61 protein-coding genes and 1 other annotated feature (2 of these 62 only partly in view) are annotated in these 56,809 nt (G+C 55.2%); of the genes, 6 read left to right on the forward strand and 55 right to left on the reverse strand.

Going from position 1 to position 56,809, the window contains the following annotated elements; all coding sequences use genetic code 11:
• The 3 genes from DFG60_RS07505 to DFG60_RS07515 form a co-directional block, all read right to left on the reverse strand.
• Positions 1–176, reverse strand: the start of a protein-coding gene (locus DFG60_RS07505) for a hypothetical protein (RefSeq protein ID WP_114571236.1). 709 nt of this gene lie to the left of the window's left edge; 176 of the gene's 885 nt are visible here — the first part of the coding sequence; the start codon lies at positions 174–176; its stop codon lies beyond the left edge, outside the window.
• A 148-nt stretch (positions 177–324) separates the two neighbouring features.
• Entirely contained in the window at positions 325–1,008 is a 684-nt protein-coding gene (locus tag DFG60_RS07510; RefSeq protein ID WP_114571135.1) for a metal-dependent hydrolase, read from the reverse strand.
• A 31-nt stretch (positions 1,009–1,039) separates the two neighbouring features.
• Complete coding sequence (locus DFG60_RS07515; protein ID WP_114571136.1) at positions 1,040–1,342, reverse strand: winged helix-turn-helix transcriptional regulator; 303 nt, start codon at positions 1,340–1,342, stop codon at positions 1,040–1,042.
• Positions 1,343–1,441: 99 nt separating this feature from the next.
• On the opposite strand from DFG60_RS07515, the gene DFG60_RS07520 reads away from it, so the two are divergent.
• Positions 1,442–1,933 carry a lactoylglutathione lyase family protein gene (locus tag DFG60_RS07520; protein WP_114571137.1) on the forward strand — a complete coding sequence of 164 codons (492 nt, stop codon included), beginning with the start codon at positions 1,442–1,444 and terminating at the stop codon, positions 1,931–1,933.
• A 3-nt stretch (positions 1,934–1,936) separates the two neighbouring features.
• Positions 1,937–2,911, forward strand: a complete 975-nt coding sequence (locus DFG60_RS07525; RefSeq protein ID WP_114571138.1) for a zinc-binding dehydrogenase — start codon at positions 1,937–1,939, stop codon at positions 2,909–2,911.
• 55 nt (positions 2,912–2,966) lie between these two features.
• Here the strand turns inward: DFG60_RS07525 and DFG60_RS07530 are convergent, their stop codons facing one another.
• The 36 genes from DFG60_RS07530 to DFG60_RS07705 all read right to left on the reverse strand — a co-directional run bounded on the left by DFG60_RS07530 (position 2,967) and on the right by DFG60_RS07705 (position 40,054).
• On the reverse strand, positions 2,967–3,782 hold the full coding sequence (locus DFG60_RS07530) for a GNAT family N-acetyltransferase (RefSeq protein WP_232818662.1): 816 nt from the start codon (positions 3,780–3,782) through the stop codon (positions 2,967–2,969).
• Positions 3,760–4,497, reverse strand: coding sequence for a nucleotidyltransferase domain-containing protein (locus DFG60_RS07535; protein WP_114571139.1), 738 nt, complete (start codon positions 4,495–4,497; stop codon positions 3,760–3,762). Before DFG60_RS07535 ends, DFG60_RS07530 begins: the two co-directional genes overlap by 23 nt.
• Before the next feature lie 80 nt (positions 4,498–4,577).
• Positions 4,578–5,210 carry an orotate phosphoribosyltransferase gene (gene pyrE / locus DFG60_RS07540; RefSeq protein ID WP_114571140.1) on the reverse strand — a complete coding sequence of 211 codons (633 nt, stop codon included), beginning with the start codon at positions 5,208–5,210 and terminating at the stop codon, positions 4,578–4,580.
• A complete protein-coding gene (gene pyrF / locus DFG60_RS07545; RefSeq protein WP_114571141.1) occupies positions 5,210–5,902 on the reverse strand; it encodes an orotidine-5'-phosphate decarboxylase in 693 nt (230 codons plus the stop codon). The genes pyrE and pyrF overlap by 1 nt, the downstream gene beginning before the upstream one ends.
• Positions 5,880–6,806: a dihydroorotate dehydrogenase gene (locus DFG60_RS07550; protein WP_114571142.1), complete on the reverse strand. Its 927-nt coding sequence runs from the start codon at positions 6,804–6,806 to the stop codon at positions 5,880–5,882. Before DFG60_RS07550 ends, pyrF begins: the two co-directional genes overlap by 23 nt.
• Positions 6,803–7,531, reverse strand: coding sequence for a dihydroorotate dehydrogenase electron transfer subunit (locus DFG60_RS07555; protein WP_114571143.1), 729 nt, complete (start codon positions 7,529–7,531; stop codon positions 6,803–6,805). Before DFG60_RS07555 ends, DFG60_RS07550 begins: the two co-directional genes overlap by 4 nt.
• Positions 7,528–10,728, reverse strand: a complete 3,201-nt coding sequence (gene carB / locus DFG60_RS07560) for a carbamoyl-phosphate synthase large subunit (RefSeq protein WP_114571144.1) — start codon at positions 10,726–10,728, stop codon at positions 7,528–7,530. The genes DFG60_RS07555 and carB overlap by 4 nt, the downstream gene beginning before the upstream one ends.
• Positions 10,725–11,804 (reverse strand): carbamoyl phosphate synthase small subunit, encoded by a 1,080-nt coding sequence (locus tag DFG60_RS07565; RefSeq protein WP_114571145.1) that lies wholly within the window; start codon positions 11,802–11,804, stop codon positions 10,725–10,727. The genes carB and DFG60_RS07565 overlap by 4 nt, the downstream gene beginning before the upstream one ends.
• Positions 11,797–13,065, reverse strand: a complete 1,269-nt coding sequence (locus DFG60_RS07570) for a dihydroorotase (protein ID WP_114571146.1) — start codon at positions 13,063–13,065, stop codon at positions 11,797–11,799. The genes DFG60_RS07565 and DFG60_RS07570 overlap by 8 nt, the downstream gene beginning before the upstream one ends.
• Positions 13,062–13,982, reverse strand: a complete 921-nt coding sequence (locus tag DFG60_RS07575; protein WP_114571238.1) for an aspartate carbamoyltransferase catalytic subunit — start codon at positions 13,980–13,982, stop codon at positions 13,062–13,064. Before DFG60_RS07575 ends, DFG60_RS07570 begins: the two co-directional genes overlap by 4 nt.
• 123 nt (positions 13,983–14,105) lie before the next feature.
• A complete protein-coding gene (locus DFG60_RS07580) occupies positions 14,106–15,428 on the reverse strand; it encodes a uracil-xanthine permease family protein (protein ID WP_114571147.1) in 1,323 nt (440 codons plus the stop codon).
• Between the two features lie 60 nt (positions 15,429–15,488).
• Positions 15,489–16,016, reverse strand: a complete 528-nt coding sequence (gene pyrR / locus DFG60_RS07585; protein WP_114571148.1) for a bifunctional pyr operon transcriptional regulator/uracil phosphoribosyltransferase PyrR — start codon at positions 16,014–16,016, stop codon at positions 15,489–15,491.
• 240 nt (positions 16,017–16,256) lie between these two features.
• On the reverse strand, positions 16,257–17,171 hold the full coding sequence (locus DFG60_RS07590; protein WP_114571149.1) for an RluA family pseudouridine synthase: 915 nt from the start codon (positions 17,169–17,171) through the stop codon (positions 16,257–16,259).
• Positions 17,168–17,644 carry a signal peptidase II gene (gene lspA, locus DFG60_RS07595; RefSeq protein WP_114571150.1) on the reverse strand — a complete coding sequence of 159 codons (477 nt, stop codon included), beginning with the start codon at positions 17,642–17,644 and terminating at the stop codon, positions 17,168–17,170. Before lspA ends, DFG60_RS07590 begins: the two co-directional genes overlap by 4 nt.
• A 77-nt stretch (positions 17,645–17,721) precedes the next feature.
• On the reverse strand, positions 17,722–20,457 hold the full coding sequence (ileS, locus tag DFG60_RS07600; protein WP_114571151.1) for an isoleucine--tRNA ligase: 2,736 nt from the start codon (positions 20,455–20,457) through the stop codon (positions 17,722–17,724).
• 49 nt (positions 20,458–20,506) lie between these two features.
• Positions 20,507–20,730: a binding site (T-box leader), on the reverse strand.
• Positions 20,730–21,251 carry a DivIVA domain-containing protein gene (locus tag DFG60_RS07605; protein WP_114571152.1) on the reverse strand — a complete coding sequence of 174 codons (522 nt, stop codon included), beginning with the start codon at positions 21,249–21,251 and terminating at the stop codon, positions 20,730–20,732. Its footprint overlaps the feature before it by 1 nt.
• Before the next feature lie 27 nt (positions 21,252–21,278).
• A complete protein-coding gene (locus DFG60_RS07610; RefSeq protein ID WP_114571153.1) occupies positions 21,279–22,052 on the reverse strand; it encodes a YlmH family RNA-binding protein in 774 nt (257 codons plus the stop codon).
• A complete protein-coding gene (locus tag DFG60_RS07615; protein ID WP_198661563.1) occupies positions 22,052–22,324 on the reverse strand; it encodes a YggT family protein in 273 nt (90 codons plus the stop codon). Before DFG60_RS07615 ends, DFG60_RS07610 begins: the two co-directional genes overlap by 1 nt.
• 2 nt (positions 22,325–22,326) lie before the next feature.
• Positions 22,327–22,821 carry a cell division protein SepF gene (locus DFG60_RS07620; protein ID WP_114571154.1) on the reverse strand — a complete coding sequence of 165 codons (495 nt, stop codon included), beginning with the start codon at positions 22,819–22,821 and terminating at the stop codon, positions 22,327–22,329.
• Positions 22,822–22,880: 59 nt separating this feature from the next.
• Positions 22,881–23,552, reverse strand: a complete 672-nt coding sequence (locus DFG60_RS07625; protein WP_114571155.1) for a YggS family pyridoxal phosphate-dependent enzyme — start codon at positions 23,550–23,552, stop codon at positions 22,881–22,883.
• Positions 23,536–24,315, reverse strand: coding sequence for a peptidoglycan editing factor PgeF (gene pgeF / locus DFG60_RS07630; protein ID WP_114571156.1), 780 nt, complete (start codon positions 24,313–24,315; stop codon positions 23,536–23,538). Before pgeF ends, DFG60_RS07625 begins: the two co-directional genes overlap by 17 nt.
• An 82-nt stretch (positions 24,316–24,397) precedes the next feature.
• Positions 24,398–25,534, reverse strand: a complete 1,137-nt coding sequence (ftsZ, locus tag DFG60_RS07635) for a cell division protein FtsZ (RefSeq protein ID WP_114571157.1) — start codon at positions 25,532–25,534, stop codon at positions 24,398–24,400.
• 40 nt (positions 25,535–25,574) lie between these two features.
• On the reverse strand, positions 25,575–26,882 hold the full coding sequence (gene ftsA, locus DFG60_RS07640) for a cell division protein FtsA (RefSeq protein ID WP_114571158.1): 1,308 nt from the start codon (positions 26,880–26,882) through the stop codon (positions 25,575–25,577).
• Positions 26,883–27,104: 222 nt separating this feature from the next.
• Positions 27,105–27,878 (reverse strand): cell division protein FtsQ/DivIB, encoded by a 774-nt coding sequence (locus DFG60_RS07645; protein WP_114571159.1) that lies wholly within the window; start codon positions 27,876–27,878, stop codon positions 27,105–27,107.
• A 54-nt stretch (positions 27,879–27,932) separates the two neighbouring features.
• Positions 27,933–29,033, reverse strand: a complete 1,101-nt coding sequence (gene murG / locus DFG60_RS07650; protein WP_114571160.1) for an undecaprenyldiphospho-muramoylpentapeptide beta-N-acetylglucosaminyltransferase — start codon at positions 29,031–29,033, stop codon at positions 27,933–27,935.
• Positions 29,030–30,373, reverse strand: coding sequence for a UDP-N-acetylmuramoyl-L-alanine--D-glutamate ligase (gene murD, locus DFG60_RS07655; protein ID WP_114571161.1), 1,344 nt, complete (start codon positions 30,371–30,373; stop codon positions 29,030–29,032). Before murD ends, murG begins: the two co-directional genes overlap by 4 nt.
• 31 nt (positions 30,374–30,404) lie before the next feature.
• Entirely contained in the window at positions 30,405–31,367 is a 963-nt protein-coding gene (gene mraY, locus DFG60_RS07660) for a phospho-N-acetylmuramoyl-pentapeptide-transferase (protein WP_114571162.1), read from the reverse strand.
• 16 nt (positions 31,368–31,383) lie between these two features.
• On the reverse strand, positions 31,384–32,700 hold the full coding sequence (locus DFG60_RS07665; protein ID WP_114571163.1) for a UDP-N-acetylmuramoyl-tripeptide--D-alanyl-D-alanine ligase: 1,317 nt from the start codon (positions 32,698–32,700) through the stop codon (positions 31,384–31,386).
• Between the two features lie 116 nt (positions 32,701–32,816).
• Positions 32,817–34,829: a penicillin-binding protein gene (locus DFG60_RS07670; RefSeq protein WP_232818663.1), complete on the reverse strand. Its 2,013-nt coding sequence runs from the start codon at positions 34,827–34,829 to the stop codon at positions 32,817–32,819.
• Between the two features lie 122 nt (positions 34,830–34,951).
• A complete protein-coding gene (gene ftsL, locus DFG60_RS07675) occupies positions 34,952–35,326 on the reverse strand; it encodes a cell division protein FtsL (protein ID WP_114571165.1) in 375 nt (124 codons plus the stop codon).
• Between the two features lie 13 nt (positions 35,327–35,339).
• Entirely contained in the window at positions 35,340–36,278 is a 939-nt protein-coding gene (gene rsmH, locus DFG60_RS07680) for a 16S rRNA (cytosine(1402)-N(4))-methyltransferase RsmH (protein WP_114571166.1), read from the reverse strand.
• A gap of 162 nt (positions 36,279–36,440) precedes the next feature.
• Complete coding sequence (gene bshC, locus DFG60_RS07685; RefSeq protein WP_114571240.1) at positions 36,441–37,961, reverse strand: bacillithiol biosynthesis cysteine-adding enzyme BshC; 1,521 nt, start codon at positions 37,959–37,961, stop codon at positions 36,441–36,443.
• A gap of 61 nt (positions 37,962–38,022) precedes the next feature.
• Positions 38,023–38,388: a DUF3397 domain-containing protein gene (locus DFG60_RS07690; RefSeq protein ID WP_232818664.1), complete on the reverse strand. Its 366-nt coding sequence runs from the start codon at positions 38,386–38,388 to the stop codon at positions 38,023–38,025.
• A gap of 5 nt (positions 38,389–38,393) precedes the next feature.
• Positions 38,394–39,209 (reverse strand): ketopantoate reductase family protein, encoded by an 816-nt coding sequence (locus tag DFG60_RS07695; RefSeq protein WP_114571167.1) that lies wholly within the window; start codon positions 39,207–39,209, stop codon positions 38,394–38,396.
• Between the two features lie 100 nt (positions 39,210–39,309).
• On the reverse strand, positions 39,310–39,483 hold the full coding sequence (gene rpmF, locus DFG60_RS07700; protein ID WP_114571168.1) for a 50S ribosomal protein L32: 174 nt from the start codon (positions 39,481–39,483) through the stop codon (positions 39,310–39,312).
• A 43-nt stretch (positions 39,484–39,526) separates the two neighbouring features.
• On the reverse strand, positions 39,527–40,054 hold the full coding sequence (locus DFG60_RS07705) for a YceD family protein (protein WP_114571169.1): 528 nt from the start codon (positions 40,052–40,054) through the stop codon (positions 39,527–39,529).
• A 156-nt stretch (positions 40,055–40,210) separates the two neighbouring features.
• On the opposite strand from DFG60_RS07705, the gene DFG60_RS07710 reads away from it, so the two are divergent.
• The gene (locus tag DFG60_RS07710) at positions 40,211–41,362 is read left to right on the forward strand and encodes a tRNA(Met) cytidine acetate ligase (protein ID WP_114571170.1); all 1,152 of its coding nucleotides are present in this window, start codon (positions 40,211–40,213) and stop codon (positions 41,360–41,362) included.
• On the opposite strand, the gene DFG60_RS07715 is transcribed toward DFG60_RS07710, so the two are convergent.
• From DFG60_RS07715 to DFG60_RS07735, 5 genes are read right to left on the reverse strand one after another with little or no spacing between them, the layout of a single operon-like run.
• Positions 41,335–42,333: a SepM family pheromone-processing serine protease gene (locus tag DFG60_RS07715; protein WP_114571171.1), complete on the reverse strand. Its 999-nt coding sequence runs from the start codon at positions 42,331–42,333 to the stop codon at positions 41,335–41,337. The two genes, DFG60_RS07710 and DFG60_RS07715, sit on opposite strands and share 28 nt — an antisense overlap.
• A complete protein-coding gene (coaD, locus tag DFG60_RS07720) occupies positions 42,330–42,824 on the reverse strand; it encodes a pantetheine-phosphate adenylyltransferase (protein ID WP_114571172.1) in 495 nt (164 codons plus the stop codon). The genes DFG60_RS07715 and coaD overlap by 4 nt, the downstream gene beginning before the upstream one ends.
• Positions 42,821–43,390: a 16S rRNA (guanine(966)-N(2))-methyltransferase RsmD gene (gene rsmD, locus DFG60_RS07725; protein ID WP_114571173.1), complete on the reverse strand. Its 570-nt coding sequence runs from the start codon at positions 43,388–43,390 to the stop codon at positions 42,821–42,823. The genes coaD and rsmD overlap by 4 nt, the downstream gene beginning before the upstream one ends.
• A gap of 54 nt (positions 43,391–43,444) precedes the next feature.
• Positions 43,445–43,702, reverse strand: coding sequence for a YlbG family protein (locus DFG60_RS07730; RefSeq protein ID WP_114571174.1), 258 nt, complete (start codon positions 43,700–43,702; stop codon positions 43,445–43,447).
• 16 nt (positions 43,703–43,718) lie between these two features.
• Positions 43,719–44,159: a YlbF family regulator gene (locus tag DFG60_RS07735; protein ID WP_114571175.1), complete on the reverse strand. Its 441-nt coding sequence runs from the start codon at positions 44,157–44,159 to the stop codon at positions 43,719–43,721.
• 89 nt (positions 44,160–44,248) lie between these two features.
• On the opposite strand from DFG60_RS07735, the gene DFG60_RS07740 reads away from it, so the two are divergent.
• Both DFG60_RS07740 and DFG60_RS07745 read left to right on the forward strand, forming a co-directional pair.
• Positions 44,249–45,025 carry an ATP-grasp domain-containing protein gene (locus DFG60_RS07740; protein ID WP_114571176.1) on the forward strand — a complete coding sequence of 259 codons (777 nt, stop codon included), beginning with the start codon at positions 44,249–44,251 and terminating at the stop codon, positions 45,023–45,025.
• 112 nt (positions 45,026–45,137) lie between these two features.
• The gene (locus DFG60_RS07745) at positions 45,138–45,488 is read left to right on the forward strand and encodes a YugN family protein (protein ID WP_114571177.1); all 351 of its coding nucleotides are present in this window, start codon (positions 45,138–45,140) and stop codon (positions 45,486–45,488) included.
• Between the two features lie 127 nt (positions 45,489–45,615).
• Here DFG60_RS07745 and DFG60_RS07750 read toward each other — a convergent pair whose 3' ends face one another.
• The 9 genes from DFG60_RS07750 to cyoE form a co-directional block, all read right to left on the reverse strand.
• Positions 45,616–45,867: a hypothetical protein gene (locus DFG60_RS07750; protein WP_114571178.1), complete on the reverse strand. Its 252-nt coding sequence runs from the start codon at positions 45,865–45,867 to the stop codon at positions 45,616–45,618.
• A gap of 4 nt (positions 45,868–45,871) precedes the next feature.
• On the reverse strand, positions 45,872–46,477 hold the full coding sequence (locus DFG60_RS07755; protein ID WP_114571179.1) for an SCO family protein: 606 nt from the start codon (positions 46,475–46,477) through the stop codon (positions 45,872–45,874).
• 13 nt (positions 46,478–46,490) lie between these two features.
• Positions 46,491–46,952, reverse strand: a complete 462-nt coding sequence (locus DFG60_RS07760; protein WP_114571180.1) for a DUF420 domain-containing protein — start codon at positions 46,950–46,952, stop codon at positions 46,491–46,493.
• Positions 46,953–46,966: 14 nt separating this feature from the next.
• On the reverse strand, positions 46,967–47,869 hold the full coding sequence (locus tag DFG60_RS07765) for a cytochrome c oxidase assembly protein (protein WP_114571181.1): 903 nt from the start codon (positions 47,867–47,869) through the stop codon (positions 46,967–46,969).
• Between the two features lie 132 nt (positions 47,870–48,001).
• A complete protein-coding gene (locus tag DFG60_RS07770; protein ID WP_114571182.1) occupies positions 48,002–48,331 on the reverse strand; it encodes a cytochrome C oxidase subunit IV family protein in 330 nt (109 codons plus the stop codon).
• 1 nt (position 48,332) lies between these two features.
• Entirely contained in the window at positions 48,333–48,959 is a 627-nt protein-coding gene (locus DFG60_RS07775) for a cytochrome (ubi)quinol oxidase subunit III (RefSeq protein WP_114571183.1), read from the reverse strand.
• Positions 48,960–50,828, reverse strand: a complete 1,869-nt coding sequence (gene ctaD / locus DFG60_RS07780) for a cytochrome c oxidase subunit I (protein WP_198661566.1) — start codon at positions 50,826–50,828, stop codon at positions 48,960–48,962.
• A 33-nt stretch (positions 50,829–50,861) separates the two neighbouring features.
• A complete protein-coding gene (gene coxB, locus DFG60_RS07785) occupies positions 50,862–51,893 on the reverse strand; it encodes a cytochrome c oxidase subunit II (RefSeq protein WP_114571185.1) in 1,032 nt (343 codons plus the stop codon).
• A 59-nt stretch (positions 51,894–51,952) separates the two neighbouring features.
• Positions 51,953–52,885 (reverse strand): heme o synthase, encoded by a 933-nt coding sequence (gene cyoE, locus DFG60_RS07790; RefSeq protein WP_114571186.1) that lies wholly within the window; start codon positions 52,883–52,885, stop codon positions 51,953–51,955.
• Positions 52,886–53,211: 326 nt separating this feature from the next.
• Between cyoE and DFG60_RS07795 the strand changes: the two genes are divergently transcribed.
• Complete coding sequence (locus tag DFG60_RS07795) at positions 53,212–54,090, forward strand: COX15/CtaA family protein (RefSeq protein ID WP_114571187.1); 879 nt, start codon at positions 53,212–53,214, stop codon at positions 54,088–54,090.
• A gap of 200 nt (positions 54,091–54,290) precedes the next feature.
• On the opposite strand, the gene DFG60_RS07800 is transcribed toward DFG60_RS07795, so the two are convergent.
• Together DFG60_RS07800 and pyc are read right to left on the reverse strand one after the other, a co-directional pair.
• Entirely contained in the window at positions 54,291–55,628 is a 1,338-nt protein-coding gene (locus tag DFG60_RS07800; protein ID WP_114571188.1) for a cryptochrome/photolyase family protein, read from the reverse strand.
• A 69-nt stretch (positions 55,629–55,697) separates the two neighbouring features.
• Positions 55,698–56,809, reverse strand: partial view of a pyruvate carboxylase gene (gene pyc, locus DFG60_RS07805; RefSeq protein ID WP_114571189.1) — the 3' portion only. 2,323 nt of this gene lie beyond the right edge of the window; the window shows 1,112 of its 3,435 coding nt (coding positions 2,324–3,435); its start codon lies beyond the right edge, outside the window — the gene reads right to left on this strand; the stop codon is at positions 55,698–55,700.

Genomic DNA, 56,809 nt, shown 5'->3' on the forward strand with positions numbered 1-56,809 from the left:
AAGAACAGCATCCCGAGAAATAACAGTATGAGCACGGTGACCACCCCGCCGTAAAGGTAGGCCGGTCGTCTCATCGGTTCCCGCTGCTTGATTTTCGGCACCGGCACGCGTCCCATGCGCCTCTTCAATCGATTTTTCGGCCGCTTCCGCTCCTTCCGGCTCATCGCGTCTTCCATCTGCATCCCTCCGTCCATTTCCGTTCTCCATTATTTCGCCAGTCATCGTATTCTGTCAACTTCACTCATTTGAAGTATAGGGAAGATTACAGATGAACGAATCGGGCGCGAGAACGAAAAAAACGCCCGGAGGACGTTTTTCACTTGATCATATTTCGAATGACTCGCCAATGGCTAGCGGAATCCCCGTCTGTTCCTGAGACTTGAGGCGTTCACAGAAGGATTGCGGATCCTGCTTGATGAGCGGGAACGTATCGTAATGAATCGGCACGACCTTCTCGGCCTGGAGCATGTCGGCAGCGATCAGCGCGTCGTCCGGTCCCATCGTATAGTTGTCACCGATCGGCAGGAAGGCGACGTCGATGTCATGATACGTCCCGTAAAGGGCCATGTCGCCGAACAACGCCGTATCCCCTGCGTGATAGATCGTCTTGCCTTCGAGCATAAGCAGGAATCCGGCCGGCATGCCCATGTACGTGAAGCTGCCGTCGACATCGATGCTTGAGGAATGGAAAGCGATCGTCATCTTCACCTTGCCGAACGGGAACTCGAACTGTCCGCCGAGATTCATCCCGTGCGTCGACAGCCCTTTGTTACCTAAGTAAGAAGAGAGCTCGTGCGTCGCGATGATCGTCGCCCCGGTACGCTTCGCGATCGCCTCGGCGTCGAGCATATGGTCAGCATGCGCATGCGTCAGCAGGATATAATCTGCCGCCACCTCATCTGCCTTCACTTTCACAAGATCGTTTCCGCTGAAGAACGGGTCGATCAGGAGATGCGTGCCGTTCGTTTCGATCGCGACCGTCGATTGTCCATGGTACGTCAGTTTCATCTGATTTCCTCCTTATTTAAGGATCATTCCCTCAACATTTCCCGTCGCCCCAGGCGCATAAACCTTTCATGAGGGGCTGCAGCGTCTCACCCTCGGCCGTCAGCTCATATTCGACGTGCGGAGTCGTCCCGGGGAAGACGGTGCGCCTGACGATGCCGAGCCGTTCGAGTTCGCGCAACTGATCGGTCAACACCTTCCGGTTGATCCCGGAAATCGCGCGCTCGATCTCTGAAAAACGTTTAGCTCCGTCCTCGAGTGTGCAATAGACTTGTGGACGCCATTTTCCGCCGATGACTTCGAGCGTCCGGTTGACGGGAAATTCCTTCGTATCCATATCAGTTTTCCTCCGTTACTTTAAAGTGCGTACTTCCACCCGCATCATACAACAAGTTAGACTGATTTTTGAAATCAAATGCAAAAGGAGACGATCAACATGACTTATCCGCGCAGCTTTTCCCATATCGGGCTATCAGTACCGAATCTAGAAGAGGCCATCACCTTCTACACAGAGGTGATGGGCTGGTATACGATCATGGAACCGAGCGACGTCGCGCTCGACGACTCCCCGATCGGAGTCATGTGCCGCGACGTGTTCGGTGATTCGCTCGAGACGTTCCGGATCGCCCATCTGTCGACCGGGGACCGGATCGGGATCGAGTTGTTCGAATTCCCGAACAACGTGCGCCCGGAAAATAACTTCGAGTACTGGAAGACAGGCATCTTCCACTACTGCGTCCAGGATCCGGACATCGAAGGACTCGTCGAGAAAATCAAGTCGCACGGCGGAAAACAGCGAATGCCGATCCGCGAATATTATCCGGGAGACAAGCCTTACCGGATGGTATATTGTGAGGATCCGTTCGGAAACCTCGTCGAAATCTACTCACACGGATATGAACTGACCTATTCGGAAGGAGCGTATTAAACCATGAAAGCATGGTATATCAATTCACCTGGCCCAATCGAAAGCTGGCAGTTCGGGGAGCTCGAACGGCCGTCAGCTCAAGCAGGCGAGCTGCTCGTCCGCGTTCAAGCGGTCGCCCTCAATCCGGTCGACTACAAAGTGACTGCGAACGGCAATCCTGCCTGGCACTATCCCCATGTCCCTGGCGTCGATCTCGCAGGTACGGTCGAACTGGCCTCTCCCGACACCGGCTTCCAGATCGGCGACCGTGTCGCTGTCCATGCGTACCTCGCACGCGACGGTGCATTCGCCGAGTACGCCGTCGTCGACGCAAGAGCTGCTGGACGCATTCCTGACGCCGTCTCGTTCGAAGAAGCGTCAGCCATACTCTGTGCCGGCATGACGGCGTATCAGGCCGTCATTCAGGAGTTGAACACGACGGACAAGGAGACGATCCTGATCCACGCCGGTGCCGGCGGTGTCGGCGGTTTCGCGATTCAACTCGCAAAACGGCTCGGTCTGCGCGTCGCGACGACAGCCTCAGCCGCAAACCACGACTATGTGAAGAAGCTCGGAGCCGATCTCGCAATCGACTATTCGAAAGAGGATGTCACTGAACGCGTCCGTGAATGGACAGATGGACGCGGTGTCGACCTGATCCTCAATACCGTCGGACGTGACGAGGCGACTGCCGATCTCGGCCGTCTCGCCTTCTCCGGTCAGCTCGCCTTCATCGCCGGCGGACCGGATACCTCTGTCGTCAAACCGTTCACCCTCGCCCCGTCGATCCATGAGGTCGCACTCGGTGCGGCACATGCCTCTAAAGACGAGACGGCGATCCGGAATCTCGCGCGGATGGCGGAGCGATTGATGGAACTCGTCGCGGACGATGCGCTTGATCCGCTGATCGCAGAAGTCCTTCCGGCTGAACGTCTCGCTGAAGGATTGAAACAAGTACAGGGCAGGCACGTTCGCGGCAAGTTGATCGTGACATTCTGAAACAGAAACAAAAAAATCTGCTCCTTCTTAATGAAGGGCAGATTTTTTTGCTGCATCAGCGATATCGTTCTTTCTTCCGGTATTGAGACGAACGTCCGATGAGTTCATATCCAATCGCCTGATAGATTTTGTTCGACGTCGGATTCTTCCAGTCCGTATAAAGGGAGACGAGCGGGAAGCCTTTCTTCAGCATCTCCTCCGAGACCGCCGCGACGAGGAAGGACGCGAGTCCCTTTCCTCGTTGTCCAGGCGGCGTGTACACATAGGAGACGGTGACGCCGAACTTCGTCGGCCGTCCGACCGAAGTCATCGCGACGAGCCGAGGGCCGTCGAACAGACCGTAAAGCGTTCCGTCCTCGACATGCCTCCGAATCGACTGCTCGTTTTGCAGACGGCTGCGCACCGTCAGCGGGAGGACGTCGGTCTCCTCGATGAACGCCCAGCCGAACTGGATGGCCTGCTCGACGGCTTCTGTATCGATCAGTCGAAATTCATGATCGACCGGCTGAGGTGGAATGACTGCAGTCAGGGCATAGATGCCCTGATCCATATGGAGCTCGTATTTCGAATACGGTTCGATGATCGGTTCGACGACCGCATGTTCTCCGACGTATCCGTTCAAGTCGAGCATGCGGGAGAGCTTTCGCATCCCTTCCCTCGACAACGGCTCGCCAGCAAGGATCGCCTGCTCCTCGATCGTCTGCAGGATGACCAGACGCGCCTCTCCTTCCTCGGCGATCGCCATGAGAAGCGGTTCATCTCCCCGTTCGAGCACGCCGAGCGCGAGTTGATGCATCGCCGGCTTCCGCGCCAGGATCTTGATGGCGATTTCCTTGAATTGATCATAATCACGATAATGAGTCAGCGTCACGTTCAGCACCCTTTCCGATGGAGTAGCCCTCAAACAATCTGCCGCCGAACGGCAGGAGAAGGTCGTCGACCAGTCCGATCACCTGATCCTTTTCTCCCGCCGTATAGAAACGATCGAATGCACCTGTAAAGCGATCCGCGAGCTCAGACGAATATGCCCGAAGCGCACGCTCCATCCATTTCGAGGATCCGGTCCACTGGCCGTTCGCACGCAGGATGAATTCGCCCGCATGCCACATCAGGTCGCTTGCGACGAACAGTCCTTCCGAACGGCGTTGCGTCCCGATGAAATCCTCGAGCAGATCACTTACGATATATCTTTTTTGCGTAAGCATCTCGTCCGTCCATCTCGGGGGACCGGCACTCAGGACGAGCGTCGCCTCCGCCTTGATCCGGTGTAGCGCCTCGCTGTCCCGAATGACCCATCCCTCCGTGATCATCCGTGCCAGTGACGGCTTGGCTCGCTCCGTGTCGCTCTTGAAAAATGCAGTATAACTCTCCAAATTATGTACAAAAAGCTCGACGTCCCACCCGTCGAAACGGATGGAAGAGCGGTACGAGTCAGACAGACCTTCCTCGAATATGACGAGGTCGAGATCCGACGTCGCGGTCGCCTCCCCCCGAACGACACTTCCGGCGAGAAGTGCTCCGCTGCACATCGGGAACTGCTCTTCGATCAAACGCGCTGCCGCTTCAAGCGCTGGCAATCTTTCCACATGATTCCCTCCTCTTTTATGATTTCAGTGTAGCAAAAACGGGCCCCTTCCGACAGCACTTGTCGTATAGGACCCGTCACTTATTTCTTCGTCAAAAACCGTTCACTCCATGCTGCCGGGTCATCCGCCCATTCCGCGAGCGAATGATGTTGCTCGTCCGTCAGATCGCCTTCAGCAAGCGCCTCTGCGATCAGTTCGTCGAACGTCAGCAGAGCATTCGCTCCGACTTCGGCTTCTTTCAGATTCTCAAACAGCCTTGTCATCCCGTATGAGAAGATTGCCTCGATCGAGACGACGACAGCTCCCGCCCCCCGCAATGCAGAGACGGCGTCGAGGGCAGAGTTTCCTGTCGACAGCAGGTCCTCGATGACGACGACCTTGTCTCCCGGCTTGATCCTGCCTTCGATCTGATTGCCTTTGCCGTGCTTCTTCGCGCTGCCTCTGACGTAGACCATCGGCAGGCCGAGTCGTTCAGCGACGAACGCGGCGTGCGGGATGCCCGCTGTCGCCGTCCCCGCGACGATGTCTGCCTCAAGCAGTCTGATTCGTTCCGCCAAGCGGTCCGCGATCATGCCTCTCACTTCCGGATAGGACAGCGTCAAGCGGTTATCACAATAGATCGGGGAGCGGAGCCCGCTCGCCCAAGTATACGGCTCGTTCGGTGACAGGCTGACCGCCCCGATTTCAAGCAATTGTTTCGCGAGTGTCTTCATCAAACGTTTACCTCCCATTCTTTCATGATAGCGCTGTAGGCTTCGACCGGATCGAGTGCACGTGTGATCGGTCGGCCGACGACGAGGGTTTTCGCTCCGTTCTTACGGGCGATCGCAGGTGTCGCGATCCGCTTCTGATCGTCTGCTGCGTCTCCGGTCATCCGGATGCCGGGCGTGACGATCAAGAAGTCCTCCCCGCACGCTTCATGGACGATTTTTGCGTCGAGCGCCGAGCAAACGACGCCGTCGAGTCCCGCCAGCTTCGCCTGCTTCGCATAGGCTGTGATGACTTCGTGCATGCCTGCGTCGATCATCAGCTCCGTGAGCGTCGATTGCGTGCTCGACGTCAGCTGGGTGACTGCGATCAGCTTCGTCCGCGCACCAGCTTCCTCGAGCCCCTGCTTCGCGGCACGCATCATTTCAGTTCCGCCTGTTGCATGGACGTTCGTCAGGGCGACACCGAGCGACCCGATCACGCGCATCGTCCGCCTTGCCGTTTCCGGGATATCATGGACCTTCAAATCAAGGAAGACCTCATGTCCTTTTTCCGAAAGCTCGCGGACGAATGCCGCTCCCTCCTTGTAGTAGAGCTCCATCCCGACCTTCACGGCCGGCTTTTCGTCGCCGAACTTCGCAAGAAACGACTCGACCTCTGTTCTGTCCTGAAAATCAAGCGCGATGTAGATGTCCATGTGCTCTCCCCCTGATGTCCATGATGTGTTCGATTCCGAGCTCATCCATCCGCCCCGGAAGCGCTTCGATGATTTCCTTGCAGATGTAGGGATTGACGAAGTTCGCCGTTCCGACAGCGACGGCCGAAGCCCCCGCGTAGATCATCTCGAGGACGTCGTCCACCTCCATCACGCCTCCCATCCCGATGATCGGGATGTCGACCTCGCGTGAGACATCGTGAATCATCCGGACGGCGACCGGTTTGATCGATGGGCCGGACAGCCCGCCGATCCGGTTCGCGAGGATCGGCTGTCCCGTCCGGACGTCGATCCGCATCCCAATCAGCGTGTTGATCATCGTCAGCCCGTCTGCCCCGGCCGCCTCGACGGCTGTCGCCATCTCGACGATCGAAGTGACGTTCGGTGACAATTTGACATAGACCGGCTTCTCGGACACAGCCTTGACCCGGCGCGTCAGTTCTGACGCCATCACCGGATCCGTCCCGAACTGAAGACCGCCGCATTTGACGTTCGGACACGAGATATTGAGCTCGAGCGCCTTGACGACCGGACTTGCACTGATCATTCGCGCGACTTCGACATATTCTTCAGGTGTAGATCCAGCGACGTTCGCGATGATTTCCGTATCGTAGTTCGAAAGGAACGGCAACTTCTCTCCGAGGATCGCCTCGACCCCCGGGTTTTGGAGACCGATCGCGTTCAACATCCCCATCCCGCTCTCTGCGACACGCGGCGTCTTGTTTCCGAAACGCTCGTCTCGCGTCGCTGCCTTGATCATGATTCCGCCAAGTACAGACAGGTCATACAGCCCGGCGAACTCTTCTCCGAAACCGAAGCATCCGGAAGCCGGCATGATCGGGTTCTTCAGCGACAGCCCGGGCAATTCAACGTTCAGACGATTCATAGGATGACCTCCTCTGCCCGGAATACCGGACCGTCCGTGCACGTCTTGACATATCCTGACGGCGACGCACAGACGCAGGCGAAGCAGGCCCCGATCCCGCACCCCATCCGGTTCTCGATCGAGATGTACCGTTCCTTGATATCGAGGTGCTGAACGGAACGGAGCATCGCTTCAGGTCCGCACGCGAACAGGACGTCGACCCCTTCCGTCTCGATCGCTGCCGTGACGAAACCTTTCGTTCCTGCCGTCCCGTCGACCGTCGTGACGGTCGTCGGTCCGAGTGCCCGGAACGCGTCCTCGTAGAAGACGCTCTCCCCGGTATCGAAACCGAGCACCGCGCTGCAGCGCACGCCTCGTTCGACGAGCTTGCGCATCGCATAGTAGAGCGGCGGTACGCCGATCCCTCCCCCAACGAGGAGGACATGGTCCGCCTCGTCGACCGAATCGACAGGGAATCCGTTCCCGAGCGGACCGAGTGCGTCAAGCGTCATGCCTGGTTGCAAGCCGCTCAATTCTCCCGTCCCTTTCCCGACCTCCTTGAAGAGGAAGGTGATCTCATCGTCCCCAGCGTCCGCGATCGAGATCGGCCGTCTGAGCAACGGACCGACCTTCAAGTGCATGAAGCGTCCGGGTGCGATTTCCTGCCGCTCCGGCAGCCGGCAGACGAGCTCCGTCGCCCCTTTCGCGATCTTCCGGTTCGAAAGAATGGTCAACTGCTGGATCACCGGATCACCGCCTTCTTCATGTGCGAGAATGCCGGAATCGAGTTCGCTTCGAACGATAGGCTCTCGATGACACGCAGGAGTGCTTCCGCCGTGTCGAGCGACGTCAGGCAGACGACGTTGTTCTCTGCTGCTGCGCGCCGGATGATGAACCCGTCCTTAGTCGCGCGTGAATCGCGGCTCATCGTATTGATGACGTACTCGACTTCCGCGCTCTCGATGCACCCGAGCATCGAGTCCGCCTCACCGATCTTCCCGACAGTCTGGACAGTCAGTCCGGCAGCGGCGAGTACGTCCTTAGTTCCTTGCGTCGCGAGCAGACGGAATCCGAGCGTCGCGAATCGCATCGCAAGTCGCAATACTTCTTCCTTATCGCCGTCCGCGACCGTCAACAGAACGCTGCCGTGCCTTGGAATCGCCATCCCGGAAGCGAGCAGCCCTTTATAGAGCGCCTTCTCGAGCGTCCGGTCCGTCCCGATCACTTCCCCGGTCGACTTCATCTCAGGTCCGAGCGACGGATCGACTTCCTTGAGCTTCGCGAAGGAGAAGACGGGTACTTTGACCGAGACGATCTCGCTCTCAGGCAGAACGCCGCTCTCAAGTCCGTACGAGGCAAGCGTCTCGCCTAGGATGATGTTCGTCGCGAGCCGCGCGACAGGTAAACCTGTCACCTTCGAGATGAACGGTACCGTCCGGCTCGCGCGCGGGTTGACCTCGAGGACATACAAGGAGCCGTCCGCATAGACGAACTGGATGTTGAGCAGACCCTTGATCCGGAAGGCCTTCGCGATCCGTGTCGTATAGTCTGCGATGAGCGACTTGATGTCTTCCGGGACCCGTTGCGGCGGGTAGACGCCGATCGAATCTCCTGAATGGACGCCGGCCCGTTCGATGTGTTCCATGATGCCCGGAATGACGACGTCCGTCCCGTCGCAGATCGCGTCGACCTCGAGTTCCATTCCGGTCAGGTACCGGTCGACGAGGACCGGTCGCTCCGGAGAGGCGATGACCGCGTGCTTCATGTAATGTTCGAGTTCTTCGTCACTGTAGACGATTTCCATCGCGCGTCCCCCCAGGACATAGGATGGCCGGACGAGTACGGGGTAGCCGAGCCGGCTTGCGGCCTCGAGCGCTTCGCCGACCGTGACGGCCGTCTGACCCGGGGGTTGCGGAATCTGAAGATCGTTCAGTGCCGCCTCGAATTGTTTCCGGTCTTCCGCCCGGTCGAGGTCGTCAAGCGACGTCCCGAGAATTTTTACGCCCCTCGCTTCGAGTGACGCCGCGAGGTTGATCGCCGTCTGCCCGCCGAACTGGACGATCACGCCGATCGGCTGTTCGTTACGGATGACCTCCATGACATCCTCCGTCGTCAGCGGTTCGAAGTAGAGCCGGTCGGACACGGAGAAGTCGGTCGATACCGTCTCCGGATTATTGTTGACGATGATCGCTTCGTACCCCGCCTCCCGGATCGCCTGGATCGAGTGGACCGTCGCATAGTCGAACTCGACGCCTTGCCCGATCCGGATCGGTCCTGAACCGAGGACGAGGATCGACTGGCGTTCCGTCTTGACGGCCTCGTTCTCCGTCTCATATGTCCCGTAATAGTAAGGAGTGTCCGACGCGAACTCGGCTGCGCACGTGTCGACCATCTTGTAGACAGGACGGATTCCCTGCTCGAGACGCTGCCGTTCGATTTCGTCAGCCGTCGTCCCGCTGATCCGGGCGATCATCACATCGCTGAAGCCGAAGCGTTTCAATTCGAGCAAGCTCACTTCCTGACTCTCGACTTTCTGCTCGAGCCGATGGATGTTCGCGAGCTTCTCGAGGAAGAAGCGGTCGATCCCGGTCATCTCATGGAGTCTTTCGACCGTGTACCCTCTCATCAAGGCGGCGTAGAGGGCAAACAGCCGCTCGTCGGTCGGCGTCTTCACTTTTTCTTCGAGCAATGGAGCGTCGAGCGAGGCGAATGTCGGCATGTAAAGATCATGCGTACCGATTTCGAGCGATCGTACCGCCTTCAGCAGTGCCTCCTCGAGTGTCCGTCCGATGGCCATCACCTCGCCAGTCGCCTTCATCTGCGTGCCGAGCGTCCGGTCCGCCGTCTCGAACTTGTCGAACGGGAAGCGCGGAATCTTCGCGACGACATAGTCGAGCGCCGGTTCGAACGAGGCATAGCTCGTCTCGGTGATCGGGTTCTTCAGCTCTGACAAGGAGTAGCCGACGGCGATCTTCGCAGCGAGCTTCGCGATCGGGTAGCCGGTCGCCTTCGAGGCGAGCGCTGACGAACGCGAGACACGCGGATTGACCTCGATGACGTAGTACTGGAAGCTGTCCGGGTCGAGCGCGAACTGGATGTTGCAGCCGCCTTCGATCCCGAGCGCCCGGATGATGTCGAGCGAGACGTTGCGGAGCATCTGATAGTCACGGTCCGACAGCGTCTGTGTCGGCGCGAAGACGATCGAGTCCCCGGTATGGACACCGACCGGGTCGAAGTTCTCCATCGCGCAGACGATGATCGCCTGATCCGATGCATCCCGCATCACCTCATATTCGACCTCCTTCATGCCCGCGATCGATTTCTCGAGCAACACCTGACTGACCGGGCTCGCTTTGAGACCGCCTTCGACGATCCGCCGGAAATCCTCCGGCGTTTCCGCGATTCCGCCGCCCGTTCCGCCGAGCGTGTAAGCCGGGCGGATGATGATCGGCAATCCGATTCGCTCCTCGAATCGTTCCGCCTCTTCAAGTGAATGGACGATTTCGCTCTCCGGCACCGCGTGACCGAGCCGGTACATCAGTTTTCGGAATAAATCCCGGTCCTCCGCCTCCTCGATCGCGGAAAGCTTCGTCCCGAGCAGTTCGACACCGTATTCCTTCAAGACACCGAGCCGGTCGAGTTCGACCGCGAGATTGAGTCCCGTCTGTCCGCCAAGCGTCGCGAGAAGCGCGTCCGGCCGTTCCTTGCGGATGATCTGCGAGACGAATTCAGCTTGGAGCGGTTCGACGTAGACACGGTCCGCGACGGTCGGGTCCGTCATGATCGTCGCCGGATTCGAGTTGACGAGGATGACTTCGTACCCTTCCTCTTTCAAGGCGTGGCATGCCTGAGTCCCTGCATAATCGAATTCCGCTGCTTGGCCGATGACGATCGGGCCGGACCCGATCACGAGAATCTTCTGGATATCCTGTCGCTTAGTCATACGTTACCTCCTGTGTGAGTCAAAGTCATGAATTCATCGAACAGATCGTTCGCGTCCGTCGGCCCTGGTGAAGCCTCCGGATGATACTGGACCGAGAAGATCGGCAGCGTGGAGTGTTTGATTCCTTCGACTGTTCCGTCATTGATCGCGATATGCGTCACCTCAAGCGACTTACCGGGCAGCGACGTCTCATCGACCGCATATCCATGGTTCTGCGACGTGATGCTCACCTTGCCCGTCCGGATGTCCTTGACCGGGTGATTCGCACCCCTGTGTCCAAATGGGAGCTTGAACGTATCGGCGCCATGCGCCAGCGCGATCAGCTGGTGTCCGAGACAGATGCCGAAGATCGGTACTTTCGAAGACAACTCTTGAATGAGCGTCAAAGCGGACGGGACGTCCTTCGGGTCCCCCGGTCCGTTCGACAGCATGACACCGTTCGGCTCGTGCCGCAAGACGTCCTTCGCTGTCGCGTCATGCGGTACGATGACGACCTCACATCCCCGTCTGACGAGCTCGCGGGTGATGCCGAGCTTCGCGCCGAAATCGACGAGGACGATCCGCGGTCCTTCGCCCGGGATGATGACCGCGCTCTTCGTCGAGGCCCGCTCGACCTGGTCGCGCCGCTCTGGCGTCGCCACAATTGTTTCGAGTACTTCCTCAAGGACGAATTCTCCGTCGACGAGCATGCCGCGCATGACGCCTCTTGAGCGCAGGTGCCGCGTCAGCATCCGGGTATCGATCCCGGACAGTCCGGGAATGCCGAGTTCGTCGAGCGCTTCAGGCAGCGCCTTCGTCGAGCGGAAGTTCGATGGCGTCTCGCACACTTCGCGGACGATCAGGGCCTTCGCGAGCGGACGCGTCGTCTCGTAATCGTCCCGATTCACGCCGTAGTTGCCGATCAATGGGTTCGTCAGGACGATCATCTGGTCACAATAGGACGGGTCGGACAACATCTCCTGGTATCCTGTCATCCCCGTTTGGAAGACGACCTCCCCGACACCACTTGGTGATGCGCCGAACGCCTTTCCTTCGAATACCATTCCATCCTCGAGTATGAGTGTACGATTAGACATAGTTCTCCTCCTTGAAAGCGATTTTTCCGGCAACGAGCGTCAGGACCGGATGGCCTTTCAGCTGCCATCCGCCAAACGGCGTGTTCTTCCCCTTCGAGCGGAAGCGCGCCGGATCGACCGTTCGCACCGTCTCGGTGTCGACGAGGGTCAAGTCAGCCTGCGCCCCGACCTCGATCCGCCCGTAAGGCAGTCCGAAGACGCTCGCCGGGTCGATCGTCAGCCGGTTGATCAGCTGAGCGAGCGACACCTCCCCGTTCTCGACCAGTTCCGTATAGAGCAGCGGGAACGCCGTTTCGAAGCCTGTTATGCCGAAAGGTGCACGCTCCATGCCGAGCGCTTTCTCCTCGGCGGTATGCGGCGCGTGGTCGGTCGCGATGCAGTCGATCGTCCCGTCGAGCAGTCCTTCAAGGAGTGCCTCCCGGTCAGCCTTGCTCCGAAGCGGTGGATTCATCTTGAAATTCGGATCCATCCCTTTGATGTCGTCCTCGGTCAGGACGAGGTGGTGCGGTGTCACTTCCGCCGTGACGCGGATGCCCGCCCGCTTCGCGTCGCGGATGACGCGGACCGACTCCTTCGTCGAGACGTGGCAGACATGATAATGACACCCTGTCTCTTCCGCGATCAGGACGTCGCGTGCGATCTGGACGCTCTCGGCGAGGGACGGGATCCCTTTCAGCCCGTTCCGCTCACTGTACGCGCCTTCGTGTACGCATCCTTCCTTCAACGTATTGTCCTCACAGTGCGCCACGATCGCTTTGTCGAGTTTCTTCGCTGCGCGCATCGCCTCCCGCATCATGTGCGCACTCTGCACACCGACGCCGTCATCGGTGAAGGCGAAGGCATCCTTCAGCTTGTCAAACGCGACGAGTTCGGTTCCGAGCTGATTTTTCGAAATCGCCGCGTAAGGCAAAACCCGGACTGCCGCCGTCTCCTCGATCTTTGCGAAGAGCGCATCGAGTGTCTCCCGGTCGTCCGGGACAGGGCGCGTGTTCGGCATCGCGCAGACGGTCGTGAATCCTCCTGCTGCAGCTGCCTCCGTTCCCGTCTTGATCGTCTCCTTCTGCTCGCCGCCCGGCTCGCGGAGGTGGACATGGACATCGACGAATCCCGGCAACGTCAGGAATGATCCCGCCTCGATGACCTCATCGGATTCCTCAGGTTTTGCGTCGAGCGACGTGATGATGCCGTCCTCGATTCGAATGTCCGACTCCTTGAACGTGTTCCCATCGAACCACTTTGCATCCTTCAATCTCGTCTTCATCTGCTCGTCCCCATTTCCATCTCTTTTTTCATTCTCATCGCCCGCTCAAGAATCGCCATCCGTGCGTAGACACCGTTCGTCATCTGTTCGAAGATGCGGGACTTCGGATACTCGACGAGTTCGCTTGCGATCTCGACCCCGCGGTTGATCGGTGCCGGGTGCATGACGATGGCGTGATCCTTCAGCTTGCCGTAGCGCGCGATCGTCAAGCCGTGGGCCGCGTGATAGTCACCCGGATCGAACGCCATCGTTCCGTCGTGGCGCTCGTGCTGGACGCGAAGCAGCATCAAGACGTCCGCTTCGACTGCGTCATCGATACCGACATGCTCGATACCGAGCGTCGGATCGGCCCAGTCGACCGGACCTGAACCGACCACCCGTGCCCCGAGTCGTTTCAGCGCATCGACGTTCGAACGCGCCACCCGGCTGTGAGCGAGGTCTCCGCAGATCGCGACGGTCAGCCCGGTGAACTGCCCGAACGTCTCGCGGATCGTCATCAGGTCGAGCAGCGATTGGGATGGATGTTGACCGCTTCCATCTCCCCCGTTGATGAGCGGAATGTTCAATTCGTTCTGCAGTTGTTCATAGTAACCGGTCTCCCCGTGGCGGACGACGAGCATGTCGACCCCGATCGCCTCGAGTGTCCGGCAAGTGTCCGCGAGCGTCTCCCCCTTCTGGACGGAGGAGGTGGAGACGTCGAACGGGATTTCCTTCATGCGAAGCCGGTGCTCCGCCATCTGGAACGAGCACTTCGTCCGGGTCGAGTTCTCGAAGAACAGGTTCGCGACCGTCATGTCTGACAAATCCATCGCTCTTGCTCCATGTTTCAGTTCGATGGCCCGGTCGATCAATTCGATGATCTCAATCGTCTCGAACATTTCAAGTGTCAAAAAATTGGCTTTCGTCTTCGTCTTCATCATCTTCCACTCCTTTTTCGGCCGCAAAAAAGCGCACCTTCTTCGTGAAGGTGCGCTGAAGCAGACGGATGCATGATCCGTCTTCCTAAAGGGCCTCCACTTTATCGTCCTCTCTGGAACGATTTAAAAGTCGTTAGCTGCTTTCTCGTATGAAGTTGATTTCGTTTCCTCGACTTCCGGCTGCTCCTCCTGCTTCGTCTTCGGCAGGATGAGGTTGAGCAGGATCCCGAGGACGGTCGCGAGCGCCATTCCCTGAAGGGCGAACCCGTTGATATCGACTGCGGCATTCCCGATCCCGATGACGAGGATGACTGCTGAAATCGTCAAGTTGCGTTTATCCGCGAGATCGACCTTGTTCTCGACGAGCGTCCGGAGACCGTTCGAGGCGATGACCCCGAAGAGCAGGATGCTGATTCCGCCCATGACCGGTGTCGGGACCGTCTTGATCAAACCTTCTACATAACCGAGGAATCCGAAGCTGATCGCGAGTACCGCTGCGCCGCCAAGGACATAGACGCTGTAGACGCGTGTGATCGCCATGACGCCGTTGTTCTCACCGTAAGTCGTCACTGGCGGCCCGCCGAGAGCGGAAGCAATCGCTTTTGCGACACCGTCGCCGAGGACCGTCTTATGCATCCCAGGATCACGGAGCGTCTCGCGCCCGATGATGCGGGATGTGATGAGCTGTTCACCGATATGCTCCGTCAGCGTCACGAGTGTGACCGGGACGATCAACAGGAGTGCGGCGACGTTCAAGTCCGGCGTGTAGTCGACGAACGGGATCGTGAAGTCCGGGACATGGAAGAACGTGGCTTCCTTCAGCGGAGCGAATGAGATGATGCCTGCGACAGCTGCCGCGATGTATCCGCCGATCAGTCCGAACAGGATCGGCACCGTGCTCCACATTCCTTTGAAGTACGTCATCGCGAGGAGCGTCACGGCGAGCGTGATGAGCGCGACAGTCATGAACGTTCCGTTGTAGTTTCCTTCCGCGTCATTCATCGCCATGTTGACCGCGGTCGGAGCGAGCGACAGTCCGATGACCATGATGACCGGGCCGATGACGACCGGCGGCAGGAGCTTCATCAGCCAGTCGACGCCGGTGAACGTGATGATGAGTGAGATGATGCCGTAGACGAGACCGGCGGCGATCCCGCCGATCAGTGCGTCCTCGACGCCCCATTTCTGGCTGACGGCGATGATCGGTGCGATGTAGGCGAAGCTCGATCCGAGATATGTCGGCACTTTGAAGCGTGTGATCAGGAGGAACGCGAGTGTTCCGACGCCGCTCGCGACGAGTGCGACCGATGTGTTGAGTCCGGTCAGCAGCGGGACGAGCACCGTCGCTCCGAACATCGCGAAGACGTGCTGAAGGCTTAACATCAGCCATTGGAGTGGATTTCCTGGCATTTGGTTGACATCGAGTACGGGTTGGATACGTTTCATTTTTTCAACTTCCTTCCTGGTCTCTCTGGACCACGTTAAAGGTATTTTTTCAAATCATTTTTACCGTTTGATGAAGACCTGATCAGTGCCGTCGACTTCTGACAGTTCGACGACGACCTGTTCCGTCCGTGACGTCGGGACGTTCTTGCCGATGAAATCCGGGCGGATCGGCAGCTCGCGGTGACCTCGGTCGACGAGGACCGCAAGCTGGATCATGCTCGGGCGACCGTGATCGACGAGCGCGTCCATCGCAGCCCGGACGGTACGTCCCGTGTAGAGGACGTCGTCGACGAGGACGACGATCTTCTCCGTTACGGACTCAGGCATCTCCGACCCCTTGATTTCCGGCTCGAGCGTCTTCTTCGACAGGTCGTCGCGGTACATCGAGATGTCGACGACGCCAAGTGCGACCGGCTTCTGCTCGATTTCTTCGATCCGTTTCGCAAGGCGCCGTGCGAGAGTCTCACCCCGCGTCTTGATTCCGACGATCATCAAGTCTTCGATGCCTTTGTTCCGCTCGATGATTTCGTGGGCGATGCGTGTCAGCGCACGGCTGATCGCCGCTGCGTCCAAGATGGTGGATGACATGGTTTTCCTCCTTTCCATGAAAAAACCTCTCCAGCGTCAGCAGGAGAGGTTTGTTGAAGACATCGTGTCAGAGGCGGACGGAATCCACCTTTCATTCACATATTGAATCGTCTCCCTTTTGCGCCTCTCTGGACCCAGTTAAAGGTGTACTATTGGTAGGATCGCCGCTCGGGCGACCGAATGTAGTCCGGTGTCTCGCACCGGTTCTACGTGTTACTCTACAGTTTTCTCAGTAAAACGTCAAGACTCGATTTCGAGTTTTTTCATCTGGCTGATCTCAAACGTCATCTCTTCCGGAAGCGGTGCCTCGAATTCGAGCCATTCGCCCGTGCGCGGATGTTCGAAGCCTAGCAACGCTGCATGCAGGGCCTGCCCGTTCATCTTCATCGTCTTGCGCGGACCATATTTCGGGTCCCCCGCAAGCGGGAATCCGATATAGCGCATGTGGACACGGATCTGATGCGTACGTCCCGTCTCGAGCTGGCATTCGACGAGCGTAAACCCGACGTAACGGTCCATGACACGGAAATGAGTCACAGCCGATTTCGAATTTTTCTCGGTGACGGTCATCCGCTGACGATCATTCTTGTCGCGCCCGATCGGCGCATCGACTGTTCCGAGCTCATGCGGAATCTCTCCGTGGACGAGTGCGATGTATTGACGCTTCGTCGTCTTGTCCTTGAGCTGCTGAGCGAGCGACTCATGCGCGAGATCGTTCTTCGCGACCATCAAAAGGCCTGACGTATCCTTATCGATGCGGTGGACGATTCCAGGACGCTTGACGCCATTGATGCCTGAGAGGTCCTTGCAGTGGTGCAGAAGCGCATTGACGAGCGTACCTGAGACGTGTCCTGCAGCCGGATGGACGACCATCCCTTTCGGCTTGTTGACGACGATAACGTCGCTGTCCTCGTAGACGACTTCGAGCGGGATGTCCTCTGGCATGATTTCGAGTTCTACAGCTTCCGGCACCTGGACTTTGACCGTCTCTTGTCCTGACAGCTTATAGTTCGGCTTGACGACGCGGCCATCCGCTTCGACGAGGCCTTCCTTCAACCAGTCCTGGACTTGTGAGCGTGACCAGTCTTCCTGTTCTGAGAGCCATTTGTCGATCCGGCCAGTCGCACCGTTCGCTTGAAAAATAAATTCATTCATTGAGTATTCGTTCCTTTCTTAGTGAGGCGCTCCTCGAAGAGGACGCTTACGAGCATGAAGATGACACCGAACGTCAGACAGACGTCCGCCACGTTGAAAATCGGGAAATTGTACCCGAACGGGAAAAAGTGGAAGAAATCGACCACTTCCCCGCGTGTGAAACGATCGATGAAGTTTCCGATCGCTCCCGCGAGCAAAAGTGCGATGCTCCAAGCGAACAGTCGATTCTTCGTTCCTTCTTTGTATAAAAAATAGATCAGCGCGATGACGACGACGACCGTCACGACGAAGAAGAAGCCGAACTTCCCTTCGAGCATCCCCCAAGCAGCGCCACGGTTGCGGTATGAGTTGAGATAAAAGAAATTCGAGATGATCTCGATGGGCTGACCGATCGTCAGTTCCTTGACGACGATCCACTTCGTCAACTGATCGAGTCCGACGAAAAGAGCAGCAATCACAAGGTAGAGCCACATATCTGATTTCCTCCAAGTCGACAAAAATATGGAAGGACGGCCGCGAAGTCGCATGCAGCCGTCCTCCATCTTATTCATTATAGTGAATTGACCACTTCAGTACAACGTGGGCAAAGCGTCGGATGATTTTCGTCCGTTCCGTTCTCAGTCGTGTACGTCCAGCAGCGGTCACATTTCTCTCCGTCTGCTTTTAGGACCGTGATGCTCGTCGTATCGAACTCGCGTTCCGCCTGCTCGACGAATTCGACTTGTGATACTTGCAGAAGCTGTGCGATGTTGTCGATCGAAGAGAGCAATTCCTTCGTCTCCGCCTTCGGTGCGAGCTGCAGCTTCGCCTCGAGCGATTTACCGACGATTTTCTCGGCGCGTGCATCCTCGAGCGCTTTCAAGACATCGTCGCGGAAGACGAGGAACTTGTTCCACTTCGCGATGAGTGCGAGGTCTTCTTCCGTCAGCTCACGTGCTTCCGGCATATCCGTCAGGAAGATACTCGCATCCGTTGCTCCCGGTACGAAAACAAAAGCTTCGTCCGCCGTGTGCGGCAGGATCGGTGCCATCAGCTTAAGCAGACTGACAACCGTGTCGTACATGACGGTCTGGACCGCGCGGCGCTCTTTAGCGTCCGCTTTGTCGATGTAGAGAATGTCCTTCGTGTAATCGAGATAGTAAGATGACAGGTCGAGGACGCAGAAGTTGTGAAGCAACTGATAGACGCCCATGAAGTCGTAACCGTCGTATGCCGTCTTGACCTTAGAGACGAGCTGGTCGAGCTTGACGCGCATGTAGCGGTCCGTCTCCGGCAAGTCCTCGAACGCGACACGGTGCGATCCGACATCGAACTGATCGAGATTCCCAAGGAGGAAGCGGACCGTGTTGCGGATTTTACGGTACGATTCAGAGACTTGTTTGAAATTGTCGAACGACGCCCGGACATCGGACTGATAGTCGACAGAAGCGACCCACAGACGAAGAATCTCCGCACCGAACTGCTCCATGATCTGGATCGGTGCGATCGTGTTGCCGATCGATTTCGACATCTTGCGTCCTTCACCGTCGAGTACGAATCCGTGGCTGACGACGGCTTTGTAAGGTGCTTTTCCAGTCGTCGCGACCGAAGTCGAGAGCGACGAGTTGAACCAGCCGCGATATTGGTCCGATCCTTCGAGATAAAGATCAGCCGGACGCTCGAGCTCTGGACGTGTCGCAAGTACGCCTGCATGCGATGAACCGGAATCGAACCAGACGTCCATGATGTCCGTCTCCTTCTTGAAGACGCCATTCGGGCTGCCAGGATGAGTGAACCCTTCCGGAAGCAAGTCCTTCGCTTCCCGCTCGTACCAGACGTTTGACCCGTGCTCACCGAACAGATTCGCGATATGCTCGATCGTCTCCGGCGTGATGATTTCCGTGCCGTCTTCCGCGTAGAAGATCGGAAGCGGAACGCCCCACGCGCGCTGACGCGAGATGACCCAGTCGCCGCGATCCTTGAACATGTTATAGAGGCGCGTCTCGCCCCACTCCGGAAGCCACTTCACTTGCTTGATCTCTTCAAGGATCGTCTCGCGGAAGTCCTTGATCGAGGCGAACCATTGCGGCGTCGCGCGGAAGATGACCGGCTTCTTCGTCCGCCAGTCATGCGGGTAGGAGTGCTTGATGAACGAGATCTTGAGGAGCGCGCCGGCTGCTTCGAGCGCCTGGCCGATTTCCTTGTTCGCGTCCTCGTAGAAGAGTCCTTCGAATCCTGGCGCTTCCGCCGTCATGACACCTTTGTCGTCGACAGGGCAGAGAACGTCGAGACCGTACGTCTGACCGACACGGAAGTCGTCTTCCCCATGACCCGGCGCCGTATGGACGCAACCTGTCGCTTCGGCCGTGACGTGATCGCCGAGGATGACGAGCGAGTCCCGGTCGTAGAGCGGATGTTTCGTCACGATGTACTCGAGCTCCGCCCCTGGGAATGTCCCGTCGACCATAGCATCTTCCCATCCGAGGGCAGCAGTGACTTCACCGACGAGCGATTCAGCGACGATGTAGCCTTTTCCGTCATGGCGGATGCGGGCGTACGTCAATTCAGGACTGACTGCGATCCCGAGGTTCGCAGGGATCGTCCAAGGAGTCGTCGTCCAGATCACGAAGTGGTCCGTCGGTTCGAGCTTCCCTTTGCCGTCCGTCACTTGGAAAGCGACGTAGATCGCAGGTGAACGTTTGTCCTGATACTCGATCTCGGCTTCAGCGAGAGCCGATTCAGAAGAAGGTGACCAGTAGACCGGTTTTTTCCCTTTATAGATGTATCCTTTGTTCGCCATGTCGCCGAACAAGCGGATCTGAGCCGCTTCGAACTCCGGCTGCAGCGTGATGTACGGATTCTCATAGTCGCCAAGCAACCCGAGACGTTTGAACTGCTCGCGCTGGTGATCGACCTGCTCGAGTGCATACTTCGCGCAAAGCTCCCGGAACTCAGCGACCGTCATCGTCTTCCGGTCAACCCCCGCCTTTTGGAGAGCCGTTTCGATCGGCAGACCGTGCGTGTCCCATCCCGGTACGTACGGTGAACGGAAACCATTCATCGACTTGTAGCGGACGATCATGTCCTTCAGTACCTTGTTCAATCCGTGGCCCATGTGGATGTCGCCGTTCGCGTATGGCGGACCGTCGTGCAGGACGAACAGCGGTCTTCCTTCGTTCTTCTTCTGTACGGCAGCATACAAGTCGAGCTCCTCCCAGCGTTCCTGGAAGCCAGGTTCACGTTTTGGAAGGTTGCCTCGCATCAAAAATTCTGTTTTTGGCATCAAAAGCGTATCTTTATACTCCATCTGACAATACCTCTTTTCATTTTTTGAATACAAAAAAGCCAGCTGTCCCTATAGGGACGAGCTGGCTTGAACTCGCGGTACCACCCTACTAGCCGCACTGAATCCTTGCGGCCGCTTAAGAGCCCGGTAACGGGGGCGAATCGGTCCTGTCTACTTTAGTTCGACAGGGCACTCGGAGGGGATGACTCACACATGCTTTCCGACCGGGCTCACACCATCCCCGGCTCGCTTTCGGCAGTCCATGCGAAGACTTGTCCTCGTCGACGTTTTAGTTATATGACATCGTCGTCATTATACGCAACCGCTGGAACCTCGTCAAGAACTTCCCGTCTCGCCGGTTCGAACGAATCCCAGTCATTGCTTGCGAGGAGTTCCGTCTGTGCGTCGATCAGCACCTTGAAGCGGTTGCGGTACAATTCGATTTTCTTGCGCATCTGCTCGACCTCGAAATCGGCACGGTGTGCTTTGCGTTGTGCATCGTCGACGATGCGTTCCGCGTCGCGCTCCGCCTGCTTGACGATCAGGCTTGCCTCCTTCGCAGCGTTCGCCTTGACCTCTTCGGCTGCCTCCTGAGCGACGATGATCGACTTGTTCAGCGTCTCTTCCATCGAGCTGAAGTAGTCGACACGCGACTGCATGTTCTCGATCAGCTCTTGCTGATGACGGTTTTCTCGAAGAAGCATCTCGAAGTCCTTGATGATCTGATCAAGGAACTCGTTGACTTCATCCTCATCGTAACCGCGAAACTTGCGGGTGAATTCCTTATTGTGAATATCCAGTGGAGTGAGCGGCATGACGATATCCTCCTTAAATGATTAACCTCAACCTTTTAACAAACCATATTGCAATTTGATGCGGTCGCGCTTCGTCGATCCGAGAATCGCGATCAGCTTGATCCGTCCCGTTCCTCTCAGTGAAAGCATGTCGCCCTCCTCAAGCAGGTAGCTCGGATCCTCTACGATTTTGTAGTTGACCTTGCTCTCACCCTGCTTGATCAGCGCCTGCGCCTTTTGACGCGACATTCCGAGAACCTCGCTGACAACCGTGTCGAACCGGAGCGAACTGACGAACCCCATCTCTTCTTGCCATTCAGGCGCTTTGATTTTCAGGCGTTCGTCCATCGCGACCGGAGACAGACGAATCTTCGTCTTACCCGCCCGGTCGACGTTCGTCTCGATATAGGAAGCGACTTCCCGAGCGACCGCGAACTGGACGATCTCGTCCTGAATGACGATGTCACCGAATTTCCCGCGTTTCAACCCAACGTTCAGAAGCGTACCCATGACTTGACGATGCGAAAGCTCGACGAATTTCGTCGGATAATGAATACGATAGATAGCAATCTCGAAATCGTCCGGATTCAACTCGTAATAGTCAGGTGCGATGATCGCCCGTTTGCGTTCCGCCTCCTCGAAACCGCCCTCGAAAAAGAGGGCGCATTTCGAACCGACGAGCTCCCGAGTGATCTGCTGTTCACGCGGATCCATGAAATCCGTCACTTTGAACGTGTATGTCGCCTCGACATGATCAATCCAGTTCAGGACCTGATCGATGAATTCCCGCTCATGCCGGCGATAATGATCATAGACGCTCATCAGAAGAAGATGGCGCTGATTCCTGCTTGTGCCAGGTTGAGCACGAGGAATGCCACGATCGGAGAGATGTCGAGCATTCCACCGATTGGCGGGATCACACGGCGAAATGGCGCGAGGAATGGCTCACACAACATCTGGAGAATTTGTCCGAATTTCGATTCCCGTGCATTCGGGAACCAGGAGAGAAGAATATAGGCGATCAGCACGTAGCTGTAATATTGCAACAGCGTGCTGAGCGTGCGGCCGAGAGCGACCATTACTTGTCCATCCATGTTTACCACCCTTTATGATTGATGTCGTCTTCTCCGAGCAGGTTCGAGATGCTTCCCGCTAGCTCGACGTTGTTTGGCACACAGAGGAGTGTGTTCTGGCTGATCGTCGTGATCGTGCCTTCGAGCGCGAATACGACGCCGGACAGGAAGTGAATCATCTGCTTCGACTGGTCCTTCGACATGCGTTGCATGTTGACGATGACTGCCCGGTTCTGGCGCAGATGCTCGCCGATTTCCTGCGACTCGTTGAAGACGCGAGGCTCGCTCAGGATGACTTGTGATTTTGATTTCTTAGAATGGATCGGGACGATGTTCGCTTGACGCACGCCCTCTCCTCCTTTCGCAACGACCGGAACGATCGGTTCTTCCTCGTAATAATCGTCATAAGCATCTGTTTTTTGGTTAGATGTCTTCTGATCGGTATATTGTTCTTCGTACTCCTCCAGATCATCCGTGTTGCCGATGAAGAGGTCATGAAGCTTAGACTTGAATCCCATGATCATGCTCCTTCCGTCTATTAGTTAGTTAATCTTTGGTCATCTCATTCTTGCAGCGTTCACGCCTCGACGAGAACGGTTCCGATTCGGACGAATGTAGCGCCCTCCTCGATTGCCGTCTCGAAATCACCCGACATGCCCATCGAAAGCTCCGTGCACGGGGCATGGGCATAATGACGTTCCTGCACCTCGTCCCGCAGCTGCCGGAGCGACCTGAAGACCTCTCGAATCGTCTGTTCGTCGTCCGTCAGCGGCGCCATCGTCATCAAGCCGACGACCTGTACCTTCGGGTATTGGCCGACCTCATGAAGAAAGGAGTGGATGTCCTCCGGGTGGATACCGTGCTTTGACTCTTCGCCCGAGACATTCACCTGGACGAAGCATTTGACGGGTTCGTTCGCACGCTTTTCAATCTCTTCAGCGAGACCGATTCGGTCGAGCGAGTGCAGATAGTCGATTGCGTTGATGACTTGCCGGACTTTTCGCGTCTGAAGCGATCCGATGAAATGCCATTCACAGGCATCCCGTCCAATCTCCTTCTGTTTCTCAAGGAGACCTTCAGGACGGTTTTCACCGAGCGCCTCAACCCCTTCTTCGAGTAACTGTCTGGCGATATCCGTAGAAACTGATTTCGTCACGCCAATCAGCTTCACCTGCTTTTTTTGCGCAGCCCGCGCACTCGTCTCTTCGATCCGGGCGCGGACTTTTTGGACGTTATTCTGTATAGCCATGGACCGGCTCCTTTACGATCAGACTTGCGAAGCGGCCATTTTTGTCTCCATGCCGATACGAGAAATAGTTCTCATGCGAGCAGTTCGTACAGATTCCGATATCGAGCACGTTGCCGATCCCGGCTCTCTCAGCGAGCGCAGCATTCACTTTTTGAAGCGACAGCATCGCTTTGCCGTCCTCTTTCATGACGTATGGCCGCTCCTCAAGAGCCAGCGCGTCGACCGCCTCGATCACCGGTCCGTCCACTTCGTAGCAACAATCCCGAATCGAGGGACCGATCACCATCTGGATGCCGCTTCGGGATGCGCCCGCCTCCTCCATCTTGTCGACCGTCGCCTCGACGATGTTCGCGACCGTCCCCCTCCATCCGGCGTGGGCGTTCGCAATCACACCTGTCGTCGGATCACAGAAAAGAAGCGGTACACAATCGGCAAACAACATCATCAACATCACGTTCGCGTCCGTCGTGACGAGACCGTCCGTCTGCTTGATGGCCGTCCCGTAGTCGAGTGCTCCCCTTCCGGATTCGAGCGTCGTTACCTGTTCGACATGATTGCCATGGACCTGTTCGGCCCAAATCGTGTTCTCAAGCGAAAGTTCGACTTGTCTCGCGATCGTCTGGCGGTTCTGTACGACGCCGTCCCGGTCATCCTGCACATGCAGTCCGAGATTTCCTTCGCCGTGAGGTGCGGCGAACTTCGTCGTGAAACCTGCCCGTACGACACCGGTCGGAGTATCCCATTTCATCCATTGACCAAACATCTCTTCACTTCCTTCCTTTAGAGAAAAAGAGGCGTCGCTTCGCGACACCTCTTGGTTAAACGTCGTGCCAGCGGAATGTCTCTTAACGATTGTTCCGGCGGAGGAAGGAAGGGATGTCCATCGGTTCTTCGACTTCTGGTTCTTGGTAAGCTTTCGCTACTTCCTCTTCCTGTTTCGGTTTCACTTCCTCGGCTGGCGGCGCTTGTTTCTTCTTCAGGAGGTTCTTCATCATCTCTTGTGCCGACGGGATTTCAAAATCGAGTGGCTCGTTCTCGAATTCCGTCGCAATCACCGTGACGATGATTTCGTCTTCGAGATTCTCGTTGATGACTGAACCGAAAATCAAGTTGACTTCTTCGTCTGCAGCGCTCTGAACGATCTGCGCCGCTTCCGTGACTTCGTACAAGCTGAGGTTGACACTTCCCGTGATGTTCATCAGAACACCTTTCGCGCCTTCGATCGACGTCTCGAGCAACGGGCTCGAAATCGCCTTCTTCGCCGCTTCCGTCGCACGGTGTTCGCCAGTCGCAACACCGATACCCATCAAGGCAGATCCCTTGTCCGTCATGATCGTCTTGACATCGGCAAAGTCAAGGTTGATCAGACCAGGTACTGCGATCAAGTCAGAGATCCCCTGAACCCCTTGGCGAAGGACGTTATCTGCTTCTTTGAACGCCTCAAGCATCGGCGTATCGCGATCGACGATCTCAAGGAGCTTATCATTCGGGATGACGATCAATGTGTCGACCTTCTCCTTGAAGTTTTGGACACCCGATACAGCATGCTGCATCCGCTTGCGTCCTTCGAACATGAATGGCTTCGTGACGACACCGACCGTCAATGCGCCGATTTCCTTCGAGATCTCAGCGATGACTGGAGCTGCACCTGTCCCGGTTCCGCCGCCCATACCTGCAGTGACGAAGACCATGTCTGCGCCGCCGAGGATTTCAGTCAGCTGTTCACGGCTCTCTTCAGCCGCCTTCTTGCCGATGTCCGGGTTGGCACCCGCTCCAAGTCCGCGCGTCAATTTCGCTCCGAGTTGAAGTTTGACGTCCGCCTTCGACATGTTCAATGCTTGTGCGTCCGTATTGACGGCGATGAATTCGACGCCTTGGACGCCGTGCTCGATCATTCGGTTGACAGCGTTCGAACCGCCACCACCGACGCCGATGACCTTGATTTTTGCTACTTGGTCCATCATTTCATCAAAATGCAACATAAAAGGAGCCCCCTATTTTTGTGTACTCGTATTTTCTCGCTTAACCGAAGAATTTCTCAAAGAAACTACTGAAGGACTTTCTCTCTTTTGGAGGTTGCTCCCGCGGTGGTTTGCTTTCTGGCAGAGCAGCTGTCGTAGGTCTCGCAAGGAGTTCCTCTTCCTGCTGCCGATCGGTAGGAACGGTCACCTTCTCTTCTGAACGGCCGAGACCGGACTTCGAGACGTTGCTGCGCGATAATACATAACGCAACATGCCTGCGGCTACCGCGTATTTCGGATGGCGAATCCCAAGGCTCGCTGGTTGATAGACATTGACGCTTTGTCCAAATACCCGTTTTCCTAGAATATCGATCCCTGGGAGTGAAGAAGTTCCTCCACAGAGGATGATCCCGCTGTTCTGACGGGCATGTCCTGCCTGATGCATGCGTTTCTTCAGCATCTCGAAGATTTCCTCTACCCGCGCTTCGAGTACGAAACCGATTTCCGGTTGCGATTCGAAACGGTGTTCGCCGTTGATCGTGACGTAGGAGACCTTCTCTTCCGGATCACCAAGCGATTCGAGTGCGACGCCATACTCTTCTTTAGCGAGTTTCGCGTCCTGATACTTGCAGTTCATCTTGTACGTCAAATCACGTGTCAGGTGATCCCCACCGTAAGGGAGAGTAGTCGAGTACACCAAATCGTTTTTCTCGTAGATCGAGAGCGTCGTCGTCTCATGACCGATGTCGATGATTGCGACACCGAGTTCGAGTTCATCGATCGAAGCTGCGATTCGGGATACTGCCAAGCTCTCGAGAACATATCCTGCGAGTTGAAGTCCTGCTCGTTCGACTGACCGCTTGATACTATGTAAGATCGTCTTTGCCCCGATGATCAACTTTCCTGACATCTCAAGTCTGTATCCGATCATCCCGCGCGGATCAGTGATTTCCGTCTGCTGGTCGACGGTGAAGGTTCGCGGCAGGACATCGACTACGCTCAGCTCGTTCGGAATGCGCATGACCATCGCAGAGTGGAGGACTTCCTTGACATCATCGTCCGTGATCTCGTTGTCCTCTCCTTTGACAGGGGCCATACCTTGGCAATCCTTCACTTGGATATGCTCTCCAGAAATCGCTACATATACTTCATCAATCGACTCGCCGAGTGCACGTTCCACTTCAGCAGTCGCCTGTTTGATCGCATTGACGGTTTGGTCGATATCGACGATGACACCACGTTTGACGCCCGCAGATGGTGCGGAGCCTTCGGCAAGCACATTCAGCGTCCCACCCAAAAGTTCACCGACGATGAGTTTGATCTCCGATGTTCCAATATCTAGCGCGGCAATAGTACCTTTCGTTTCCATGGGGGTGACACCTCCACTTTCTTAATACTAGATTGTCCTATTATATATTTCCTGAATAGGGACAATCGTCTTCCCGTATAAGTTTACACTATATAAATCACCACGAAAAGGAGTTATTCGACAACATCCCCATCTTATAAATTACGTTTTCATGACGATTCTCCTGCTATGTTACAAAAAAACTGCCGCAGGAGGGCAGTTGTTTTCCGCGTCGTCAACTTGTTATTTTTTTCCTTTATATGGTTTGAAATAGATTCCGCCGTCGATCGTGATGACGCCGGTCTTCTTTTTCGGAAGCGCGGCGATCACTTTGACATAATCATTCAACGAGGACGAGAAGTTTGATGTGCTCAGAATGACGGTGTTTCCGTCCGTCATGTAGAGCCTCAGGCCGTTCTTGTTCTTCCCGCTGTCTGAGACGATTTCGGAAATCCGGCTTCTCACCTTCGGTTCGATTTTGACGAGTTCACGCGTCACTTTCTTGAGGGATGCGTCAGTGAATCCGGTCAGGATCGGTGCATCGAACAATTCTTCCTTCGAGCGCCCTCTGATGATCGTTCCGTCCGCAAGAACGATCCGGTCATCAGGCTTTACCTTCGCGTAGGCGATTTCTTTCTCCTCCGTGACGGTCACGGTCATCTCGTGAAGGAACTTTTTTCGTAGCGTCGCCTCCCTGACTCCGGGGACATCCTCGATCCGTTCGATCAATTCATCCTCCGAGACGTTAAAGGCGTGCGTCTTGCCGGGAACGACCCCGGATGCGTCCGCTATGTCCTTCTTCGAGACATTCAACGTTCCGTTGATATCGAGTGACGCGATTCTCGAATAGGGGGACTGGAGATAGAAAACGAATCCGATCAACAGCCCGACAAGCGCGAGTACGAGCATCAAACGGCGGTTCGCCTTCTTGCGGCGCTGCTCGCGTATGTAGGGAATTTTGTCTTCGAGACTTCGAACCTTCGATTCTTCCGACTCTTCCCGCTTATACGAATCCATCTGCCCTTCCCCCTTACATTCTTCAGTCCTTTATCGGTCGAATCGTCGAACAGTTTAGTGCTTTGACGCGTTTCTTGAAATTTTAAGCAATTCGTCCACCAAACGGCTCGCGGCATCCGGCAATCCGAGTGACAAAGCAGCCCTGCTCATCGCTTCCTTGTCGGACAAGGCACGCGCGGTCGCATCGAACAGCGACTTCCCCGTCAGTTCCTTTTCGCGGACGAGAATGCTCGCCCCTGCCTCGACGAGCGACGACGCGTTGACTTCCTGATGATTTTCGGTAACATACGGACTCGGGATCAGAATGCTCGGAAGACCGAGAGTCGTAAGTTCCGCTAAAGTGCTCGCCCCGGAGCGCGAGATGACGAGATCGCTCGCTTTGAGGATTTTCGGCAGATCGTAGACGAACGGCCGGAGCTGGAACCGTTCCGGTAAATCCTTAAGCGTCCGTTCCACGTCGTCGAAATGAACTTGGCCCGTGACGAACAGCAGGGAGACGTCTAGCTCCTTGAGCAGCGGAATCATCTCGATGACTGCATCGTTGATCGGAGAAGCGCCCCGGCTGCCGCCGTAGACGACGATGAGCGGGCGGTCCTCCGAGAATCCGTATTTCGCTTTTTCCTGTACGGGATCGATTTCCAGTTCTGCCACTTCGGAGCCTCGCGGGTTCCCGATCAGGACAGTCTTTCCTTCGTTCTTCCCGAAGTGATGACCAGACCCTTTGAACGAGAGGGCGACACGATCGACGTATCGCGCGAGGAACTTGTTCGTGATCCCCGGCAAACTGTTCTGTTCATGGACGAGCGTCGGATATCCCATCTTCGCCGCCGTGTAAAGTACAGGTCCGCAAACGAACCCGCCTGTTCCGACGACGACGTCCGGACGAAAGGCCTTGAGCAACTTTCGGACACGGAGGACGCTCTTGACGAAGCGAATACCTGTTTTGACGTTCTCGAAGGACAGGGAGCGGCGGATTCCTGAGATTTCGATCGACTCGAACGGAATGCCGGCACGACGGACGATGTCCGCCTCCAGTCCGTTTTCGGTTCCGATGTAGAGGACTTCACACGGTATTCTGCCCTCGAGTTCACGAATCATGGCGAGCGCCGGGTAGATATGCCCTCCCGTCCCGCCTCCTGATACGACGATTCTCATGAATGATCTTCCTCCTTGACGAGACGGACGAAATGCTCGCCTCGTTCCTCGTACGTCTTGTACTGATCCCAGCTGGCCGAAGCCGGTGAGAGAAGAATGATATCTCCTGCATCAGAATGTTCAAAGGCCGATTGAACCGCCTCTTCCATCGTCGAGACGACGACGCCCGGAATCCCTTTCTTCTTAGCCAGTCCGGCGAACCGTTCAGCTGTCTCTCCCATTCCGATGACGACCTTTACATGATCCATCGCTTGAAGGAGCGGAGAAAGGTCGGCTCCGCGTTCGAGTCCTCCACAGATCCAGACGATCGGTGAAGTGAATCCGGACAGAGCCGCTTCGGCCGCGACGTTGTTCGTCGCCTTCGAATCATTGTAGACTTTTCTCCCGCTGAACTCCCCGACGTATTCCGTCCGGTGAGCGACACCGCCAAACGTGCGGAGGACTTGCCTGATATGCCCGATCGGTAGCGCGAACGGTTCGACGAGCGCAAGAGCCGCGAGGACGTTCTCGTGGTTGTGTCCGCCTCCAAGCGCTATCTCATGTACAGGCAGAATCTGTTCGTTGCCGAGCATCACCATGCCATCTTCGAGATGAGCGTATCCCGTCTGGTCACGAGTGAACGTGACGCGTTCAGCCTTTGCAGATTCAGACAGACGCATCACCGTTTCATCCTTGCCGTTTACGACGAGCCGGTCAGTCGGTTCCATGTTGCGGAAAATACGTGCCTTCGCCTCTCCATATTGCTCGAAGTCACCATGATAGTCGAGATGAGCCGGGGACAGGTTCAGGAATGCGGCAGAGAGAGGCCGGAACGAGTCCATCCCCATCAGCTGGAAGCTCGAGAGCTCGATCACGATGACATCTCCCTTCTTCGCATTCGCCGCGACTTCGACGGCCGGAAAGCCGATATTTCCGGCCAGGTGGACATGTCGGTCCCCGCCCTTCATCAGTTCGTGGACGAGCGTCGTCGTCGTCGTCTTCCCGTTCGATCCGGTAATGGCGATCCAGTCTGCCTCCGTAGCGTGGAAGGCGAGTTCGACCTCTGTCCATACAGGAATACCGCGTTTCACTGCCTCCTCGAGGATCGGAATGCTATAGGGGATGCCTGGGTTCTTGACGATCAGTTCCGCCTCATCGAGCAACGAAGCCGGATGGCTTTCATAGACGGTCTTGACGCCAAGCGCGCGGAGCGTTTCCTGGTCCTCTTTGGAAGGCAGGCGCCCGTCGTTGACCGTCACGACCGCTCCGAGTCCCTTTAAATGGCGCGCGGCTGCAATGCCGCTCTTCGCTGTCCCAAGGACGAGGACGCGTTTCCCCGCCAAATCGATAGTTTCCATCATGATCCGCTCACTTTCGTATTCTGGTAGTTTTTTAAATCAGGACGTAGACGATCAACGCCATCGCGAGGCTGATGCCTGCGAACGTTCCGACGATGCGCCATTCACTCCATCCCACCATCTCGAAGTGATGGTGGATCGGGCTCATCTTGAAGATACGTTTTCCTGTCGTCTTGAACGAGATGACCTGGAGGATGACAGACAGGGTCTCGACGACGAAGACGATTCCGATCAAGACGAGGATCAATTCAAGCTTCAACATGATCGAAAGACCTGCAAGTGCAGCGCCGAGTGCGAGCGAACCAGTGTCTCCCATGAAAATCTTCGCAGGGTGTGCGTTGAAGAACAGGAAGCCGATCAGAGCGCCGACCGCAGAGAAGGCGAATAGTGCAGCACCCGGTTCTTCGGCGATGATCAGGCTGTAGAGACCGAAGAACAGGAACGTCGGGATCGCCGTGAATGAGACGAGTCCATCAAGTCCGTCCGTCAAGTTGACGGCGTTCGAGAATCCGACGAGCCAAAACAGGGCGATCAGCGGATAGAATACGCCGAAGTCGAGCGAAAGGTCTGTGAATGGAATGGCGAGATACGTCGCGCTTCCGCTAAATCCTCCGCTCAACCAGATGAACAGGAGACCGATGACGATCTGACCGAGCAATTTCTGTTTCGAGTTGAGACCGAGGTTGCGTTTCTTGACGACCTTGATATAGTCGTCAACGAAACCGATTGCCCCGTAAGCGAGCGTCAAGAACAGGAGCGCGATATGGCCCGTCGTCATGTCGCCGAGCACGAGCGCGCCGATCAGTGATACGCCCATCGCGAGCAGGATGACGATTCCACCCATCGTCGGAGTCCCTGATTTCACCTGGTGCCATTCCGGTCCTTCTTCACGAATTTCCTGTCCGAACTTCAGCTGATGCAGGAACGGGATCATCCTCGGCATGACGAGGACGACGGTAAGGATGGCGATTGCCGCCATGATGATTGCAGTTGTCATTAAAGTGCACCTTCTTTTAAGAATTGAGTTGTTCTAGCAATTTTTCGAGCGCCATTCCACGTGAAGCCTTCAGCAGTACGACCGTCTTTTCATGCATGAGTGGCGATAACAGTTTTTCTGCGTCCTCGATCGTCTGTGCATACTCGACCGAGACCGACGGATCCGAGATCCCTTCGCCGATCCAGCGTCCTTTTTCTCCGACGAGGATCGCATGGGTGATCGGAAGGGAGATGTATGCACCGACAGATGCATGCAACTGCCGTTCATTTTCGCCGAGTTCATACATGTCTCCAAGGACCGCAACTTTGTTCGGATAGCCGTCAAGTAGCTTGAGCGTCCCGACCGCTGCGATCATCGAAGTAGGACTTGCATTGTATGCATCGTTGATGACTGCCGTCTCTCCGACGAACAATCGTTCCATCCGCATCGGTGTCAGGTGGACATGGTCTAGCCCCTGCTGGATCTGTTTCTCTGACAGACCAAGCGCGAGTCCGCATTCGATCGCATAGACCGCATTTCGCACCTGATGAGGACCGAGCACCGGGATCGCGAATCGCTTTCCGGCATAAAGGAACCGTGTCCCATTGAAGGAGGCTTCCTCGATCTCGATGACCCGGTCACAGTCACTGTTGTATCCGACGCGGAGCGCCTTGACCCCCTCAAGGAGCGGCTCATCTCCGTCAACGATCAACAGGCCGTTCGGTTTGAGCCCTTGCTTGATCTCAAGCTTCGCCTTCGCGATGCCTTGGCGGCCGCCGACGTGTTCCGCATGAGACTCGCCGATGTTCGTCACGAGGGCGATGTCCGGCTCGGCGAGCTCAGACAAGAACGCGATATCACCGAAACCGCTCATCCCCATCTCAAGGACGGCGACATCCGTCTCTTCCGGCATATGAAGGACGGTCAGCGGCAAACCGATGTCCGAATTGAAGTTCCCTTTCGTCTTGTGCGTCTTGTAGCGTTCAGCCAAGACGCTCTCCACCATATCCTTCGTCGACGTCTTGCCGTTCGAGCCGGTGATTGCGACGACCTTCGGATCAATCTCCTCGAGATATCGTTTCGCGATGTATTGGAGCGCCTTCACTGTATCCTCCACCTCAAGGACGACGAGGCCTTCCGGCACAGCGTTCCCTTTCTTCCAAAGCGCCGCGATCGCGCCCCCTTCGACTGCACCGCCGACGAAGTCATGTCCGTCGACGCGCGCGCCTTTGACAGGAATGTAAAGCCCATTTTGCAGCTCCGCCCGGGAATCCGTCGCGAAGTTCTGCAGGATTCGCTCGTCCTCCACTTCAAGTCCGAGCCATTCTGCCACCTTAGAAATCGTGATTGCCATTCTTCTCCCCCCAGTCTTTCGACAGACAAAGAGGACGATGCAAAAGTCAACGAATGACTCCTGTTCGTCCCCGTCTCTCGATCTGAATCAGGAAACTTTCATTTCCATCGTTTCTGTCACTCTTTCGGTTCGGCAAGTTCAACCGTGAGCTTACCATTTTCTTTCACAATTGTACCAGCTCGTGCCGATTGTTTGGTTACAAAACCCTTACCGATGACGTCGAGCTTCAAGTCATAGAGGCTGACCAGCTTCTTGACATCTCGCTGGGACCAGCCCGTCAAGTCCGGCATCTTGAACGTCGAGGCCGTCTTCAGCATCACTCGTTCACCGCTGACGAACTCCTGTCCGCGTGCCGGAATCTGCGAGACGACCTGCACCCCGTCCCCGAGCACGAGAGGAACGGCGTCGTTTTTCTCAGCCAGTTCTTTCGCGGCGCCAGCCGTCTCACCGATGTAGCTCGGCGTGACCTTCGCCTCGAGGTCGACTGAATCCTCCTGCGTGTCAGGTTTGATGCTCCGGTACTGAAGCGCCGTGTTCATCACGCTTTTGAAGACGGGGCTCATGATGACCGGACCTGAGCTCGAGGATTCGAGCTTTTTCGGGCGATCGACGGCGATGTACATGATCAACTCGGGATCGTCCTTCGGCGCCATCCCGAGGAAGGAGTGGATGAACTTCCCTTCGATGTACTTACCGTTCTCGGAGATCTGAGCAGTGCCCGTCTTCCCGATGACGCGGTAGTCATCGAGCTTATACATCTGACCTGTCCCTTTCTTACCGTTGACGACACCGTCGAGCGCGTCACGCGTCGCTTTCGCCGCCTCCGCCGAGATCGGTTTGCCGACGACGGTCGTTTCAGCCTTATAAGGCGCCTTGTCGACGTGATCCGCCTTCTTGATGATGTGCGGCTTGACCATCTCTCCGTCACCTGCGATCGCTGTAGCTGCCTGCAGGAGCTGCATCGGTGTCACGGCCGTCGATTGGCCCCATGAGGTGATGACGGCGTTGAGCGACTTCGATAGATCAGACTGGCTGTTTACTTCACCAGAGATGTCTATTCCCGTTCGTTGGTCGAAATGAAACTTCTTATAGTATTCTTTATAGCGGTCGATGCCGAGTTGTTCCGCAGTCAGAATCGAGAACATGACGTTTGATGAGCGCCAGACGCCCTCGATCATCGGAATGGTTCCCCAGCCGACGTAGTTATGGTCCTTGATGACGGTTCCTTTGTAGTTATAGCTGCCGGACTTGTAGGTCTTGCTTCCTTCGAACACGCCTGCATCGATCGCGGCTGCGAGGGTGAAGATCTTCATCGTCGAACCCGGTTCGAAGCGCGACGAGACGGCGAAGTTCGTGAAGTCCTTCATGTTACGCTTGTTCGGGTCGAACGACGGACGGTCCGTCATCGCCAGGATATCCCCTGTTTTCGCATCCATCACGACGGCCGTGGCGTTCTTCGGTTTATATTCCTTGTACATCTTCTGCATTTCCATCTCGAGCGCTTGCTGGATACGGTGATCGATCGTCAAATAGAGATCCGTCCCGTCCTGCGGTTCCTTCGTGATGCCCTGACCGCCTTGGACGAGTTGTCCGCCGGCGACGTCCTTTTCGAAGAAGCGTGCACCATAGGATTCCTGCATCGCCTCATCATATTGCTTCTCGATGCCCATCTGGCCTTCGAGACGAATCCGGCCGACATCATCCGTCAGCTTCTGGACGAAACCGAGCGTGTCCGAAAGGAATACACCATTCGGATAGTAGCGTTTCGGCTCCTCGATCAATCGGATACCGGGAAGTTTCAACGCATCGATCTTCTTCTTCTGATCGAGCGTCAGGTCGTTCCCCTTCTTCCCGAACTCGACTTGCGCCCGGTCCTTGTTCTCGATGAGGTACGTCTCGAGTTCCTTCGACTCCATCCCGATGACAGGAGCAAGCTCCTGTGCCGTCCGTTTGAAGTCGATCACGGTCTGTTTCGGATCCTGCTTGTCCCCGAGCCGATAGATCGCGACAAGCCGGTAGGAAGGGACGTTGATCGCAATCGGCGAGCCCAGCCGGTCGAAGATCTCCCCGCGTTCAGCAGGAAGCGATGCTTGCGCCTCCCAACGTTTCCGTTCCGCATATGTAATCATGTCTTCACCATGGAACTCCTTCGTCACGGCAAGCTTGAAAAACCATATGGCAAATGCAAAAAAGAGAGCAACAAATAACCATCTGACTATGGTTGCTCTCGAACGGGCTATTCTGACTGGATTCATTTTGAAATCACCTTGACGTTCCCTTTACGCATGTCGAGACCTTGCTCTTTTGCGATTTTGTAAATCCGTTCCGGAGAGCTCAAGTTCGTGACCTCGAGCTGAAGGCGTTCGTTCTCTTTTTCAATCGATGCAGTCAGCGCGTCCTGCTTCGCGAGATCCCGGCTCGTGTTATAGGCATCGTTATGCGCGCCGATCGTCGCACTGCCGAAAAGGACAAGGCCAGCGATCATCGCACCGTACAGCACCTTCTCGAACGGATAAAGTCGGTACTTCGGTCGAACAGCGACACGTTGAATGATCTCTCGTGACGTATCAGGTTTACTTTGAGGCCGGACGGCCGGTTGGACGGGTTGGCGAAGTGGCTCTGCCATATGAATTCTCCTTTCAGCTCTCTTTCATTTTTTCAACGATCCGCAGTTTCGCAGAGCGTGCTCTTCGGTTCTCATCGAGTTCTCCGACGGTTGCCGTGATCGGCTTTCTCGTCACGAGACGAAGTTCCGGTTCGAACTCTTTCGGGATCATCGGGAGTCCTGGCGGCAATTCCGGTAAGGAAGACTTCTCCTTGAAGGCCTGCTTGCACATCCGGTCCTCGAGTGAGTGGAATGTGATGACGCAGAGGCGTCCGCCGACTGCGAGCATGTCGATCGCCTGATGGACTGCCCGGTCGAAGACGTTCAGTTCATCATTGACTGCAATCCGGATTGCTTGGAACGTCCGTTTCGCAGGATGACCGCCTTTTCTCCTCGCAGCAGCCGGAATCGCGTCCTTGATCAGCTCGACGAGTTCGAATGTCGTCTCGATCGGATGCGTCTCCCGCGCCCGTTCGATCTTTCTTGCGATCTGTTTCGAAAACTTTTCTTCCCCGTATGTAAAGAAGATCCGTACGAGATCATTGTAGTCCCATTCGTTGACGACCTCATATGCAGACAGCGGTGAAGATTGATCCATCCGCATGTCGAGACGTGCGTCATGATTGTAGCTGAAGCCGCGCTCCCCTTCATCGAGCTGTGGCGAAGAGACACCGAGGTCGAACAGGATGCCGTCGACCCTCGTGATGCCGCGCGCATTCAGTTCCTGCTTCAAGTAAGCGAAATTGCTCTTGATCAGCGTGAAACGGCCGGCATAAGGAGCAAGTCGTTCTTCTGCGTGTGCCAAAGCGACGTCGTCCTGATCGAACGCGTAAAGATGGCCTGTCGTCAAGAGCTTGACGATTTCTTCGCTATGCCCTGCACCGCCAAGTGTACAGTCGACGTAAATGCCGTCTGGTCGGATGTTCAGTCCTTCGATTGATTCCCATTTCAATACCGTTTCGTGCTCAAACATGTGTTGCCTCACCTTTCACTGTCCTGTATGGACGATACTCTTTTTCAATGTATCATAAATTCTTCTGAAAACGTTACGAAAATTAGACAGTTTCGCCCGGTTCCATGGTTATTGTTGCTAGTTTCGCCGTATAAATTAAAAAACCTGCATATTTCAGCAGGTTTAGACAAGAAATTTCAATTGTTCATGCTCCGTCGTCTCATATGCTGCTCTCATGTCCCGTACGAGGTCGAGACCGTAATGATTCAACCACGGCAGCAGGGTATGGATGCGTTCTTGAGGCATTCCGTCAGGGAGAAGATGATAGTTGAGCACTCTTCTCGCTTGTTGTGCGCGATAGAACTTTCGCTCCCTTCCCTCGTTGATTGCATCCTTTGATCTGCGAATCTGTTTCGAGAGCTGTTCGGTCACGTGACGTTCATTCAGAAAGCGGGACTCCACCAGTTCGAGTTCCTTGAGAAGTGCCTGCTCAAGCACCTCGACGTTACGAAGTGCCGCCTCAGTCTCGAGCCTGTCGTACTTCGGCATCGGGACGCCGTCAACAAGGACGGTATCAAGTTCGAGACCGTATTGCTTCAAACGTTTTTCATCCTGCCCGCGCAACAGGAGCGCGCCCATCCGTGGGACGAGCAGCGGCATCGTCCAGTCGAAATGATGGAAGATCGGGCGCAGACGCGCCCAGTATGCGATTTCTCCCGGCCCGCCTACATAGGCAAGCGTCGGAAAGAGGAAGTCCTGCATGAGCGGACGTGTCACGACACTGTTCGAGAAGCGCTCGGGTTGCTTGCCGACGAGCTCGAGCAGCTCCGTTTCGGTGAAGCGGTGCCCCTGCTTCGTTTCGAACCCTTCGCCTGAAAGCGGATAAAGCAGTTCCCGTCCCGTCACTTCAAGGAAGATATGTGCCGCCTCGTCGTTCAGCTGTGTATCAGGCAGGTCCGAAGCCTTATCGATCCCACGTTTGAGCGCATCCCGGACAGCCTCATTTTCGCTGATCAACCGCTCGAAAAACGGTACCTCGATCCGGCGTGCCAGCTTGTGATCGGCGTCAAAGAAGACGACTTCGTGCCCCGTCAGCTCTCCGAACATCCTTGAGAAGAACGACCCGTAATCGTCGCTCTCTTTAATCCAGCGCTCGACCGTCTCGATGAGCGACTTCGTATAGGCCGTCTCAGTCTCCGACAATAATGCCTCGATCACGACCGAACGGACGGCATCCCGGTCGAACGCGTGACGAGAGACTGAGCGCTGTACGCCATCAGCCGGCGCAATCGCCACCTTCCGGCTATGATAGTCGTTCGTCGGGACGATCAAATGGTTGATTTCATCGAAATCATGGTCCTCCGTCGCGAGCCAGAAGATCGGAATGACTGGCGTCGCCAATGTCTCCTCCGCTTCTTTCGCATACTTCAGGCAGGTCAAAAGCTTATATGTGGCATAAAGCGGTCCGCCGAGGATTCCCGTCTGTTGACCCGTAACGACGACCTTCGCCTCGCCTGACGCAAGTTTATCAAGTTTCAATCGAAGTTCTTCCGACAAATTCGGATTCATCTCCCGCAATACGTCGACGAGGGCCGGCAGATGCGGATAGTCACGTGCACTGACGAGGGCATCGCGTTCGCGCAAGCCGTCCGTCCCGATATGGTCTGCGAAAGGCTGGAATGCCGCCGTGTTCGCTGTTAGCATGAGCGACCCTTCCTCATACAGGGAAGGGATTGGTTGTGCTTTCAAACAAAATCCCTCTTTCTCAACTGATGAATAGTTGCCGAATTCCGATTCCTAAAAGAATGAGTTGCACCGGCATGGCAATCAAGAAAACGATACGCCAACTGTGTCTGAGCATCTCCCGGTAGTCGACTTCAAGTGCCCTTGCCCGCTGCCATATCGCATTAAGCGGAAAAACGAGCAGGACGGCAATGATCAGCCAGCCAAGATGAGATCTGCCGGTGAGGGCTACCAGGGCGACATGAATCGCATAGAGAACGACGATCGTCGAGAAGTCGAGCGCAAGGCGCATCGCCTTCCCCCGTTTTTTGGTCAGCAACCAAAAGGCGAGGTAGAACAAACCGAGACTGAGATACGGAAACATGACGAACAAGACCAAACCGTTCATGGCATTCAACGCTCCTCCCGCCTTTTGACTTCCTCGTAATAGCGACGAAGAAGCGGCGCCTTCTCTTCCCCGTGCGCAAGCGCAAAACCGACGATCGGCTCGATTTCAGTCCGGCGTCCTTTGCTGACATCTTCAAGCATCGAGGAACGATTCTGGGCTGTACGCTCGATCACTCCGCGGATCGTCTCGAAGTCGACATCCGCTTCCGGGAAGAGCAAACACATCTCCCTGTAAACCCCCATCGCATCTTCGAGCAGCCCGGGTGAAGTGAGGATTTCACCGTTTCGTACGCCATGGACGGCAGTGATCGGGTTGACGACTGCGTTGATGAATAACTTCGCGATCATCACTGGCGCAATCGGAGCCGTGAACTCGAAAGCGAGCTCAGGCGAGAGCTCCTCGAGACCGACTCGCTCATCGCCGTAGCGAATACGTCCCTTTCCTGTATGAAGGACACCAAATTCGCCCTCGCGCATCGCACCGTGTTCATTGACTGCAAAAATCGGCCGTTTGACACGGCTTGCCGCCTCGATATGCCCCATCCCGTTCTGGAGGAAGATGACCGGTACCTCTATATTTTCTAAGTAAGGAATCACATCTGTTACATCATACGACTTTGTGGCGACGAACACCAAGTCAGGCGTCTTGAACCGTTCGATCTTCTCAAGACGCACAGGACGGTCCCCTGTCCGTCCGTCGCGCTCGACGAAGGCGGCCCCCGTCTTGCTACGCGTGTAGAGCGTCACGTCATGTCGCTCCGCGAGATAGGAAGCGAGCAAGAGACCCACTGCTCCGCCACCGATGATTCCAATCCTTTTCATTCATCTCTCCCCCTGCATGATTTTAATTCGTATGTACGACAAAAGCGGCCTGAAAACCGATTGCTCGGGTTTCAGGCCGCTCTTATACCCATCGGCAAGATTACTTGCTGATAACTTCTTTACCTTTGTATGATCCACATGCCTTACAAACACGGTGTGAAAGTTTCATTTCACCACAGTTTGGGCACTCGACCATACCTGGTACACGGAGTTTGAAATGAGTACGGCGAAGACGTTTGCGCGTTTTCGACGTTCTACGGAATGGTACTGCCATCGTTGTCCACCTCCTTGGAAAAATACGCTTCCTCTCGAAGAAATCAGGAATCCTGATCCTTCTTGAAGAACTGCGCGAGGCCCGCGAGACGCGGGTCGATTTTTGGTTCTTCGTCTTTAGCCGGTTCGCCTTCAGAGATGACGTTCCAACCTTCACCTTGAACCAGTTGATCCCCTGCTTCATCCCCGTGCACTTGCACTGGCACATGCAGCAGGATCAATTCTTGCACGAGCGGTCGAAGATCGACCGTGTTCCCGTCCGGTACGTTCATTTCCTCCGAATCAATCGGCGAAGCGCCCGCTTCGAGCAGGAAAGGCTCGATGGATTCAATCTCGAACGGATAAGCGACATCACGAAGCGTCCGGGAGTCCGGAAGCGTCATCTCGCCCGTGATTCGGAGATTGAATATTAATTGATTCGATGTAAACGATGCATTAGCACGTACATGCACAGGTTGCACCGCCCGGATATCCGGATGGAGCGCGACCAGCTCAGGAAGCTCGATCGTCTCGTCAACCTTAAGTTGACCCAGATTACGCAATTTTTGCAATTGCATCAGGGACCATTTCATCCGAATCACCTCAATTGCAACAATATGAATTATAGAGACGACATCTTGTTTTGTCAATGTTTTTTCTTTACACTGAAATCGCTAGAGAACTAACACTTCTCGGACGTCTTCATCCATATTACCGCACTTAAATCGGTTTGCAAAGGAGAAAGTTTCATGCAGATGACGGCAATCATTTCAGAATACAATCCGTTCCACAACGGACACCATTACCAGGCAAGCGTCGCGAGAAAGGAAACCGGTGCCGATGTCGTCGTCGCAATCATGAGCGGGACGTTCATGCAGCGCGGCGAACCCGCTTTCCTGGACAAGTGGAGCCGTGCGAAGGCAGCTGTCGCGAGCGGGGCCATCGATCTCGTGATCGAGCTTCCGTTCTATTTCGCCGTCCAGCGGGCTGACCGCTTCGCGTCCGGCGGCGTGTCGATCGCAGAGACGATCGGGGCGCAAACCCTGTCGTTCGGAAGCGAGAGCGGTGAGACGGCGGCATTCGAACAGGCAGCACGTCTCGACGTCGAATCCACCGTGCGCTACCGCGAGCTGATCGGACGTTTCTTGAAGGAAGGAAAATCTTCCGCGAAGGCAGCGAGCGACGCCTTCGCCGCCTGCACGGACGTTCTAGACCTGACCACTCCAAACAACACGCTCGGCTACTACTACGCACGGGCTGCACAAGACATCACGATGCATACGACGAAGCGGATCGGCAGCGGCTACCATGATTTGTCGATCGGGGACATCATGTCGGCGACCGCGATCCGCGCGAGACATCAGCAGACTGGTGAGCTGCTCGCCGTTCCGGAAGCGACGAGGCAGGCGGCTGAGATAGGCAAGCTTTCGTCTTACGAGCGGTACTACCCGGTCATCCGCAATCTCATCCTGACAGCGCCACAGACGCGTCTCGAGGAAATCAACGATATCGACAGTTCGCTCGCCCCGCGACTCCGGCACGCTGCTCTCGTATCCGGATCGTTCGAGGAATTCGTCAGCGCCGTCAAGACGCGGCGGTATACGCGCACGCACATTCAGCGCGCGCTCGTCTATCTGATGACGCAGACGACGAAACAGGAAATCGAGTCTGTCGACTTCGATTCAGTCGACTTCATCCGTCCGCTCGCATTCAACCGGGACGGAAGGACGGCGCTTCGCTCGATCAAGAAACGCATTCATGTCATGAGCACCTTCACGCCCCATCCGTGGCTGACGAAAGAAAGCCAGGTGACAGCCGCTTACGCGTTGCCCCTGGCGAGTCTCGACGCTCTGCAGGAGCATCGTCAAATCCCTTATTTCACAGGAAGCGACTCGAGATAGTCGAGCGCGTCCTGAACGGTTTTGATCGGGATGAGCTTCATGCTCGTCCCCAGTTCCTTAAGCGACGGTTTAGCTTCCTTGTAGTTGTCTCCGGACGGAACGAACATGATCTCGGCTCCGGCTTCGTCCGCAGCGGCGACCTTCTGCCATGCGCCGCCGATCGGTCCGACCTTCCCGCCATCCTCGATCGTGCCGGTCCCTGCGATCAGGTGCCCTTTCGCGAGATCTCCCGGTGTCAGCTGGTCATAGATTTCAAGCGTGAACATCATTCCGGCAGACGGTCCGCCGACCCCTTCAAGATCGAATTCGATGCCAGGAGTCGTCTTGACTTCCTTCATCTCGATCGGTTCATAGATACCGAGCCCTACCCGCTTCGAAGACGGGTCGAGACGGCCGACCGCGATGTCAGTCTTCTTCGTCTCCTTACCTCGCTTGAACGACACCTCGACGACGTCTCCCGCCTTCCTCGACGTCACCTGATCAAGAAAATCGGAGAGTGTCGTCACCGCTTCGCCTTCGAGTTTCGTGATGACGTCACCTGCCTTCAATTTTCCGGCAGCCGGACCGTTCGGGATGACCGCTGAGACATAGATGCCTTCAAAGTCGATTTCGACGTCCTTCTTCGCCAGTTCATAGCCTGCGATCGTCGCTGCATGCTGTGCCTCCTCCATGTAAAGCTCAAGGCGGGTCTCATATTGCGCCTCTGACTCGCCGTCATAGAGGTAGTCGCTGACGTTCGACGTCTCCGTGAAGGGACGTACCCAGCTCTCGACGAGGAAGTAAGGGGTAGCCCTGCGCTGCGCGACCGTCAGCATGAATAGCTCCCCCTTCTCCTTCTCACCGCTTTCGACCGTGACGATGTCCTCGATCGACGTGGCGTCTCCCGGATAGGAGATGTAGTACGGGAGCGGAACGAAGAACGCGACCAGAGCAGCAACTATCGCCGCGAGGACGGGCTTCCAGGCCTTCATCGGAGTTCTCCTTGCGCATACTTCTCACGCAGCGCCTCTTCGATGGCAGGCGGCACGAGTCCTGCGACGGAAGCCCCGTATTTCGCAGCCTCCTTGACGATCGAAGAACTGAGGAACGAGTACTGGTTGTTCGTCATCATGAACAGCGTTTCCACCTGATCGTTCATCTTCTTGTTGATCGAAGCCACCTGCATCTCGTACTCGAAATCCGATACGGCACGCAGACCGCGGACGATCGCCGTCGCCCCTACCGATGCCGCATAATCGACGAGCAATCCGTCGAATGAATCCACACGTACGTTCGGAAGATGCTCGGTCACCTCCGTGATGAGTGCCATCCGTTCAGCGACCGAGAACAACGGCTTTTTCGAAGAATTGTTCAAGACGGCGACGATCACTTCGTCGAAGATCGGTGTCGCCCTCTCGATGATATCCAAATGACCATTCGTGATCGGGTCGAAACTCCCTGGGCAAACTGCGATGCGTTTCATTGCGCATCCTCCTCTGTGACGTATTCGTACAATGTGATCGAGACGACATCCGAATAACGAAGTCGCCGAATCACCTCCAGGCGTCCTACGACGTCAGGGAGTACCGTCTCCGTTCCATGCTCGCACACGACGACACCGTTAGCGGTCAGCAGACCGTTCTTCTCGATGAAGGCTACCTGTTCCGCCAACTGTTCCTTCGCATATGGCGGATCGAGGAAAATCAGTTTGAAAGGACCGTCGGAGACAAGTTCCCCGAGAGCGGTATTGACATCCTTTTTGACGATCCTTCCGCGCTCCGTCATCCTCGTCGCCTCAAGATTCTCCTGAATCGTCTTGACGGCCTTGAAATGCTGCTCGACGAAGATCGCTTCCTCACACCCGCGGGACAACGCCTCGATTCCGAGTCCGCCGCTTCCTGCATACAGGTCGAGTGCCTTTCCTCCAGCAAAGTACGGTCCGATGACGTTGAACAGTGATTCCTTCACCTTATCTGTCGTCGGACGAGTGTTCGTTCCCGGGACCGCCTTCAGTCTCGTCCCTTTTCTTTCCCCTGAGATCACACGCATCCATTGCTCCACCCTTTCAAAAAGAGCGACGAGGATGTCCTCATCGCTCTCTCGTTATACCTCTTCCGCTATCTTACCCTTTTTGTTCGCGAACGTCTCCGAGATGAACGGCCGTTCCGACCGTTCAATCTTCGTGACGAACGGCAGCTCACTGATCACAGCAATCTTTTCATCGACCTGATCGAGGTCGACATAGACGAGTACATACTTCTTCCGTTTCGAAGTGAAATAGACGTTCCCGTACCGTCTCAATTGGCGGGATGCCTTGAGCGCGTTCACATAGACGATCAATCCGATTCGGTCCTTGATCATGCGAGACACTCCTTTCTCAGCCGCTGCAACTGCAGCTTCCACCTGTCGAGCAGCCGCCTGCGCAGCCTTGGTCGAAGAATGGGTTGCCGGTAGGTACTTTGATTTGAGGAGAGACTTCTCCCGCAATCGTCTGACTGATCTTTCCAAGCAACAGTTCAAACTGCTTCTCTGCCCGTTTGAACGTCGCGACGTCTTCCTGCATGTCGAGCGCACGCTTGATCTCGTGCACCTTCTTCGTGATGGTCTGATAGTCCGGATGATACCGTCCGAACCGCTGGACGAGCTCATACTCGTCCTTGACGAAGGCGAAATCCCGAATCAGGCGTTGTGCCTCCTCCGAGTTCGATTGACCGGCCTTCGTCTCTATATAGAATCGACCTGGCTCGCTCTCTGCGAGCACGGATACGAGGTCTTCCGCTGCATTGATGATTTTGATGGTCTGATCCGAATAGATCACAACGAATCCCTCCCTTACAGAAAACATCATACCATATCATTATCCTCCCTCCTAGCACGGCATTTTGTGTATAATTTGTGCTAGAAAGGATGACGCCCATGCAATTTTTATCATTCAATATGTTTCGGACGATCGGCATCAGAACGGAGCATGCCAAGTCCGACTATCACTTCGATTCGCTCGACAAAATACGCCAGGCGGATGTCGTCCTGTTCCCGGAATACTGGCAGGTTCATTCGATCATCTACGGCCTGAAGAAACCGATTTTCCCTTCGGCTGCGACCTACCATCTCGGACACGACAAAATCGAGATGACGCGCATCTTCCAGACGGTCGTGCCTGAGCATACACCACGCACCGGTATATACGGCAAGAACGAGTTCACAGTCGAGCGCGTCCTTCGGGAATTCCCGTTCCCATTCGTCGCGAAGACCGTCCGCAGTTCGATGGGGCAAGGGGTCAAATTGATCAAGAACGAGTCGGATTGGAAAGCCTACACGGAAGCTCACGATACGTTCTATGTGCAGGAGTATATCGCAAACGACCGGGATCTGCGCGTCGTCGTCGTCGGTGACGAGGTGCTCGCCGCCTACTGGCGCGTCGGAGGCGATGCCTTCTTGAATAACGTCGCGCAGGGAGGGACCCTCGATTTCGAGAACGTGCCGCAGGAGGCGATCGACCTCGTTCTCGCAGTCGCCCGCGAGCTCGACATCGATCATGCCGGCTTCGACCTGATCATCCGGGACGGTCACATCTACTTCCTCGAGTTCAATGTCTTCTTCGGTGGGGAAGGATTGAATCAGCTCGGAATCCATGCGCCGGATACGATCAAGCGCTATGTCGAGAAAAAGTACGGAAGTTCATGAAATCTTCAAAATGAATTCACAACTTTCTCCTACCGGGAGAGTCATTATGGTATGATAGTAAGGAAAGACTAGTCGAAGTTGCTAGCAAACTGGGGTATAGGGGGATTCAGACATGAAGTTTGAACAATTTGGTATCGAAGGCAGAGAGATCCGTTTCGGACTCCTTGAGACGATCATGGAGCACCACCGGTTCGTCCGCGAACAGCAGTGGGATTACGAGCGTGCCATGTATGACATGAAATATGAGAAACAATCGACAGGTGAGGTCTTCTACCTCCGTATCCCGGTTTACGCGATCCAAGGCGAGATCGAAGACCGCCATGCAGTCGTTCGCATGATGACGCCGCTCCTCGGGAAGCACTACTACCCGCATGGCGTCGAGTACGATGAAGTGTTCCCAAGCGAGATCGTCGCAGATTGCGAACGCCGCCTCGCAGGCCTCATCGAGACGCTCGAGAAATAAAATGTCTTGTCTATCAACCTGACCCTTCGAAGAGAAGCGGTCAGGTTTTTTTGCGTCCTTCTCGTTCGACTGTATAAAAAAGAACCGGTGCCCTCTCGGACACCGGCCTCTTCGAAGTAGAATAGCTTCATTTCGCGATCAGTTGCAGATACTCGACGACGCCCTCGCCGAGCTGAAGATCGAGTTGCTCCTTGACGTAACGGTAGAAATCGCCGAGACGTTCATTCGGCAAAGAGACCTTCATGCTGAAGGCCACATCATCGAGCCGTTTGATTTTCGGATGATCCGCCCCGAATTCTATCGCTGCACAAAAAAGCAGTTCCTCGATCGCTTGTACAGCAATCGTCACTTCACCGTTTGCTTCATAGTTCATTCCCATTCCCTCACTCCTTCGCCAGTTGCTCGACAGCGTTCATCACTTCTTCAAGGTCGACCGGCTCATCCGGAGTCTTCGCCATCGAGGAGATGGCCCGGACCTTATTGTCCCGGTCGAGAATGAACATCTGCGTCCCGTGTGTCACGAGACCGCTCTCAGCCTTCGAATAGTAGAAGTTGAGCTGCCGCGTCAAACGATCGATGACGACCGTGTCCCCCGTCAGCACCTTCCATCCGTCAGCTTTCGCCTCGAAGTTGGAAGCGTATTTCTTCACGACAGGCTCCGTATCGACTTTCGGGTCGACCGTGATCGCGACGAGTTCGACGTCGGTCGCATACAGATCCTTTTCCTTCAACTGCTTTTCGAGCTTGCGATAATCGTTCAGTGTCAGCGGACAGATGTCTGGACAGTTCGTATAGAAGAACGTCAGGACCTTCACCTTGCCGTCGTCTGAATCGAACGTCTTGCCGTCGACGGCATTCGTCAACTCGAACGACGTCGGCTCGGCGATGACAGGCAGTTCCTCCTTCATGAAGAAGAAGTAGTAGCTGAATGCAGCCGCGGCTATGATGACCAGGACGGCAATCACCGTCATGTAACTGTTTCGTTTCATTGCGAGTGCCCCCTTAGTGGTTCCAGATCGCCTGGAATACGTTCGTCGTCTCACCCGGTTCGTAGACGATGTACAGCAACGAATAGACCGCGACTCCCGTGATCGCCGTCAAAAACCAGATGACGGACGCCTTCGGGCCGATTTTGCGATGCCGGGCGAAGTTTTTCTTATAGGCATGGAAGAGTGCGATCAAACCGAACACCCCGCCTGAGGCAGCCAGAATGATATGGAAAATCAAAAATCCGGTGTAATACGGCTTGACGCTCGCAGGACCGCCGAACGCCGTGTTACCGAGCAGGACAGTCCGCAGTGCATACATGATGAAGAAGAGCAACGCAAGCGCAGCCGCTGTGTTCATAGCGAACATGTGCGGACGGATGTTACGCCGCGTCTGTGCGATCAACGACCACCCGATGGCGACGAAGATGGCACTCAAGACGATCAGGATGACACAAATCAATGGCAAATAACTCATCATACTTCCTCCAGTCAATTCTCTTTCGGCGAGAATGACATTCCTTCGTCAATCGCCGAACTTTTCGTACGTTTCACCCATTTGAAGAAAGTCAGGCCGAAGAACAGGCCGTAGACGATCTCCTGTCCGAGCTTCATCAATACACCGCCGAAGCGCTGATCTTCAAGAAGGTCCGGTGTCGTCCCAAGTATCCGTGAGATGTCGAGGCCTGAGACATCGTTGTTCGGCATGCAATAACCGAGCACCTTAGCGAACATCGCAGGGTTCATGTACGCCTCGTACTGGAAACTCTGACTGAAGATCATGAACGCACAGGCAGGCGTCAGCAGGACACCGTTCGCGACGATGTACACCATCTTCTTCAGATCGGACAGACTGTCCTTCTCATCGACCGGCGCGATGACCGGATACCACATCGTCATGCTGAGGAGGATGAGTGCTCCGTGGAAGGCACGGTGGACACCATAGTTCGTCAACACATAGTCGAAGATGAATGGCATGTGATAGAACGTAAAGATCGAGTTGAACAAGACGAGCGCGATCAATGGTGAAACGAAAAAGCCGAGCAGTTTCCCGAAAACCGGCACACGGAAGAGACGTTCGAAAACCCAGCCCGGGATGGCGAGCATCGCAAGCGGCGGTGCCACCATGTAGACGAACACCATTTGCAGCATATGGGCCGAGAACGTGATGTGGGCAAGGACGTCGAGCGGACTGCCGAACCCGATGTAATAGACGATCAGCGAAGCGAGCATGCTGAACTTCTGGAACAGCGTCGTCTCCTCACCGATCGGCTTGAATTTTTCTGTATAGACGGCATAACCGACATAGATCGCAACAAGCATCAATGCGTAATACGGACTCCACAAGACGTACCAGTCGAATTGTGAGAGCACCCCCTGTAAATCTCCTAACATGAAAGTTCACCCCGTTCCTAATTCCTACAAACTAAGATTACCGTTCCCCTCATTTCTTGTAAAGGATTCCAAGAAATCGATCGGAAAATAAAAGACCATCCTGCTAAACGTTAGCAGAATGGTCACAATTTCTTACCAGATCAACAAGCGGAGTGTAGCGACGATCGTCAGGGCTACGAAGATACCGAGACCCATCATGACCTTGATCCACGTGTTGCCTTTGTTGTTCATGTGCATGAACATGTAGAGCTGGAGGTAGACTTGGACGATCGCCATGATGACGAGGAACCCGCCCGCTGCCCAGCGTGGCATGAGCTCAGCCATGACCGCTCCGAAAGCGATCAATGTGAGGAAGATCATCAGCGCGAAGCTGATCAGTTGCACTTGCATCTCACGGCTATGGTCAGCCTTCATTTCCAGTTCCATCTGTTTACGTGTCAATTGCGGTTCGTGTTTTTCCATCTTATTTCACCATCCCCATGAGGTAGACGACTGAGAAGATAAAGACCCAGACGACGTCGATGAAGTGCCAGTAAAGACTTGAGATGTAGTACTTCGGCGCGTTGACTTCGTTGATGCCGCGGTTCCAGTTACGGATGAGCAGCGTAGAGATCCAGAGAAGACCGAACAGTACGTGCGCTCCGTGGAATCCGACGAGCGTATAGAACGCAGAGCCGAACGCACTCGAAGTGAACGTGTGTCCGATGTGGTAATAGTGATTGAACTCGTAAATCTCACCCGCAAGGAATCCGAGACCGAGCGCAAGCGTGATGATAAGCCACATTTTCATCTTCTTGACGTCGTTACGTTTCATCGCGATCATCGCGAGAACGCTCGTAAGCGAACTTGTCAGAAGGAGCATCGTCATGATGAAGACGAGACCCATCTCGAAGATGTCATAGCTGCGAAGGCCTTCCTTCGCACCAGAGTTCAAAAGACCGATATATGTTCCAAAGAGCGATGCGAAAAGCGTCGTCTCTCCTCCGAGGAAGAACCAGAACGCGACGTACTTATTCTTACCTTCGAGCGTCGCTTTCTCCGGGTTCGTCGGAATTCCCGTCACCGGGTTTTTTTCGACTGCATGTGCCAATTACTTCGCCTCCTTTTCTGCTTCAAGGCGCAGGTCTTCTTCGATGACCGATTTCGGGATGTAGTATCCGTGGTCATCGATCCATGAACGGAGGAACATCGCCGTAAGAGTCGTAGCGAGTCCAAGAATCGCGATCACGAGACCGACCGTACCATAGTCGAGACGAAGGATGAATCCGAGACCGGCAAGGAACAATCCGACAGACATGACGAACGGCAAGATCGAGTTGTTCGGCATGTGGATATCGCCGACAGGTTCAGAGACAGAGACCGTCGTGTTGCCGGCCATCTTCTCGAGCCAGAACGTATCCAGTCCTTTGACGAGCGGCGTCTGTGCGAAGTTGTACTCAGGAGTCGGGACAGGAAGCGTCCACTCGAGCGTACGCCCATCTCCCCAAACGTCACGCTTGACGTATTCTTTCGAAGTCAGTGCCATGACGAGTTGAACGAGCAGGATGATCGTCGAGACACCCATGAAGGCAGCTCCGATCGTCGATAGCAAGTTCATCATGTCCCAGCCCTGGTTAGGCAAGTACGTGAATACTCGACGCGGCATCCCTGTAAGACCAAGGATGTGCTGCGGGAAGAACGTCAAGTGGAAACCGATGAAGAAGAGCCAGAACTGGATCTTACCGAGTCCCTCATGAAGCTTTTTCCCGAACATGAGCGGGAACCAGTAGTAAAGACCTGCGAAGAGACCGAATACTACCCCACCTACGATTACGTAGTGGAAGTGGGCTACTACGAAGTAGCTGTCGTGGTACTGATAGTCAGCAGGTGCGACAGAGAGCATGACACCTGTCATACCACCGATCAGGAACGATGGGATGAATGCGACTGAGTAAAGCATCGCGACCGGGAACGTAAGCTTTCCGCCCCAGAGCGTAAAGAGCCAGTTGAAGATCTTGACCCCCGTAGGAACGGCGATCGCCATCGTCGCTACCGCGAAGATCGCGTTCGCGACCGGTCCGAGACCGACTGTGAACATGTGGTGGACCCAAACCATGAATCCGAGGAAACCGATCAACATCGTCGCGAATACCATCGTCGTATAACCGAAGAGACGTTTGCGTGCGAATGTCGGAATGATTTCAGAGAAGATACCGAATGCCGGCAAAATCAGGATGTAAACTTCCGGGTGTCCGAAGATCCAGAAGAGGTGTTCCCAAATGACGATGTTTCCGCCGGCTGCCGGATCGAAGAAATGAGCTCCGAAGAGGCGTTCGAACGTAAGAAGGAACAATCCGACCGTAAGCGGCGGGAATGCGAAGACGATCAGCGCCGAAGCGACGAACGCCGTCCACGTGAACATCGGCATACGCATCAGCTTCATGCCTGGTGCGCGCATGTTCAAAATCGTGACGAGGAAGTTGATCCCCCCCATGAGTGTACCGAAACCTGAGATCTGAAGACCGAGCGCATAGAAGTCGACCCCTAGCGCGTCAGGTACAGTCGAGAGTGGCGCATATGCCGTCCACCCTGCGTTCGGTGCTGCTCCCATGAACCATGAGAGGTTCAAAAGAAGACCACCGAAGAAGAAGAGCCAGAAACCGAGTGCGTTCAAGAACGGGAACGCGACATCGCGTGCTCCGATCTGAAGCGGCACGGCCGCGTTCATGTATCCGATCAACATCGGCATCGCTGCCAGGAAGATCATTGTCGTACCGTGCATCGTGATCAGTTGGTTGAAAACTTCCCCACTGACGAAATCGTTCATCGGCTTGATCAGCTGATAACGAATCATGAGTGCTTCCACTCCACCTACCAGGAGAAAGAACAATCCTGAGAAGATGTAGAGAACACCAATTTTTTTATGGTCGACTGTCGTTAGCCAGTCCATGATGCCGCTTTTTTTCTTCGGCATGCCCATAGTATGTGTCGCCACTATGATTCCCCCTTAATATTATTGGATCTTCTTATCCAACAAGTAATCCGCGAGTTCGCTCAAGTCCTCGTCGCTGATCTGTGACTCGTTGAATCCAGGCATCTTAGTGCCTTGTTTCAATTTCTGAGGATCACGAATCCAGTCTTCGAGATTCTTCTTGTCGTGCTTCAAGTAACCGGCGAGGTTTCCGCGGTCACCGAAGTTCGTCAAGCTAGGAGCGACTTTCCCGCCACCGTGGCAGCTGAGACAGTTCTGAGCATAGACCTGTTCGCCTTTCGACCAGTTCTTTTCATTTTTAGCGTCGAGTTGTTTCGTTTCTGCTTCTTTCGCAGCTTTCATGTCTTCGAGCCATTTGTCATAATCCGCTTGCTCGAGTGCGATGACCTTGAAGTCCATCAAGGCATGTGACGGTCCGCAAAGCTCGGCACACTTACCGTAGTAAGTTCCTGCTTCCTTTGCATGGAGCCACATCTCGTTCTCAAGGCCCGGGTTGTTATCCGTCTTACCGGAAAGTACCGGTACCCAGAATGAGTGGATGACGTCTTTTGAAGTCAGGTTGAGGGCGACTTTCTTGCCGACCGGGATGACGAGTTCCTGACCTGTCGTCACGCCTTTATCCGGATAGTCGAATTCCCACCAGTAGAGGTTAGCCGTGACGTTGATGACTTCGTTCTTCTTCGCTTCCTTCGCGTCAGCGAGCTCTACCGTCGCCTTGATCGTCGGAACGGCGAGAACGACGAGCAGAAGGATTGGGATGACCGTCCAGATCATCTCGAGCGTGTGGCTTCCTTCTACCTGTTTAGGTACTTCATTGTCGCCTTTTTTACGACGGAATTTCATGAGTACATATACGTAGATCACAGTCACGATGGCAAGGACGAACAACATGACCCATAAGCTGAGCTTGATGATCTCAAGCTGGATCTCTGCGCCCTCTCCACGAGGCTGAAGTGCTGACAATTCCGGAATCCCACAGCCTGATAGCAAGAGCGCCATCAAACCGATCGGGAGAAGTCGGAAGAGCATTTTTCCTGTTTTTTTCACAACCATCCCCACTTTCTTTTCCCCATATTTTACTCTTTGCAATGTCCACGTGAATATGTCAATCGTTATAGAGAAACGAGTACGACCGTCACGATCCAGGCCATGAAATAAAGGAGTGAGAAGAAGAACATCTTCGACGCCCACTTGATCTCTGCCTGTTCATCGCTAAGCTTGAGACCTTTCAGTCCCAGGTAAAGCCAGTATCCTCCGAGCCCGAGCATGATCAGCACGTATGTCAGACCATAGTGAGCCAAGAGAAGTGATGATGGAATCAGCACTGCGATCCACCATACAATTTGCCGTTTCGTGATGGCGAAGCCGTTTACGACCGGCAGCATCGGAATCCCGGCTGCCCGGTACTCCTCCGTCCGCCGCATCGCGAGCGCAAGGAAATGTGGCGGTTGCCACACGAACATGACGAGGAACAAAATCCATGCGTCGATATGAAGCGTCGGTGTGACTGCCGCGAATCCGATGATCGGTGGCACAGCACCGGAGATTCCTCCGACGACCGTATTGATCGTGTGCGTCCGCTTCAGCCACATCGTATAGATGACGACATAGACGAACGATCCGATCAAGCCGAACACCGCTGCCACATGGTTTACGATGAGCAGCATGACGGTCCCCGCTGCGAGGATGCCAAGCCCGATCGCTAAAATCCGCTGACCGTCCATCTTGCCGGTGACGCTCGGCCGCCCCATCGTCCGTTCCATCTTGTAGTCGATGTCCCGGTCGATGTAGTTGTTCAAATAACAGCTTCCCGCGATCACGAGACCGCTGCCGAGAAGCGTCAAGAGAAGCATCCACTTCGTCTCCCAAAGATAGAGCAGCACGTTATCCGCCAAATAGGATGCGGCGACGACATATCCTGCAAAGACTGTAATGAGGTTCGCGCGTACGATCCCCATTTTCGCTAGGGTGACATAGTCCGCGAACGTCGCGTCAGTACGCTCGACGTCCAGCAGATCAAGTGCCTCCCCGTTTGTTTTCGCCATGTTGTTTCCTCCTTCAAACCGTCCAGCCATTTCTGTGGTTGTGCAATACGTAATTTTTTCACAGAAATAACACAGACTTGCCACGAAACGTCCTTTTCTCTATAAAAGATACCACATTTTTAAGGGCATGACGTAAGAAAATACTTTCGACATAATGAACAAAATGTGAATTCTATGTGATTCCCCTCACAGTCAGCCCCATTCACCTAATATTAGAATAGCGTTGTCTTAAAAGATTGCAAGCGTTTCGATATTTTTTGTGCGATACTATCGGTATGATGGTTGAAAAAAAGGTTATATCCAGAGAGAAAGGTGGTGTCCTCATCTTGAATCGGAAGCTTGCGATTTTCTCTGCGTTCGTCACGTTCGCAATGATGATCGTCCTCATGATGGGTGGGACAGTCACAAAGACTGATTCAGGTGATGGTTGTGGAACCGATTGGCCGCTTTGCCACGGCGAACTGATCCCGACCGATCCAAGTGTTGAAACGATGATTGAATACAGCCACCGTGCTGTGACAGGCGTGGTCGGGTTACTGATCATCGCCCTCTCCTTGTGGACGCTGATGGCGTTCCCAAAAAGGCTCGATACGAAAATCTTCGCGTTCCTCGCGTTCATCTTCATGCTGATCCAGTCTATCGTCGGCGCAGGCGCCGTCGTCTGGCAGCAATCCGACCTGGTGCTTGCCCTTCATTTCGGGATATCGCTCATCTCATTCGCCTCACTGTTGATTTTGACGATCCTGATCATGGAAAGACCAGGCAAGGAGTTCCGGGAATCCGTCCCAGCACCCCTGAGGAAGATGCTTTACGGTTTGATCGCCTATACGTTGATCGTCGTCTATACAGGTGCGTATGTCCGGCACGTAGGCGCGACGTATTCATGCGTAGGCTGGCCGGTCTGCAGCCAGCCAGAGATGACATACGAGGCCTGGGTCCAGCTGATTCACCGCGGCCTGGCCGGCATACTGTTCCTCTTTACCCTATTCGTGCACTTTACCGCCATCCGCTTGAAGAATCGCACGGTACGGATCGGGATGAACGTCGCGACGCCGTTCATCGTCGCACAGGTCGCGACCGGGGCTTGGATCGTACTCGGAGGGCATGCTACATATGTACCGCTCCTCCACGCCCTGCTCATCACCTGTTATTTCGGTGTCTTATCGTACCTCGCCTATCATGCGTTCCGGACGAGAAACGATTAAGGCGTAAAAGCGTGCATACGATTGTTCACGATTAAAAAAGACTAGAGGATGACTCAAAAGTCGATCAGTAAACGAAAAACGGGAGTGGACTTCGAATCCACTCCCGTTTTCTCGTTCAGACGACATCACTCGTTCCACTCGACTCCTGCAGGAAAAAGCGCGATTCATCGCGCTGTCAGAGACAGACAAGACCCGGCTTCCTACTCTTTGAACCTCGCGATCGCCCGGTCCCGCGCCATCGCATGGTCGACGATTTGCTCAGGATAGCCGCATCGTTCCCTGTCCGCAAGGGACGGCTCATGAATCCGCTTATTATCCAGTTCCGCGAGTTCAGGGACGAACTTGCGGATGAAGTCACCGGACGCGTCGAACCGCTTCGACTGGGTCGTCGGATTGAACACGCGGAAGTACGGGACGGCATCCGTTCCGACCGAGGCGGCCCATTGCCATCCACCGATATTCGAAGCCGCTTCGTAATCGATCAACTTGCGCTGGAAATATCGTTCTCCTTTGCGCCAGTCGATCAGCAGGTCCTTCGCAAGGAAGGATGCCGTGATCATGCGGAGTCTATTATGCATCCAGCCGGTCTCGTTGAGCTGACGCATCGCGGCGTCGACGATCGGGAATCCGGTTTTTCCTTCGCACCATGCCTCGAACGCCGTCTCGTCCTCTTCCCAATCTATGTCACGGTACTCTCGTTGGACTGCCTGATTTTTCGATTCGGGGTATTGAACGAGAATCATATGATAGAACTCCCGCCAGATCAGCTCCGTCAAGAACACGTCTCTCCCCTTCCCATCGACCTGCCTGATTCGTTCATAGACGGTCCTGATTCCGATCTCCCCGGTCCTCAAGTGATGCGAGAGGCGGCTCGTCCCGTCGATGGCAGGAAAGTCCCGCGCCTCGTCATACTTTTCGAGGTGCCGCTTGACGAACTCATCAAGCCGTTTCAGCGCAGTCTCCTCGCCTGCCTCGTACGCCTGCTCGCTGGCCTGTTTGAAATAGCGTTCGACATCCGCCCCGTCCGTCGATCGGTAATGTTCCTTCAGCTTGTCGATATCGGTCCACCTGACTGATCCGATCTCCATCTGGAGAAATGCCTTCCTATAGGGCGTAAACACCTTGTAGTAGCTCCCGTCCTTCTTCTTGACGGCGTGCGGGTGCAACAGGTGCCGATCAAGCAGACGCTCGGTCTTCACCGAAGTCTTCCGGATGATCGCATCATCCCTCGACTTGAACGGCTCGACGTATTCCGCGTTGAAGAGCAGAAGATCCGCTCCGGAGATCCCTTCGAGAAACTCATCCTCTTCCCCGCTGATCACGCGAATCGGCATGCCGTTCGCTTCGGATTTCTTATAGAAATGCTCGAGCGCTTGAAAAAAATAGCATTGTCTTGCCTCGTACTCACCGATATAGCCTGGATTCAACCAAAAGACGAATTCGACCTCATCTCCCGGTACGAGCAATTCAGCAGCCCTTGCGAACATCGCATTGTCGTCGAAGCGAAAATCACTCCGAATCCAGCAGATCATCTTCATCGAAACACCCCTCTCATAAAAAAACAAGAGACCGGCGAAACTCGCCGGTCTCTTGTTTTCTACGTTAAATCAAACGAATTCGATCAGCAAATCCTGACTCGCGATCGATTCGCCTTCCTTGACATGGACGTGTTTGATTTCCCCGTCCTCCGGTGCCTGGACCGTCGTCTCCATCTTCATCGCTTCCGTGACGAGGAGCTGTTCCCCCTTACGTACGCGCGTTCCCGGCTCGACGAGAACCTTCAGGACGCTTCCCGGCATCGATGCACCGATCTGTTTCGGATTGCTCTTGTCTGCCTTCGCCCGGCTCGCCGAGTTGTCCTTGATGCTGATGTCCTTGATTTCGATCTCGCGCGGCACACCGTTCATCTCATAGTAGACGATTCGTGTACCGTGATCGTCAGGCTGTCCGATCTGGATCAGCTTGATATAGAGCGTCTTGCCGCGTTCGATTTCGACCTCGATCGTCTCGCCGAGTCGCATCCCGTAGAAGAACGTGCTCGTGTCGAGAACCGATACGTCCCCGAAGCGCTCGAAGTGACTGTTATAGTCGAGGAAGACCTTCGGATAGAGGGCATAGGCGAGCGCATCGAACTCCGTCACCGGACGACCGAGCTTTTCGAACAGCTCATGTTTGACTGCATCGAAGTTGAGCGGCTCCATCGTCTTTCCAGGACGTTCCGTGAGCGGCTCTGCCCCTTTGAGGATCGCACGCTGCACGTCCTCCGGGAAACCGCCTGGAGGCGTCCCGAGTTCGCCACGCATCAGCTCGACGACCGAGTCCGGGAAGTCGAGCGTATCAGCACGCTTCAACACGTCCTCTTCCGTCAGGTGGTGCTGAACCATGAAGAGTGCCATGTCACCGACCACCTTCGAGGAAGGCGTGACCTTGACGATGTCACCGAACATCATATTGACGCGCGCATACATCGCCTTGACCTCACCCCAATGGTCGGCGAGCCCGACCGCCTTCGCCTGCTGCTGCAGGTTCGAGTACTGGCCGCCTGGCATTTCGTGGTCATAGACCGTAGGATTCGGTGCAAGCATGTCGAGTTCGAACGGCTCATACATGTGACGGACATCCTGCCAATATTCGGACACTTGCTCATACTTCTTCGCAGAGACGAGCGGCTGTCTCACGTGACCGCTGAGGGCATGGATCAAACTGCCTCCAGCCGGCT

Source organism: Exiguobacterium flavidum (assembly GCF_003344535.1).
In the GTDB taxonomy this organism is placed as follows: Bacteria; Bacillota; Bacilli; order Exiguobacteriales; family Exiguobacteriaceae; genus Exiguobacterium_A; species Exiguobacterium_A flavidum.

Coding starts and splice junctions, on each gene's coding strand:
- ctaD (WP_198661566.1), bottom strand. CDS start 50,828: ATGGGCATGCCGAAGAAAAAAAGCGGCATCATGGACTGGCTAACGACA.
- ftsL (WP_114571165.1), bottom strand. CDS start 35,326: ATGGCAGAGCCACTTCGCCAACCCGTCCAACCGGCCGTCCGGCCTCAA.
- bshC (WP_114571240.1), bottom strand. CDS start 37,961: ATGCTAACAGCGAACACGGCGGCATTCCAGCCTTTCGCAGACCATATC.
- DFG60_RS07570 (WP_114571146.1), bottom strand. CDS start 13,065: ATGAAGACGAGATTGAAGGATGCAAAGTGGTTCGATGGGAACACGTTC.
- DFG60_RS07665 (WP_114571163.1), bottom strand. CDS start 32,700: ATGGCAATCACGATTTCTAAGGTGGCAGAATGGCTCGGACTTGAAGTG.
- DFG60_RS07565 (WP_114571145.1), bottom strand. CDS start 11,804: ATGTCTAATCGTACACTCATACTCGAGGATGGAATGGTATTCGAAGGA.
- DFG60_RS07755 (WP_114571179.1), bottom strand. CDS start 46,477: ATGAAACGAAACAGTTACATGACGGTGATTGCCGTCCTGGTCATCATA.
- DFG60_RS07800 (WP_114571188.1), bottom strand. CDS start 55,628: ATGAAGATGATCTGCTGGATTCGGAGTGATTTTCGCTTCGACGACAAT.
- DFG60_RS07765 (WP_114571181.1), bottom strand. CDS start 47,869: ATGTTAGGAGATTTACAGGGGGTGCTCTCACAATTCGACTGGTACGTC.
- DFG60_RS07625 (WP_114571155.1), bottom strand. CDS start 23,552: ATGGCTATACAGAATAACGTCCAAAAAGTCCGCGCCCGGATCGAAGAG.
- ftsA (WP_114571158.1), bottom strand. CDS start 26,882: ATGGAAACGAAAGGTACTATTGCCGCGCTAGATATTGGAACATCGGAG.
- DFG60_RS07605 (WP_114571152.1), bottom strand. CDS start 21,251: ATGCCGCTCACTCCACTGGATATTCACAATAAGGAATTCACCCGCAAG.
- ileS (WP_114571151.1), bottom strand. CDS start 20,457: ATGGAGTATAAAGATACGCTTTTGATGCCAAAAACAGAATTTTTGATG.
- pyrR (WP_114571148.1), bottom strand. CDS start 16,016: ATGTCATCCACCATCTTGGACGCAGCGGCGATCAGCCGTGCGCTGACA.
- ftsZ (WP_114571157.1), bottom strand. CDS start 25,534: ATGTTGCATTTTGATGAAATGATGGACCAAGTAGCAAAAATCAAGGTC.
- DFG60_RS07615 (WP_198661563.1), bottom strand. CDS start 22,324: ATGGATGGACAAGTAATGGTCGCTCTCGGCCGCACGCTCAGCACGCTG.
- DFG60_RS07520 (WP_114571137.1), top strand. CDS start 1,442: ATGACTTATCCGCGCAGCTTTTCCCATATCGGGCTATCAGTACCGAAT.
- DFG60_RS07690 (WP_232818664.1), bottom strand. CDS start 38,388: ATGAACGGTTTGGTCTTGTTCGTCATGTTTCCGTATCTCAGTCTCGGT.
- DFG60_RS07705 (WP_114571169.1), bottom strand. CDS start 40,054: ATGAAATGGTCCCTGATGCAATTGCAAAAATTGCGTAATCTGGGTCAA.
- DFG60_RS07575 (WP_114571238.1), bottom strand. CDS start 13,982: ATGAAGACGAAGACGAAAGCCAATTTTTTGACACTTGAAATGTTCGAG.
- DFG60_RS07750 (WP_114571178.1), bottom strand. CDS start 45,867: ATGGGAATGAACTATGAAGCAAACGGTGAAGTGACGATTGCTGTACAA.
- coaD (WP_114571172.1), bottom strand. CDS start 42,824: ATGAAACGCATCGCAGTTTGCCCAGGGAGTTTCGACCCGATCACGAAT.
- DFG60_RS07730 (WP_114571174.1), bottom strand. CDS start 43,702: ATGATCAAGGACCGAATCGGATTGATCGTCTATGTGAACGCGCTCAAG.
- murG (WP_114571160.1), bottom strand. CDS start 29,033: ATGAGAATCGTCGTATCAGGAGGCGGGACGGGAGGGCATATCTACCCG.
- rsmH (WP_114571166.1), bottom strand. CDS start 36,278: ATGTTTGAGCACGAAACGGTATTGAAATGGGAATCAATCGAAGGACTG.
- DFG60_RS07620 (WP_114571154.1), bottom strand. CDS start 22,821: ATGGGATTCAAGTCTAAGCTTCATGACCTCTTCATCGGCAACACGGAT.
- DFG60_RS07745 (WP_114571177.1), top strand. CDS start 45,138: ATGAAGTTTGAACAATTTGGTATCGAAGGCAGAGAGATCCGTTTCGGA.
- DFG60_RS07695 (WP_114571167.1), bottom strand. CDS start 39,209: ATGAAAAGGATTGGAATCATCGGTGGCGGAGCAGTGGGTCTCTTGCTC.
- pgeF (WP_114571156.1), bottom strand. CDS start 24,315: ATGTTTGGTCAATGGATGAAATGGGATACTCCGACCGGTGTCGTACGG.
- murD (WP_114571161.1), bottom strand. CDS start 30,373: ATGATGGAAACTATCGATTTGGCGGGGAAACGCGTCCTCGTCCTTGGG.
- DFG60_RS07645 (WP_114571159.1), bottom strand. CDS start 27,878: ATGGATTCGTATAAGCGGGAAGAGTCGGAAGAATCGAAGGTTCGAAGT.
- pyrF (WP_114571141.1), bottom strand. CDS start 5,902: ATGGACATCTACATCGCGCTTGATTTTCAGGACAGAACAGAGGTCGAG.
- rsmD (WP_114571173.1), bottom strand. CDS start 43,390: ATGCGTGTGATCTCAGGGGAAAGAAAAGGGACGAGACTGAAGGCGGTC.
- DFG60_RS07525 (WP_114571138.1), top strand. CDS start 1,937: ATGAAAGCATGGTATATCAATTCACCTGGCCCAATCGAAAGCTGGCAG.
- lspA (WP_114571150.1), bottom strand. CDS start 17,644: ATGTGGCTCTACCTTGTGATTGCTGCTCTTTTCGTCGGACTCGATCAG.
- DFG60_RS07670 (WP_232818663.1), bottom strand. CDS start 34,829: ATGATTACATATGCGGAACGGAAACGTTGGGAGGCGCAAGCATCGCTT.
- DFG60_RS07515 (WP_114571136.1), bottom strand. CDS start 1,342: ATGGATACGAAGGAATTTCCCGTCAACCGGACGCTCGAAGTCATCGGC.
- DFG60_RS07580 (WP_114571147.1), bottom strand. CDS start 15,428: ATGAAACGTATCCAACCCGTACTCGATGTCAACCAAATGCCAGGAAAT.
- DFG60_RS07610 (WP_114571153.1), bottom strand. CDS start 22,052: ATGAGCGTCTATGATCATTATCGCCGGCATGAGCGGGAATTCATCGAT.
- DFG60_RS07740 (WP_114571176.1), top strand. CDS start 44,249: ATGACGCCCATGCAATTTTTATCATTCAATATGTTTCGGACGATCGGC.
- pyrE (WP_114571140.1), bottom strand. CDS start 5,210: ATGAAGACACTCGCGAAACAATTGCTTGAAATCGGGGCGGTCAGCCTG.
- coxB (WP_114571185.1), bottom strand. CDS start 51,893: ATGGTTGTGAAAAAAACAGGAAAAATGCTCTTCCGACTTCTCCCGATC.
- rpmF (WP_114571168.1), bottom strand. CDS start 39,483: ATGGCAGTACCATTCCGTAGAACGTCGAAAACGCGCAAACGTCTTCGC.
- DFG60_RS07510 (WP_114571135.1), bottom strand. CDS start 1,008: ATGAAACTGACGTACCATGGACAATCGACGGTCGCGATCGAAACGAAC.
- mraY (WP_114571162.1), bottom strand. CDS start 31,367: ATGACAACTGCAATCATCATGGCGGCAATCGCCATCCTTACCGTCGTC.
- DFG60_RS07590 (WP_114571149.1), bottom strand. CDS start 17,171: ATGAATGAATTTATTTTTCAAGCGAACGGTGCGACTGGCCGGATCGAC.
- DFG60_RS07770 (WP_114571182.1), bottom strand. CDS start 48,331: ATGGAAAAACACGAACCGCAATTGACACGTAAACAGATGGAACTGGAA.
- cyoE (WP_114571186.1), bottom strand. CDS start 52,885: ATGGCGAAAACAAACGGGGAGGCACTTGATCTGCTGGACGTCGAGCGT.
- DFG60_RS07715 (WP_114571171.1), bottom strand. CDS start 42,333: ATGAAGGCCTGGAAGCCCGTCCTCGCGGCGATAGTTGCTGCTCTGGTC.
- carB (WP_114571144.1), bottom strand. CDS start 10,728: ATGACTAAGCGACAGGATATCCAGAAGATTCTCGTGATCGGGTCCGGC.
- DFG60_RS07710 (WP_114571170.1), top strand. CDS start 40,211: ATGCAGATGACGGCAATCATTTCAGAATACAATCCGTTCCACAACGGA.
- DFG60_RS07550 (WP_114571142.1), bottom strand. CDS start 6,806: ATGAATCGTCTGAACGTTGAATTGCCCGGGCTGTCGCTGAAGAACCCG.
- DFG60_RS07760 (WP_114571180.1), bottom strand. CDS start 46,952: ATGAGTTATTTGCCATTGATTTGTGTCATCCTGATCGTCTTGAGTGCC.